The 55041-nt window shown below is 71.0% G+C and carries 60 protein-coding genes and 4 tRNA genes; 25 read left to right on the forward strand and 39 right to left on the reverse strand.

Annotated elements, in window-relative coordinates; translation table 11 throughout:
* A partial coding sequence (locus tag H0524_RS06635) for a right-handed parallel beta-helix repeat-containing protein (protein ID WP_255435819.1) occupies positions 1–970 on the forward strand: 970 nt, incomplete at its 5' end.
* Positions 971–1119: 149 nt separating this feature from the next.
* Here the strand turns inward: H0524_RS06635 and H0524_RS06640 are convergent.
* Positions 1120–1890, reverse strand: a complete 771-nt coding sequence (locus H0524_RS06640; protein ID WP_180197863.1) for a DNA-binding transcriptional regulator — start codon at positions 1888–1890, stop codon at positions 1120–1122.
* A gap of 136 nt (positions 1891–2026) precedes the next feature.
* Here H0524_RS06640 and H0524_RS06645 point away from each other — a divergent pair, with 136 nt between their 5' ends.
* From H0524_RS06645 to H0524_RS06650, 3 genes are all read left to right on the forward strand, one after another.
* Positions 2027–2260, forward strand: a complete 234-nt coding sequence (locus H0524_RS06645; protein ID WP_180197864.1) for a hypothetical protein — start codon at positions 2027–2029, stop codon at positions 2258–2260.
* A gap of 8 nt (positions 2261–2268) precedes the next feature.
* Positions 2269–2490 carry a hypothetical protein gene (locus H0524_RS24510; RefSeq protein WP_255435820.1) on the forward strand — a complete coding sequence of 74 codons (222 nt, stop codon included), beginning with the start codon at positions 2269–2271 and terminating at the stop codon, positions 2488–2490.
* Between the two features lie 390 nt (positions 2491–2880).
* Positions 2881–4161, forward strand: a complete 1281-nt coding sequence (locus H0524_RS06650; RefSeq protein ID WP_375371995.1) for a right-handed parallel beta-helix repeat-containing protein — start codon at positions 2881–2883, stop codon at positions 4159–4161.
* A 64-nt stretch (positions 4162–4225) separates the two neighbouring features.
* Here the strand turns inward: H0524_RS06650 and H0524_RS06655 are convergent, their stop codons facing one another.
* The 9 genes from H0524_RS06655 to H0524_RS06695 form a co-directional block, all read right to left on the reverse strand.
* Entirely contained in the window at positions 4226–4441 is a 216-nt protein-coding gene (locus H0524_RS06655; RefSeq protein WP_180197866.1) for a type II toxin-antitoxin system HicB family antitoxin, read from the reverse strand.
* 258 nt (positions 4442–4699) lie between these two features.
* Positions 4700–5221 (reverse strand): hypothetical protein, encoded by a 522-nt coding sequence (locus H0524_RS06660; protein ID WP_180197867.1) that lies wholly within the window; start codon positions 5219–5221, stop codon positions 4700–4702.
* A 393-nt stretch (positions 5222–5614) separates the two neighbouring features.
* A tRNA-Phe gene (locus tag H0524_RS06665) sits at positions 5615–5688 on the reverse strand.
* Between the two features lie 102 nt (positions 5689–5790).
* Positions 5791–5864 (reverse strand) — tRNA-Asp (locus H0524_RS06670).
* A 26-nt stretch (positions 5865–5890) separates the two neighbouring features.
* Positions 5891–5963, reverse strand: a tRNA-Glu gene (locus H0524_RS06675).
* 184 nt (positions 5964–6147) lie between these two features.
* The gene (locus H0524_RS06680) at positions 6148–7098 is read right to left on the reverse strand and encodes a MerR family transcriptional regulator (protein WP_180197868.1); all 951 of its coding nucleotides are present in this window, start codon (positions 7096–7098) and stop codon (positions 6148–6150) included.
* Positions 7088–7702: an isopentenyl-diphosphate Delta-isomerase gene (idi, locus tag H0524_RS06685; protein WP_180197869.1), complete on the reverse strand. Its 615-nt coding sequence runs from the start codon at positions 7700–7702 to the stop codon at positions 7088–7090. The genes H0524_RS06680 and idi overlap by 11 nt, the downstream gene beginning before the upstream one ends.
* Entirely contained in the window at positions 7699–9180 is a 1482-nt protein-coding gene (crtI, locus tag H0524_RS06690; RefSeq protein ID WP_180197870.1) for a phytoene desaturase family protein, read from the reverse strand. Before crtI ends, idi begins: the two co-directional genes overlap by 4 nt.
* A 29-nt stretch (positions 9181–9209) precedes the next feature.
* Complete coding sequence (locus H0524_RS06695; protein ID WP_180197871.1) at positions 9210–10364, reverse strand: polyprenyl synthetase family protein; 1155 nt, start codon at positions 10362–10364, stop codon at positions 9210–9212.
* A gap of 65 nt (positions 10365–10429) precedes the next feature.
* Between H0524_RS06695 and H0524_RS06700 the strand changes: the two genes are divergently transcribed.
* From H0524_RS06700 to H0524_RS06710, 3 genes are read left to right on the forward strand one after another with little or no spacing between them, the layout of a single operon-like run.
* A complete protein-coding gene (locus tag H0524_RS06700) occupies positions 10430–11362 on the forward strand; it encodes a phytoene/squalene synthase family protein (RefSeq protein WP_180197872.1) in 933 nt (310 codons plus the stop codon).
* A 9-nt stretch (positions 11363–11371) separates the two neighbouring features.
* Complete coding sequence (locus H0524_RS06705) at positions 11372–12802, forward strand: NAD(P)/FAD-dependent oxidoreductase (RefSeq protein ID WP_180197873.1); 1431 nt, start codon at positions 11372–11374, stop codon at positions 12800–12802.
* A 49-nt stretch (positions 12803–12851) separates the two neighbouring features.
* A complete protein-coding gene (locus H0524_RS06710) occupies positions 12852–14288 on the forward strand; it encodes an MmgE/PrpD family protein (protein ID WP_180197874.1) in 1437 nt (478 codons plus the stop codon).
* A 56-nt stretch (positions 14289–14344) separates the two neighbouring features.
* On the opposite strand, the gene H0524_RS06715 is transcribed toward H0524_RS06710, so the two are convergent.
* On the reverse strand, positions 14345–15106 hold the full coding sequence (locus H0524_RS06715; RefSeq protein ID WP_180197875.1) for a crotonase/enoyl-CoA hydratase family protein: 762 nt from the start codon (positions 15104–15106) through the stop codon (positions 14345–14347).
* 145 nt (positions 15107–15251) lie between these two features.
* Between H0524_RS06715 and bluB the strand changes: the two genes are divergently transcribed.
* Complete coding sequence (bluB, locus tag H0524_RS06720; RefSeq protein WP_180197876.1) at positions 15252–15881, forward strand: 5,6-dimethylbenzimidazole synthase; 630 nt, start codon at positions 15252–15254, stop codon at positions 15879–15881.
* Between the two features lie 44 nt (positions 15882–15925).
* On the opposite strand, the gene H0524_RS06725 is transcribed toward bluB, so the two are convergent.
* From H0524_RS06725 to H0524_RS06780, 12 genes are read right to left on the reverse strand one after another with little or no spacing between them, the layout of a single operon-like run.
* Positions 15926–17080 (reverse strand): LysM domain-containing protein, encoded by a 1155-nt coding sequence (locus H0524_RS06725; RefSeq protein ID WP_180197877.1) that lies wholly within the window; start codon positions 17078–17080, stop codon positions 15926–15928.
* Between the two features lie 14 nt (positions 17081–17094).
* Positions 17095–17589 (reverse strand): pilus assembly protein TadG-related protein, encoded by a 495-nt coding sequence (locus H0524_RS06730; RefSeq protein WP_255435821.1) that lies wholly within the window; start codon positions 17587–17589, stop codon positions 17095–17097.
* Complete coding sequence (locus tag H0524_RS06735) at positions 17586–18119, reverse strand: TadE/TadG family type IV pilus assembly protein (RefSeq protein WP_180197878.1); 534 nt, start codon at positions 18117–18119, stop codon at positions 17586–17588. The genes H0524_RS06730 and H0524_RS06735 overlap by 4 nt, the downstream gene beginning before the upstream one ends.
* Positions 18104–18523: a TadE/TadG family type IV pilus assembly protein gene (locus tag H0524_RS06740; RefSeq protein WP_180197879.1), complete on the reverse strand. Its 420-nt coding sequence runs from the start codon at positions 18521–18523 to the stop codon at positions 18104–18106. Before H0524_RS06740 ends, H0524_RS06735 begins: the two co-directional genes overlap by 16 nt.
* A 4-nt stretch (positions 18524–18527) precedes the next feature.
* Complete coding sequence (locus tag H0524_RS06745) at positions 18528–18722, reverse strand: hypothetical protein (protein WP_180197880.1); 195 nt, start codon at positions 18720–18722, stop codon at positions 18528–18530.
* A 24-nt stretch (positions 18723–18746) separates the two neighbouring features.
* Positions 18747–19616, reverse strand: a complete 870-nt coding sequence (locus H0524_RS06750) for a type II secretion system F family protein (RefSeq protein ID WP_180197881.1) — start codon at positions 19614–19616, stop codon at positions 18747–18749.
* The gene (locus H0524_RS06755; RefSeq protein WP_180197882.1) at positions 19613–20515 is read right to left on the reverse strand and encodes a type II secretion system F family protein; all 903 of its coding nucleotides are present in this window, start codon (positions 20513–20515) and stop codon (positions 19613–19615) included. The genes H0524_RS06750 and H0524_RS06755 overlap by 4 nt, the downstream gene beginning before the upstream one ends.
* Positions 20512–22038: a CpaF family protein gene (locus tag H0524_RS06760; protein WP_018728762.1), complete on the reverse strand. Its 1527-nt coding sequence runs from the start codon at positions 22036–22038 to the stop codon at positions 20512–20514. The genes H0524_RS06755 and H0524_RS06760 overlap by 4 nt, the downstream gene beginning before the upstream one ends.
* Positions 22028–22855 carry a ParA family protein gene (locus H0524_RS06765; protein ID WP_180197883.1) on the reverse strand — a complete coding sequence of 276 codons (828 nt, stop codon included), beginning with the start codon at positions 22853–22855 and terminating at the stop codon, positions 22028–22030. The genes H0524_RS06760 and H0524_RS06765 overlap by 11 nt, the downstream gene beginning before the upstream one ends.
* A gap of 2 nt (positions 22856–22857) precedes the next feature.
* Complete coding sequence (locus H0524_RS06770) at positions 22858–23517, reverse strand: SAF domain-containing protein (RefSeq protein WP_180197884.1); 660 nt, start codon at positions 23515–23517, stop codon at positions 22858–22860.
* A complete protein-coding gene (locus tag H0524_RS06775) occupies positions 23514–24521 on the reverse strand; it encodes a hypothetical protein (protein ID WP_180197885.1) in 1008 nt (335 codons plus the stop codon). Before H0524_RS06775 ends, H0524_RS06770 begins: the two co-directional genes overlap by 4 nt.
* The gene (locus tag H0524_RS06780; protein WP_180198056.1) at positions 24515–25057 is read right to left on the reverse strand and encodes a hypothetical protein; all 543 of its coding nucleotides are present in this window, start codon (positions 25055–25057) and stop codon (positions 24515–24517) included. Before H0524_RS06780 ends, H0524_RS06775 begins: the two co-directional genes overlap by 7 nt.
* Positions 25058–25426: 369 nt before the next feature.
* Between H0524_RS06780 and H0524_RS06785 the strand changes: the two genes are divergently transcribed.
* Entirely contained in the window at positions 25427–26188 is a 762-nt protein-coding gene (locus H0524_RS06785; protein WP_180197886.1) for an A24 family peptidase, read from the forward strand.
* A gap of 145 nt (positions 26189–26333) precedes the next feature.
* On the opposite strand, the gene H0524_RS06790 is transcribed toward H0524_RS06785, so the two are convergent.
* Positions 26334–26525 carry a DUF397 domain-containing protein gene (locus H0524_RS06790; protein WP_018222014.1) on the reverse strand — a complete coding sequence of 64 codons (192 nt, stop codon included), beginning with the start codon at positions 26523–26525 and terminating at the stop codon, positions 26334–26336.
* Positions 26512–27309 carry a helix-turn-helix transcriptional regulator gene (locus H0524_RS06795; protein WP_180197887.1) on the reverse strand — a complete coding sequence of 266 codons (798 nt, stop codon included), beginning with the start codon at positions 27307–27309 and terminating at the stop codon, positions 26512–26514. Before H0524_RS06795 ends, H0524_RS06790 begins: the two co-directional genes overlap by 14 nt.
* A gap of 586 nt (positions 27310–27895) precedes the next feature.
* Between H0524_RS06795 and H0524_RS06800 the strand changes: the two genes are divergently transcribed.
* Positions 27896–28234: a hypothetical protein gene (locus H0524_RS06800; protein WP_180197888.1), complete on the forward strand. Its 339-nt coding sequence runs from the start codon at positions 27896–27898 to the stop codon at positions 28232–28234.
* A gap of 55 nt (positions 28235–28289) precedes the next feature.
* Here the strand turns inward: H0524_RS06800 and H0524_RS06805 are convergent, their stop codons facing one another.
* Both H0524_RS06805 and H0524_RS06810 read right to left on the reverse strand, forming a co-directional pair.
* Complete coding sequence (locus H0524_RS06805; RefSeq protein ID WP_180197889.1) at positions 28290–28736, reverse strand: NUDIX domain-containing protein; 447 nt, start codon at positions 28734–28736, stop codon at positions 28290–28292.
* A gap of 52 nt (positions 28737–28788) precedes the next feature.
* Positions 28789–29157, reverse strand: coding sequence for a hypothetical protein (locus tag H0524_RS06810; protein ID WP_180197812.1), 369 nt, complete (start codon positions 29155–29157; stop codon positions 28789–28791).
* Positions 29158–29632: 475 nt separating this feature from the next.
* Here H0524_RS06810 and H0524_RS06815 point away from each other — a divergent pair, with 475 nt between their 5' ends.
* A complete protein-coding gene (locus H0524_RS06815) occupies positions 29633–29950 on the forward strand; it encodes a hypothetical protein (RefSeq protein ID WP_026184787.1) in 318 nt (105 codons plus the stop codon).
* Positions 29951–30144: 194 nt separating this feature from the next.
* Here H0524_RS06815 and H0524_RS06820 read toward each other — a convergent pair whose 3' ends face one another.
* Both H0524_RS06820 and H0524_RS06825 read right to left on the reverse strand, forming a co-directional pair.
* Complete coding sequence (locus tag H0524_RS06820; protein WP_180197890.1) at positions 30145–30969, reverse strand: MerR family transcriptional regulator; 825 nt, start codon at positions 30967–30969, stop codon at positions 30145–30147.
* Between the two features lie 1359 nt (positions 30970–32328).
* A tRNA-Ser gene (locus H0524_RS06825) sits at positions 32329–32415 on the reverse strand.
* Between the two features lie 149 nt (positions 32416–32564).
* Between H0524_RS06825 and H0524_RS06830 the strand changes: the two genes are divergently transcribed.
* Complete coding sequence (locus tag H0524_RS06830) at positions 32565–33542, forward strand: NAD(P)H-quinone oxidoreductase (RefSeq protein ID WP_180197891.1); 978 nt, start codon at positions 32565–32567, stop codon at positions 33540–33542.
* On the opposite strand, the gene soxR is transcribed toward H0524_RS06830, so the two are convergent.
* Positions 33539–33976 carry a redox-sensitive transcriptional activator SoxR gene (soxR, locus tag H0524_RS06835; protein WP_018727747.1) on the reverse strand — a complete coding sequence of 146 codons (438 nt, stop codon included), beginning with the start codon at positions 33974–33976 and terminating at the stop codon, positions 33539–33541. The genes H0524_RS06830 and soxR overlap by 4 nt on opposite strands.
* Before the next feature lie 46 nt (positions 33977–34022).
* Here soxR and H0524_RS06840 point away from each other — a divergent pair, with 46 nt between their 5' ends.
* Both H0524_RS06840 and H0524_RS06845 read left to right on the forward strand, forming a co-directional pair.
* Positions 34023–34751 carry a transketolase gene (locus H0524_RS06840; protein ID WP_180197892.1) on the forward strand — a complete coding sequence of 243 codons (729 nt, stop codon included), beginning with the start codon at positions 34023–34025 and terminating at the stop codon, positions 34749–34751.
* Positions 34751–35641 carry a transketolase family protein gene (locus H0524_RS06845; RefSeq protein ID WP_180197893.1) on the forward strand — a complete coding sequence of 297 codons (891 nt, stop codon included), beginning with the start codon at positions 34751–34753 and terminating at the stop codon, positions 35639–35641. Before H0524_RS06840 ends, H0524_RS06845 begins: the two co-directional genes overlap by 1 nt.
* Positions 35642–35772: 131 nt before the next feature.
* Here the strand turns inward: H0524_RS06845 and H0524_RS06850 are convergent, their stop codons facing one another.
* Positions 35773–36291: a hypothetical protein gene (locus H0524_RS06850; RefSeq protein WP_180197894.1), complete on the reverse strand. Its 519-nt coding sequence runs from the start codon at positions 36289–36291 to the stop codon at positions 35773–35775.
* A gap of 121 nt (positions 36292–36412) precedes the next feature.
* Positions 36413–37585, reverse strand: a complete 1173-nt coding sequence (locus H0524_RS06855; RefSeq protein ID WP_180197895.1) for an acetyl-CoA C-acyltransferase — start codon at positions 37583–37585, stop codon at positions 36413–36415.
* Positions 37586–37653: 68 nt separating this feature from the next.
* Here H0524_RS06855 and H0524_RS06860 point away from each other — a divergent pair, with 68 nt between their 5' ends.
* Positions 37654–38094, forward strand: a complete 441-nt coding sequence (locus H0524_RS06860; protein WP_180197896.1) for a PH domain-containing protein — start codon at positions 37654–37656, stop codon at positions 38092–38094.
* Positions 38095–38097: 3 nt separating this feature from the next.
* Here the strand turns inward: H0524_RS06860 and H0524_RS06865 are convergent, their stop codons facing one another.
* Positions 38098–39009: a rhomboid family intramembrane serine protease gene (locus H0524_RS06865; protein WP_180197897.1), complete on the reverse strand. Its 912-nt coding sequence runs from the start codon at positions 39007–39009 to the stop codon at positions 38098–38100.
* Between the two features lie 57 nt (positions 39010–39066).
* Entirely contained in the window at positions 39067–39597 is a 531-nt protein-coding gene (locus H0524_RS06870; RefSeq protein WP_018733003.1) for a peptidylprolyl isomerase, read from the reverse strand.
* Positions 39598–39714: 117 nt separating this feature from the next.
* Between H0524_RS06870 and H0524_RS06875 the strand changes: the two genes are divergently transcribed.
* Complete coding sequence (locus H0524_RS06875; protein ID WP_180197898.1) at positions 39715–40446, forward strand: hypothetical protein; 732 nt, start codon at positions 39715–39717, stop codon at positions 40444–40446.
* Positions 40447–40453: 7 nt separating this feature from the next.
* On the opposite strand, the gene H0524_RS06880 is transcribed toward H0524_RS06875, so the two are convergent.
* From H0524_RS06880 to H0524_RS06890, 3 genes are all read right to left on the reverse strand, one after another.
* Positions 40454–41602, reverse strand: coding sequence for a magnesium and cobalt transport protein CorA (locus H0524_RS06880; protein ID WP_180197899.1), 1149 nt, complete (start codon positions 41600–41602; stop codon positions 40454–40456).
* A 124-nt stretch (positions 41603–41726) separates the two neighbouring features.
* Positions 41727–42821 carry a PLP-dependent aminotransferase family protein gene (locus H0524_RS06885; RefSeq protein ID WP_180197900.1) on the reverse strand — a complete coding sequence of 365 codons (1095 nt, stop codon included), beginning with the start codon at positions 42819–42821 and terminating at the stop codon, positions 41727–41729.
* 85 nt (positions 42822–42906) lie between these two features.
* Positions 42907–43296 (reverse strand): cyclic nucleotide-binding/CBS domain-containing protein, encoded by a 390-nt coding sequence (locus H0524_RS06890; RefSeq protein ID WP_018727734.1) that lies wholly within the window; start codon positions 43294–43296, stop codon positions 42907–42909.
* 226 nt (positions 43297–43522) lie between these two features.
* Between H0524_RS06890 and H0524_RS06895 the strand changes: the two genes are divergently transcribed.
* The 3 genes from H0524_RS06895 to H0524_RS06905 are packed head-to-tail and all read left to right on the forward strand — an operon-like array spanning position 43523 to position 46009.
* Complete coding sequence (locus H0524_RS06895; protein WP_180198057.1) at positions 43523–44254, forward strand: sugar phosphate nucleotidyltransferase; 732 nt, start codon at positions 43523–43525, stop codon at positions 44252–44254.
* Positions 44242–45309 carry an iron-containing alcohol dehydrogenase family protein gene (locus tag H0524_RS06900; protein WP_180197901.1) on the forward strand — a complete coding sequence of 356 codons (1068 nt, stop codon included), beginning with the start codon at positions 44242–44244 and terminating at the stop codon, positions 45307–45309. Before H0524_RS06895 ends, H0524_RS06900 begins: the two co-directional genes overlap by 13 nt.
* Positions 45293–46009: a CDP-alcohol phosphatidyltransferase family protein gene (locus H0524_RS06905; protein ID WP_180198058.1), complete on the forward strand. Its 717-nt coding sequence runs from the start codon at positions 45293–45295 to the stop codon at positions 46007–46009. The genes H0524_RS06900 and H0524_RS06905 overlap by 17 nt, the downstream gene beginning before the upstream one ends.
* Here the strand turns inward: H0524_RS06905 and H0524_RS06910 are convergent.
* Positions 45998–47194, reverse strand: coding sequence for a glycosyltransferase (locus tag H0524_RS06910; protein WP_180197902.1), 1197 nt, complete (start codon positions 47192–47194; stop codon positions 45998–46000). The two genes, H0524_RS06905 and H0524_RS06910, sit on opposite strands and share 12 nt — an antisense overlap.
* Positions 47195–47218: 24 nt before the next feature.
* Between H0524_RS06910 and H0524_RS06915 the strand changes: the two genes are divergently transcribed.
* From H0524_RS06915 to H0524_RS06930, 4 genes are all read left to right on the forward strand, one after another.
* Positions 47219–48079, forward strand: coding sequence for an Fpg/Nei family DNA glycosylase (locus tag H0524_RS06915; protein WP_018727729.1), 861 nt, complete (start codon positions 47219–47221; stop codon positions 48077–48079).
* Between the two features lie 266 nt (positions 48080–48345).
* Positions 48346–49911, forward strand: coding sequence for a sugar transferase (locus H0524_RS06920; RefSeq protein ID WP_026322859.1), 1566 nt, complete (start codon positions 48346–48348; stop codon positions 49909–49911).
* A gap of 94 nt (positions 49912–50005) precedes the next feature.
* A complete protein-coding gene (locus H0524_RS06925) occupies positions 50006–51232 on the forward strand; it encodes a sensor histidine kinase (RefSeq protein WP_180197903.1) in 1227 nt (408 codons plus the stop codon).
* Positions 51229–51981 (forward strand): LytTR family DNA-binding domain-containing protein, encoded by a 753-nt coding sequence (locus H0524_RS06930; protein WP_180197904.1) that lies wholly within the window; start codon positions 51229–51231, stop codon positions 51979–51981. Before H0524_RS06925 ends, H0524_RS06930 begins: the two co-directional genes overlap by 4 nt.
* Positions 51982–51985: 4 nt before the next feature.
* On the opposite strand, the gene H0524_RS06935 is transcribed toward H0524_RS06930, so the two are convergent.
* Complete coding sequence (locus tag H0524_RS06935) at positions 51986–52708, reverse strand: A24 family peptidase (protein WP_180197905.1); 723 nt, start codon at positions 52706–52708, stop codon at positions 51986–51988.
* 205 nt (positions 52709–52913) lie between these two features.
* On the opposite strand from H0524_RS06935, the gene H0524_RS06940 reads away from it, so the two are divergent.
* Entirely contained in the window at positions 52914–53330 is a 417-nt protein-coding gene (locus H0524_RS06940; protein WP_180197906.1) for a hypothetical protein, read from the forward strand.
* Positions 53331–53332: 2 nt separating this feature from the next.
* Positions 53333–54967 carry a cation acetate symporter gene (locus H0524_RS06945; protein ID WP_180197907.1) on the forward strand — a complete coding sequence of 545 codons (1635 nt, stop codon included), beginning with the start codon at positions 53333–53335 and terminating at the stop codon, positions 54965–54967.
* Positions 54968–55041 lie beyond the last annotated feature (74 nt).

Below are 55041 nucleotides of genomic sequence, written 5' to 3' on the forward strand. Positions count from 1 at the left end.
CCCCGCCATCACCACCCCCATCACCCTCAACGGCGGCAAACACACCACCATCGAACGCGCCGCCGCCGTCGAACAGTTCAGAATCCTCACCGTCGACGTCGGTGGCGACCTCACCCTCAACCACCTCACCATCACCGGCGGACAAACCGACAACGACGGCGGTGGAATCCTCGTCAACACCGGCGGGGCACTCACCACCAACCACAGCACCATCACCCGCAACATCTCCGGGGGCAGCGGTGGCGGCATCCGCAACAACGGCGTGGCCACCCTCAACCACTCCACCGTCAGCCGCAACACTGCCGTGTTCGGCGGCGGGATCTTCAACTCCGGCCTGCTCACGTTGACCAAGTCTCAGGTCGAGTCGAACAACGGAAGTGAGGCGGGCGGCATCTTCAGCCTTGGCAACATGAGCGCCACGCACAGCGTCATCGCTCACAACCAGGCCAGCGACGCCGGCGGTGGGCTGCTGCTGGGTTCGGGAACGCACGCCCTGACGCACACCCGAATCGTGAACAACACCGCACCCCAGGGTGGCGGTTTCCTGCTCAACTCCCCCGGCCAGGTCACCCTCGAGAAGGTGCTCCTCGCGGACAACACCGCGACGAGCCAGTCTGGGGGCGGGGCGGTGGTCTCCAATGGCGCATTCCTCGTCGTCAGGGACAGCACCATCAAGAACAACACCGCCGCTACCGCCGACGGGGGTGGCATCGACAACGCCGGAGAGACCGTCCTCCAGCAGACGGAGGTCATCGGTAACCAGGCGGGCAACCAGGGCGGCGGCATCTACAACGAAGCCACCGGCACCCTCGACCTCATCGCGACAAAGATCATCAAGAATGTCGCCGTCGTCGACGGCGGGGGCATCTACAACGACAACGGCACGGTGAACCTGAACACCGCCACCGGCACGATCGTGATCAAGAACCGACCCAACAACTGCGTCAACGTCCCCGGCTGCGCCGGCTAGCGAACCGAACGACATCGGCCCCACAGTGGCCCCGCTCCCGCCGAACTCCGGTAGGGGCGGGGCCCGGTCCGTTCGACGCGGCTGGCGGGCCAGGATGCCGGCCGCCGGCATCACGCCGGGGTGCCCTCAACGCCCAGGGAGACGACGCGCTATCCGGGAAGGTCCTGGGGCAGGGTGTTGTACCGGTCCAGAGTGGCCTTACTGGTCGAGTTGTCCTGGAACACCAGCTCCCATGGGCCGGTGTTGATATCCATGGCTTTACCGAAGCCGACCCACTTGCCGGTCATACGTCTGCCGGTCGGTTCGACGAGCAGCTGGATTGCCCCGTGATAGCGGGCGCCTCGGTAGTAGCCCTCCTCGGCCGTCTGCTCGATCCACGTCCCGGTGATGACGCTGCCGTCCACGGTGAGATCCAGCGCCAGCGACGACGAGGCGGAGTTCGGGAGGCTGCGTACGGTCAGCCGGTCACTGTGCTGCAACAACACCACGTAGTGCTGCCCGGCGTAAGACTCACCGCGGCCGCTCGAGTAGTACTGATAGCGACTGAGCCACACGCCCACGTAAGAACCGTGCGGGGCGCCGGGGCGGGCCGCTGGCTCCGGCGTAGCCAGATCCGACATCGACGAGGTCAGGTCGTGGCCCCCCTCGCGATCAGCCTTGACCTGAGCACCCGGCAGCGCGGCGAAGCCAAGTAGCTCGATGGGGAGGCCGGTAACCACCTCCAGCGCACGGAGGTAGACGGGCCTGGGAGCAGCGATCGCGCCGGACTCCCACCGCTGCACCAGTCGCTTGTTGGCGTCGTTCGGTTCTCCGGCCCGGTGGCCGGCGGCCTGCAGCGCGCGGGCGAAGTCGTCCTGGCTCATCCGCATCCCGGCACGGACAGCTCGAAGCGCGGTGTTGGGGGTAGTCATGGTCATCACTATAGCTATCTGTCGCCTGAATGTCGCCACCAAAGTGGGTGGTTTGCCATGTGCTGTGCCGTCGCGCCCGGCGACACAGCAGCGACATCATGACGGGAGTCAACCGCTGTAGCAGCACCGAGGGAGGGCGATCCTCATGCGAAACATCCGTAATGCCTGGCGGCGACTCATCGGCCAGTCCGTACCCGTACGGCCTGCCGCCACGCACCGCTTCGGCCGTCGGCCCGCGCACATGGATGCGACCGGACCTGCGACCCGGTACGCGGCACGAGCGGGCGCCTACCACCCACTCCGCAACCAGCCAACAGTGATCTTCGATACCCGGCCGTTGATGACCCCGCTGGCCCGACAGCGGGCCAACTCCCGGTAAGGCCACCGATGCCCGATCGCGCCCGTGACCGGCTGTCGGCAGCCCAGTTGCGCAACCGGATGCTCCTGTCCGCTCGGCGAATCATCACCGAACACTGGCCACGCGTGGACCGATGCCCGGTCTGTGGCTGCGGGTGGCCGTGCCCACCCACCGAAACCGCCTACGACTACCTCGCCTCGGTGGGGCAGGGCTGCTGGGCGCCCCCGAAACGGGTGCGGGGCTGGCGGTGACACCAACCCCCGCAGATCCGCCCTGGCGGCTGGATCGGACTGCTCACCTGTGACCCGACCAAGCACTACCAATCGTTCGGGTTGCCCTGGTCCGCTCGGATCAGGCGGAAGGTCCGGCCGTTGGCCTGACGTGAACCGCGGCCCGATGTCTTATTTAAGCGTTTTCTTCGTGTTCATGTCTTTGTGGGGCCGGTGTCGGGGTTAGCTGAAGGTGGTCGCTACCGCCTGCCCGGTAGCCAAGGAACGGCCACCGCAGGTGGTGCGTTGCTCGCCGTTCACAGAGAAAAGGAGACCAAGACTGTGATGGCCCCACCGCACCACGACCACGAACCAGACAAGCCCCGGGCACGCCGAGCCAGAAACCGGTGGTGGGCCGTCGGGTTGGCCGGCATGACCGGCTTGACCCTTGGCACCGGCGGCGCTGTCGTCACCCCAGCCGCCAGCGCGATCAACGTCGCTGCCGGCGCCGACGCCCCCTCCGTTGACGAGCGCCGCGGTACCCGCGACGACGGCAGGGGCAAGCACTACGGCAAGGGCACCGGGATAAAGGGGAAGCAGCCCAAGGGCACCCCCGTGCCCTGCGACGCCGAAGCCCTCATCGCCGCGATCACCCTCGCCAACGCCCGCGGCGGCGCCACCCTCGACCTCGCCAAGGACTGCACCTACCTGCTCACCACCAACCTCGACGGCGCCGGCCTGCCCACCATCACCACCCCCATCACCCTCAACGGCGGCAAACACACCACCATCGAACGCGCCGCCGCCGCCGACCAGTTCCGCATCCTCACCATCAATGTCGGCGGCGACCTCACCCTGAACAATCTGAAAGTCACCGGCGGACAGACCATCGGCGACGGCGGCGCAATCCTCGTCAACCCCGGTGGCAGACTCACCACCAACGACAGCGCTATCACCCGAAACATCGCCGACGGCAACGGCGGGGGCATCGCCAACAACGGCACTACCCACATAAACCACTCGTCCGTTGATGACAATCGCGCTGCTGTTTTCGGTGGCGGGATAGTAAGTGTGGGCGTACTCAAGATCCGCAAGACTCACGTACGCGCCAATACCGCTTTCATCGGAGCTGGGGTCTTCGGCGCGGTGGAAGTCCAGATCGACAGCAGTACCATCAACGCCAATCACGCCTCATTCGGCAGCGGCGGCCTGGTAATATTTATCGGAATCGGCACCGTGGCGGATACCCGCATCACGAACAACACCGCGATGGAGGTCGGCGGCATCCTCGCGAACCTCGACACACAGCTCACCCTCAAATCGGTCACCGTCGCCGAAAATGTCGCCACCACAACCCTCGTTGGCGGCCTGGGAACGAACCCGGGCTCCTCCGTGGTGGTCGAGAACAGCAACATCGAAAACAACACGGCCGCCACGGACGCTGGGGGCATCTACAACACCGGCTCCCTGGTGTTGCGGCGAACAAAGGTCACCGGAAACCAGGCGGGTGACGAGGGCGGCGGCATATACAACACGTTCGGGGGCGCCGTCAGTCTCTTCGACACGAAGGTGGTCAAGAATATCGCCGCCACCGACGGCGGGGGGGTCTTCAACGTGATAAATGGAACGGTCGAGTTGAACACCGCCACCGGCACCATCGTGGTCAAGAACCGGCCGAACAACTGCTTTGGCGTACCTGGTTGCGCCGGTTAGCAATCCGTACGGTTCGCGAGGGAGGCTGCCGGATGGCGGCCTCCCCGTACGCGGGCAGCGTGCATCACGCGGCGATCAAATCAACGCCGACCGCTTTCGGCGCCGGAACCGGCTCGCCCGCCTCGCGCAGGCCCTCCAGGTGAAAAGCGATAGCCTCACGCATCTCGGCCAGAGCCCTCCTACGGGTCTCCCCAAGCGCTACACAGCCAGGGAGGTCGGGCGACCAAACACCATAGCCACCATCCTCGGCGCGCTCAATGATCACGACGTATGCGTGCACTTGCTGCCTCCCATCAAGCCCGCTTGCTTCAGACCCCAGAACCGCAGATTAGTGCCGGCGGGCAGCAATCTCCACCAGTTGGCCGGTGGCTCCGTTGAGTACACCCCGGCTCACACTGCCTTCCTGGGCATCGGCAGGACTGGGTGGTCGAACAACTTCTAAGGCACGCCAGGCTCGCACCAAAGGAACGTGTAAACGCGCGCTTGCTCGTATCGCAGATCGGGCGTAGGTCACTGCTGAAAGCCGTCACCGATAGGACTACCGGCTGTCTTCCCACCGTGCGGCTGCCCACGCTCTTTCGAACTCATCACGATCGATTTCCTGGTTCGGCAACTGCGGATCGAAAAGATCTACCAACGGCGGATTCAAGGGCCAATCCTCGGCATCGGTCTTAATCCCGGTGCCGTCCTCGGCGACCTCCACCTGCCGGACACGGCGACCGTCCGGCCCGACCTCCATCAGGTACGTCGCCGGCTCGTCGTCGTCCCACAACTGACGCAAGAACAGCACCTGCTTGTCGGCGAGCGCGCCAAAACCGGGCAGCGCGCGCTGCTTGTCGCGCATGGCGCGTAGTTCGTCCAAACCAGCAGGAAGAGTCGCCGCACCGATGTCCACCTCGTCGAGATCCCAGCCCTCGGCGCGCGCGACAGCGGCGGGGTCGTCGACGACCTCAACCTCGGCGAAGGCTTCCTGCACCTCGCGGACCGACCTGGCGCGAATCCACCACCACAGGCCGCCCATGCCGTAGTCGTGAAGAACGAGGTATCGCTGCGTCGACATCACATCATCATGCCTAGCAAGCGTTCATTGCTGCCGACTGGGGCGACTGGTCCTTTCTAGCCCAGGCAAGGGCGTGGCTACCCTGCCTGATCTTGTGACTCGTCATTAGGAACCAATGTGAACCCATCATCTGGAGTACGACACTTGGTCAAGGGCCACGTCAGCGCCGGGCCGCGTGTGCGGCCTGCCGGCCGGTCAGGGTCCGGCGTGGCGGCGGCCACGCGGTGCCGGGTTCGTGACACGCGGCCGACTACAACCTCAGCCGCGCGTCAGGGCGTGTCACCACGGCGTCAACCACGGTCATCCTCAGAGCTCCCAGGCAACGCCGGATGCAAAAGATCCCCACCTACGTTTCCGCTGGTGGGGATCTGTATAGCCCGGCGAAAGGCTATGTGGCCAGGGGCGGGGTCGAACCGCCGACCTTCCGATTTTCAGTCGGACGCTCGTACCAACTGAGCTACCTGGCCGCGCTTCGGGTCATGATACCCGCCCGCCGAGGTCACCGACCGGCCGGGTCACCTGCCCGATATGTCGAAGGCCGCGCGTGCTGGCGCGGCCTTCGACGTTTGCGGTCCTGACGGGACTTGAACCCGCGACCTCCGCCTTGACAGGGCGGCGAGCACTCCAACTGCTCCACAGGACCTAGCTCATCCGACCGAGGTCGGACCGTGCCCCCAACGGGATTCGAACCCGTGCTACCGCCTTGAAAGGGCGGCGTCCTGGGCCGCTAGACGATGAGGGCGGCCCCGCCATCATTGCACACTCACAACTTCTGACGGTCTTGCTCCCATCCGGCCCCGCCGGAGGCTTAGAAAGCATACGTGATGGCCGGCCGCTCAACCAAACCGGTCCCGGTGCTCCCCGCCGGAACGGAAACCCGCAGGTGAGACCCAGGCTCCGGGCCGGCTCGGCACCGCAGCCGCCCCCTACCCCGCGGCCTGCTGGTCCAGCGAGTCGCGTACGGCTGCCGTGAGCGAGAGCGCCTCGGCGAGGTCCACCGGGCGCACCACCCCGGTGGGGAGGCCGTCCGCCTGCCAGCCCGGTCCGGCCGCGAAGACCAGCAACGGCCGATGGGGGCCCGTGAGCAGGGCGGTGAGCTGGGTGGGATCGGCGGTGCTCCGCGTCTGCGACCACAGCACGACCGCAGCCGGCCCGGTACGGTTGACCGCCTCCAGCAGCGCCCGCACCGGCACTCGGGCCCCGAGCAGCCGGTGGGCGATCCCAGTTTCGGCCAGCGCCGCGCCGAGCGCCTCCAGCGGGAGACTGTGCTGCTCCTCGTCGGCGCAGGAGAGCAGGATGCGAGGCGGCCCGTGGGGCGCGTGCGCGCGGACCACGGCGGCGAACGCCTCCGACACGCAGCGGGACACCAGGTGCTCGACCTCGATCAGCGCCGCGGTGGCGGCGTGCCGTTCACCGATCCCGGCGAGCACTGGTCGCAGCAGCATGTCCCAGGTAGTGACCACGCCGTCGGTGCGAATGGCGCGGTCGATCACCTCGTTGATGGCGTTGGAGTCCAGTCGCATGGCGGCCCGGGCCAGCCCCCGGGCGGCCGGGCCGGACCGGCCCACCGGGATTGTCGCGCCACCGCCGTCGCGCGCCCCCCGCCTCTCGGTCCGGGGACCGGGACCGGGACCGGGAAACGCGGTGTCGGGGGCCTGAACGGCCCAACGGGCGGCCTCGGCCGGGGCGACCCCGTTGGCGGTGAGCCACCGCATGGTTTCCAGGCGGGCGAGGTCGGCCGGGGTGTAGCGGCGGTGGTGCCCGGGGACGTGCTCGCTGGGCCCGAGCCCGTAGCGCTGATGCCAGGTGCGCAGGGTCGTCACCGCAACGCCCAGCTGGCGGGCGACGGTGCCAGCGCTCAGTGCCTCATCCGCCACCTGGCCGCTCCGGAGCGTCCTCGGCCGCCAGCGTGGGCTGACGCAGGTCTGGCTGACGCAGGGTGGGCTCGCCCGGGTGAAGCAGCCGGTTGAGCACCCCACCCAACCACGGGGCGTACGCGGGCGGGTCGGCGTCGAGCTCCGCTGCCAGCACGGCCGGGTGCACCCAGCGCAGCTCGGCGACCTCCTCCGGATCGGGGCGCAGCGGGGCGTGGGCCGGCAGGTCGCCCCGGAGGACGTGGTCGTACTCGAACTCGACCCTGCCGGTGGTCGGGTCCTCGGCGCGGTAGACGTAGCTGCCGACCTCGGTCAGCTCGACCGGGGCGGCGCCCAGCTCCTCGCCGAGCCGGCGGTTGGCGGCGATCGTCAACGGCTCGCCGGGTAGCGGGTGGCCGCAGCAGGCGTTGGCCCAGCGCAGCGGGAAGCGGGTCTTCACCGCGGCCCGGCGTTGGAGCAGGACCCGGCCGTCGGGGTCGACGAGTAGCACCGAGAAGGCCCGGTGCAGCCGCCCCGGCGGCTGGTGCGCGGCGCGCACCGTGGTCTGCCCGGTCACCACACCGGCCTCGTCCACCAGCTCGACCAGGTGGGCTTCCCGGCCGGTCACGAAGCGGCCCCCGTCACCCGCGCGGCGGCGAGCTTGCCGGAGATCAGCACCATCGGCACCCCGACTCCGGGCTGGGTGCCCGAGCCGACGAAGACCACGTTCGCGAGTCCGCGGTGCAGGGTGGGCGGGCGGAACGGCCCGGTCTGGAAGAGGCTGTGCGCGGCGGCGAACGGCGTACCGGCGGCCATGCCCTGCTCCGCCCACTCGGCGGGGGTGACCGTCCGCAGTACCTCGATGCCGTCGCCGAAGCCCACGTAGCCCCGCTCCTCCAGTGTTCGCACCAGCCGGTCGGCGTAGCGGTCGGCCAGGCCGCCCCGCCAGTCGAAGGAGGGGGCCCGGTCGAGGTTCGGCACCGGCGCCAGCACGTAGTAGGCGTGCCGATCGGCGGGGGCCACCGACGGGTCGGTCCGACTCGGGTTGGTGACCAGCAGCGACGGGTCGCTCATCAGCTCGCCCCGACGGATGACCTCGTCAAAGGTGCCACGCCACGCCCGCCCGAAGTGGATGTTGTGATGGGCGATCTTCGCATAGCCCTGCGTCGACCCGACGTGCAGGACCACGCAGGAGGGGGAGTAGGTCAACCGGCGGTGCCGGGTCTGGAGCAGTTCCCGGTGCGCCACCGGCAGGTCCGGGTTGAGCACCACCACGTCGGCGGGGACGAACTCCCCGCTGGCGGTACGGACACCGGTCGCCCGGTCGGCGGCGGTCTCCACCTGGGTCACGGTGGTGTCGTACCGGAGCTGCACCCCGTGTTTCTCGGCAGCGCCAGCCATCGCCCGCGAGACGGCGTGGATGCCGCCGCGCGGAAAGTGCACCCCGGCGACGGAGTCGAGGTACGCGATAACCGCGTAGATGGCGAGCGCGTCGTGCGGCGCGAGCCCGGCGTACATCGCCTGGAAGGAGAAGACGCGCTGGGTACGCGGGTCCCGGAAGAACTGATTGATCTTCGTTCGGAGCCGCCGGAAGGCACCGCCGGCGAGCAGCTTCAGCAGGTTCCCGGTGAGCAGGTCGGTGGGGGCGTCCAGGTTGCGTTCGATGAAGTCGGCCCGTTCGAGACGCCACAGCTCGCGGGCGTAGTCGACGAAGCGGAGGTAGCCGTCGGCCTCCCGCGGGCCGCAGACCTTCGCGATCTCGGCGGCCATCCGGGTCGTGTCGGTGATCACGTCCAGGGTGGAGCCGTCCGGATAGTACGCCCGGTAGGCGGGGTCGAGTGGGGTCAGTTCGAGCCAGTCGTCGAGCTCCTCACCGACGGCATGCAGCGCCTCGGCGATCAGATCCGGCATGGTCAGCACCGTGGGTCCGGTGTCGAAGTCGTACCCGTTGACGCTGAGTCGACCGGCCCGACCACCCGGCACCGGCTCACGTTCCAGCACCGTCACCTGGCGACCGCTGCCCGCCAGGTGCAGCGCGCAGGCCAGCCCGCCGAGCCCGGCACCGACGATCACCACCCGGTCCGTACGCCCGCGTACCGTGCGCACCTGACCACCTCCTCGGGAAGACGCGCCCATCATGCTCGCCGGTGGGTGGCGACGGTCGCGAGACCGGCGAGCGCGGTCCGCGCGGTGTCATCGATCGCTGGAGCGGCGAGGGCGTCGAGCGCCTCGGCGACCCGATCAGAGATCATCTGCTCGACCTGGGCGACGGCACCGGTCGCCGCGACCACCTCCGCCAGTCGGGTGACCTCCCGGTCGTCCGCGCCCGCGCCGACCTGGTCGAGGGCGCGACGCTGCGCGGAGTCGGCCCGGCTGCGGGCCAGCATGAGCAGCACGGTCGGCTTGCCGGTGCGCAGATCGTCACCGGCGGGTTTACCGGTGGTGGCCGGGTCGCCGTAGACGCCGAGCAGGTCGTCGCAGAGTTGGAACGCCTCGCCGACGGCCTGGCCGTAGCGGGTGTACGCCGCGAGCAGCGGGGAGTCGGCGCCGACGCCGGCCAGCCGGGCGCCGACGAGCAGCGGCCACCGCACCGTGTAGCTGGCGGTCTTGTAGCGGGCGACCTGCAGGGCCCGCTCCACCGACCAGTTCGTCGGGTCGCTCTCGCCGAGGACGTCGAGGTATTGCCCGGCGACGGTCTCCACCCGCATCTGGTCGTAGCAGCGCCGGACCTCCAGCAGCCGGGCCGGCGGCAGGACGGCCTGCGCGAGGAGCCGGTCGGCCCAGACCAGGCAGAGGTCGCCGACGAGGATGGCGACGTTCTCGCCGAACTTGCCGGAGTCGCCGCGCCGCCCGGCCGCGGCGTGCTGGGCGGCGACCGCGACGTGTGCGGTGGGCCGGCCACGTCGGGTGGCGGAGGAGTCCATCACGTCGTCGTGGGTGAGCGCGAAGGCGTGCAGCAACTCCAGCGCGGCGAGCGCCGGCAGCACGGGGGGCAGGGGCTCGGCGCCGCCGACGACACCCCGCCATCCCCAGTAGGCGAAGGTCGGGCGGAGCCGCTTTCCGCCGGCCAACACGCTGTCGCGGGCGATGGTGGCGAACTGGCCGGCGCTCGGGTCGATCGCGGCCAGTGCGTCGATCTCGGTGTCGAGGAAGTCGACGAGCGTGTCGTCAACCGCGGCGACGACCTCCCCGGTGTAGGCGGCCAAGCGGGCGCGGACCGAGTCGGTTTCGCCACCGCGGCGGGCCGAGATGACCCGGGGGGCTTTACCCACAACTGCGTCGTTGGCCATGCGCGGGAGCATACCCTAGGGTGACGAGTTGCGTCGATTCATGCGTCGAATTGAGGGAGGGGCCGGTGGACACGGATCTCACCGCCGCCTACGACCGATGCCGTGAGCTACACCGCCACCACGGCCGCACCTACTATCTCGCCACCCGGCTACTTCCCGCCTGGAAACGGCGACATGTACATGCTTTGTACGGTTTCACCCGCTATGCGGATGAGATTGTTGACCGAACCGAGGAGTTGCCCGCAGCGCAGCGGGCCGCCCAGCTGGACGACTGGGCCGCGCGGTTCCTCGCCGGCCTGCACGGTGAGCCGGTCACCGACCCACTGCTCCCCGCCGTGCTACACACCATCGCCGTCTTCGACCTGAACCGAGACGACTTCGCGTCGTTTCTGCGCAGCATGGCGATGGACCTGACCGTCAACTCCTACCCCACCTACGCCGACCTGCTCCACTACATGGAGGGCTCCGCCGCCGTCATCGGCACGATGATGCTGCCGATCCTCGGCAGCGCCGACCCGGTCGCCGCCCGCGAACCCGCCCGCCAGCTCGGCTTCGCCTTCCAACTGACAAACTTCATCCGGGACGTTGCCGAAGACCTCGACCGTGGCCGGACGTACCTGCCGGACGCGGACCTGGCCCGCTTCAGCGTCACCCGCGACGACCTCCTGACCGCCCGCGCCGCCGGCCGGACCAGCGAACCGATTCGGGAACTGATCCGCCACGAGGTGGCCCGGGCCCAGGCGCACTACGCTGCCGCCGCACCCGGGGTCACCCTGCTCGACCCCGCCTCGCAGGCCTGCATCCGCACCGCGTACACGCTCTACGGGGGCATCCTCGACGAGGTCGCCGAGCAGGACTTCGATGTCTTCGCCCGGCGGGCCCGGGTGCCGCAGCACCACCGGCTCGCGGAGACCGCCCGGGCCCTGCTCACCCGAACCGGCACTCCCGTCCGGGTGCCCGGCCCACCATTGATGACACTCACCCGGTCCCGTCCCTAGGCTGACAGGATGGAGCCAGAGCTGGTGGACGTGGTCGTCGTCGGGCTCGGAGTCGGCGGCGAGGAGGTGGCCGGCCGGCTCGCCGAAGCCGGGCTCAGCGTCGTCGGCATCGAGCGGGACCTGGTCGGTGGCGAGTGCCCATACTGGGGATGCGTGCCCAGCAAGATGATGATCCGGGCGGCGAACACCCTCGCCGAGGCACACCGGGTGCACGAATTCGCCGGGTCGACGCGGGTGTCGCCCGACTGGGCACCCGTGGCGGACCGGATCCGCGCGGAGGCCACCGACAACTGGGACGACCGGGTCGCGGTGGAACGGTTCGGCAACCAGGGTGGGCGCTTCATCCGGGGCAGCGGACGGCTCGACGGGCCGGGTCGGGTCCGCGTCAACGACCAAGTCTTCCAGGCCCGGCACGGAATCGTACTGAGCACCGGTACCCGCCCCGCCGCGCCGCCCATCGACGGGCTGGCCGAAACTCCGTACTGGACGAACCACCAGGCGATCGAGGTAGCTCAGCTACCGGATTCGCTACTGGTACTCGGTGGCGGCGCGATCGGGCTGGAGCTGACGCAGGTCTTCGCGCGATTCGGCGTCCAGGTCACCGTGGTCGAGGCGTTGGACCGGGTGCTGGCGACCGAGGAGCCGGAGTCGTCCGAGGTGGTCGCCGCCGCACTCCGCGCCGACGGCGTCAATATCCACACCGACGTGCTGGCGGACCGGGTCGACCACGACGGGCAGAAATTCACCCTGCGGGCGGACGATGCCCGGTACACCGCCGATCGGCTGCTGGTGGTGACCGGCCGCCAGGCGCACCTGGACGAACTGGGCCTGGACACCGTCGGCATCCGCGCCGACCAGCGCTTCCTACCGGTTGACGACCGGCTGCGCGTCGCCGAGGGGATCTGGGCGGTCGGCGACGTGACCGGTGCCGGCGCCTTCACCCACGTCGCGACCTACCAGGCGGGCATCGTCGTCGCCGACCTGCTCGACCGCGTCCGTCGAGCTGACGCCGTCGAAGGCCCCGAGCGCGATCGATCCGGCACGGGAGCGGGGACGGACCCGAACGGCACGGCCGTCCCCCGGGCCGACTACCGGGCGCTGCCCCGGGTCACCTTCACCGACCCGGAGGTCGGGGCGGTCGGGCTCACCGAGTCGCAGGCCCGCCAGCGGGGGATCAACGTCCAGGTCGGCTCCGTATCGCTGGGCTCCTCGGCCCGCGGTTGGATCCACCGCGCCGACGGCCTGATCAAACTCGTCGCCGACGCCGACCGGGGAGTGCTGGTCGGTGGAACGTCAGTCGGGCCAGCCGGCGGCGAGGTGCTCTCCGGGCTGGCGGTCGCCGTGCATGCGGCGGTACCGCTGGCCGAACTCCGCAGCATGATCTACGCGTACCCGACCTTCTACCGGGCCATCTCCGACGCCCTGCGGGACCTGGGCTGATCCGGCAGGTCGGGTGACGGCGACGAACGTGGGAGGAGCGGAGGCGAACATGGCCGGCGCGACACCGACCGACCCGGACCGGCCAACGGACCCAGAAGGACCGACCGACCCGGACGGGCCGACGGGTCGGCTCGTCACCTGGCTGGCGGAGACCTCGATCGACGCCATCCCCGCCGACGTCACCACCCGGGCCCGGCACCTGATCCTGGACGGCATCGGCTGCCTCCTGGTCGGCGCCCGGCTGCCCTGGTCCCAGATCGCCGTGCGGAGCCTGACCGTAGAGCCCGGCTCCAGCCTGGTCGCCGGCTGGGACCGCACCACCGACGCGTCCACGGCGGTGCTGCTGAACAGCAGCTTCATCCAGGGCTTCGAGCTCGACGACGTGTCGTACCGGATTCCCTGGCACGCCAACGCGGTGTTGCTGCCGGTGCTGCTGGCCGTGGCTGGCCGGCGGGCGACGGTCACCGGGGCCGACCTCCTCCGGGCCGAGGTGTTGGGCTTCGAGACCGGCGTCCGGGTCGGCCGCGCGCTGGGCGGGCCAGCGCTGATAGCCCGGGGCTGGCACTCCGGCGCGGTCTTCGGCGGGCTGGGGGCCGCAGCGGCCGGCGGGGCGCTGTACGACCTGACCCCCGCCCGGTTCGAAGACGCGCTGGGCATCGCCGCGACCCAGTCAGGTGGGTTGATGGCCGCGCAGTACGAGTCGATGGTCAAGCGCATGCAGCACGGCTTCGCGGCCCGCAACGGCCTGGTCGCGGCGACCCTGGCCGCCGGCGACTACATCGGGATCAAGCGGGTCTTCGAACGCGGCTACGGCGGATACCTGACGGCCTTCACGGCACGGCACGACACCGATCCGGCGACGATCGGCGACGCGCTGGGCGAACACTGGTATCTGCCGGAACAGACGATCAAACCGTACGCGGCGATGGCGTACACCCACCCGTCGATCGAGGCCGCGTTGGCGTTGCGGGCGACGAACGGATTCGACCCCGCCGCCATCGGACAGATCGAGATCGAGGTCGCCGAGTCCGTCTTCGACCACGCGGTATTCCCGCTCCACCGGCCGATCGAGAGCGTCGCCGCGCAGATGTCCGTCTGCTACACGACGGCGGTGGCGCTCCTCGACGGCACGGTCTCGGTGGAGCAGTTCCGACCGGAGCGGCTGGACCGGGACGACGTGTGGCGGCTGATCGACCAGATGACCGTGAACCGCGGGTCCGGGCCGGCGTCGACCGGGCGGGTGCGCCTGACCACCGATGCTGGTCGGACCCACGAGCAGCGCACCGAGACGCCGCTCGGCTCGGTGCAACGTCCACTCAGTAACGCCGACATCGTGGACAAGTATCGGGACCTGACCGGGCGAATCCTGGACCGGCACCGACAGCAGGCGATCGAGGACCTGGTGCTGCACCTGGACGAGCGCCGGGACGCCCCGGCAGCGCTGCTCGCGCTACTCGCCCCGGCAGTCGGCGCCGCGCTGAACTGACCCGTCAGGCCCGGCGCCGTGCCGTCCGGCACCCGCCCCGTCAGGCCCCGGCCCCGTCAGGCCCCGGCGCCGTGCCGGCCGGCACCCGCGGCGAACCGGGCCGCCCCGGCCGCCGCGTCGGCGGCCAACGACTCCATCCCGTAGGTCAGCTCGGTCGCCAGCGCCGCCGGCTCCGGCAGCGCCGCCGTAGCCAGTAGCGCGGCCCGGTCGTTGCGCAGACAGGTCTGCGGGTGCCCGGCGAGCTCCGCGGCCAGCTGCTCGGCTGCGGTCCGAGCCGTACCGGGGGCGACCAGCCGGTTCACCAGACCCATCGCGTACGCCTCGGGCGCCGGCACCGGACGGCCGGTGAGGATCAGGTCCATCGCCCGGCTCTCGCCGATCAGTCGGGACAGCCGAAATGTCCCACCGTCGATCAGCGGTACCCCCCAACGCCGGCAGAAGACGCCGAGCACCGCGTCCTCCTCGGCAACCCGGAGGTCGCACCAGAGCGCCAGCTCCAGCCCGCCCGCCACCGCGTACCCGGAGATCGCCGCGATCACCGGCTTGGACAGCGTCATCCGGGTCGGACCCATCGGGCCGTCCCCGTCCGGTGCGACCCGGTTGCCGGTGCGGGTGCCGATCGCCTTCAGGTCGGCACCGGAACAGAACGTGCCGCCCGCACCGCAGAGCACCGCCACCGCCGCGTCCGGATCGGCCTCGAAGGCGCGGAACGCGTCGGCCAGCGCCCGCGCGGTCGGACCGTCCACGGCGTTCCGCGCCGACGGTCGATCCAGGATCACTGTGGTCACCGTCGCGGACCGTTCGACGCGTACGCCCATCGGGACAGCATGACCCCGGCGGTGTCCGGCCCGCCAGCGCCAGCCCACCAGCGGGGTGCCGGGCGCCCGATCTCGGCGTGCAGGCTGGCATCGTCCCTGGAGATCGGATTAGATTGCTCGGCGACGTGATCATGTGAGGTGCCCGATGGACCTGTACGACGTCATCCACCGCCGCCGGGACGTGCGGGCGCAGTTCACCGGGGCGCCGGTGCCCGCCGAGACCCTGGACCGGGTGCTCGCCGCCGCCCACGCGGCCCCGAGCGTCGGATACTCGCAGCCGTGGGACTTCATCGTGGTCCGCGACCCGGAGCTGCGCCGCGCCTTTCACGAGCACGTCAGCGCCGAGCGGAAGGTCTTCGCCGCGACCCTGACCGGGGAGGCGGCGGAGAGGTTCGCCCGGATCAAGATCGACGGGGTGTTGGAGTCCAGCCTGTCGATCGTGGTCACCTACGACCCGGCCCGGGGCGGACCGGCGGTGCTCGGCCGGCATGCCATCGCCGACACCGGGCTCTACTCGGCCTGCCTGGCCATCCAGAACCTCTGGCTCGCCGCGACCGCCGAGCAGCTCGGCGTCGGCTGGGTGTCGTTCTACCGGGAGCAGTGGCTCGCCGGGTTGCTCCGGATCCCGGCCGGGATCCGTCCGGTGGCCTGGCTCTGCCTCGGCCCGGTCACCCACTTCGAGGCGGTACCCGACCTGGCCCGGCACGGCTGGCGGAGCAAGCGCCCGTTGGCCGAGGCCGTGCACACCGACGGCTGGGGCGAGGCGCCGGCGTAGGGGACTGGGGCAGTCGTAGGGGCGGGGACAGTCGTAGGCCGGGGTCAGTCTCGCCGGTGCCGGCCAGCCGGCAGTTCCCACCGCCGTTGACCCGGCAGCGGGCGCCGGTCGGTCCCGGTACGTGCGGTCGCCGGGCGTCGGCGCAGGCCGAGCGCCGCGCCGATCTGCGCGCCGACGATACTCGACACGGCGAGGACCGCCGAGACGGCGAGCGGCCGGTTCACCCGGTTCGGATCGCCGGGACCGGCCGCGCCCACGGCCACGACCGGCACCTCCGCCGCCGGGTCCGAAGCGACCTGGTCCGAAGCGACCTGGTCCGAAGCTGCCGTATCCGTCGAGGACGCGTCCGAAACCGCCATCCCCGAAACCGCCGAGTCCGCACCAGCCAAGTCCGCACCAGCCGACTCCGCAGGTGACGGCGGCGTTGACTGCTCAGCCGACGCCGGTGCCGGCGCGGGTGACCGGGGTGGGGTCGGTCGGGCGACCAGCCGTCCGGTGGCGTGGGGGCCGGGGCCACGGTCGTGTGCCTCGGCGGGCAGCCGCAGGAGCTGACCCGGGTGGATCCGGTCCGGATCGGCCAGCCGGTTCAGCGTGGCCAGGCTCCGGTAGTCCTCGAAGCCGTCCAGGTACCGGGCGGCGATCGATCCGAGGTGGTCGCCCCTGGCCACCCGATAGACCGGTGCCCGCTCCGGCACGTCTGCTGGCGCTGTGGTTGAGGCAGTGGATGCGGCAGTCGGTGCGACGGTTGAGGCAGTGAATAATGGCGGGCCCGCCACCGCCGCCGTGGATGCTGGCGGGCCCGCCGCCACCGCCGCCGCGCTGGCCGCCACCGGACTCGCCGCCAAGATCAATGCTACTGAGCCGACCAGCGCGGCGGCGGCCCGCTGTTGCCGGCCCATCCCCGGCAACCGGGGGGCGGGGCGACGGACGGCGAGGGCGCCCAACTCGACCAGCACCGAGAGGGCGAAGGTGGCCCAGCCCACCCAGCCGGCCACCGCCAGCACCCGGATGAAGAGCTGGCCGTCGTCGCGACTGGTCAACACCGTGCCGATCTCACCGAGGGTCGGCACCTGCGACGGCAGGGGATTACCGGCGAACGCGAGCAGCGCCACCGGGGCGCCGACCAGCAGCACACCGAGCAGGGCGAGGGCACCGAACCCGGTGAGCACCCGGCCAAGGAGACGAGCCGATGTGGACATGGCGGCCTTCCTTCCTACAGTCCACCGGTCAGCGCCCGAGCGGTCGCCTCCCCGGTGACGTTGACGGTGTCGTCGAAGCCGACGAGGCCGAGCAGCGACCTCTCATAGGTGACGGTGACCTGGACCCGAACCACGGTCTCCCCGTCAACCATGGGGAAGCTGACGGTGTGTGCGCTGGCACCGGCGGCGGCGAGATACCCGGCCACCGACCGCCGTGCCTGCGGCTCGTCGATCCGCTTCGGCCCTCCCTCGATCGCGGTGGCCAGGTCGATCGACTGCCCCCCGGCGCGGGCGGCTTCGCTGGCGAGGTTGTCGGCTCGCTGCAGCGCGCGTAGCTGCCCGGCCCCGTCGAAGGCGAGCGCCACCACGGTGAGAATGCCCAGGGCGGCGATGGCCAGGAAGATGCTGACCCGGCCCGAGTCGTCCCGGCCCGAGGCGCTGCGGCCCAGGCCGGTGCGACCCAACCCGGTGCGGCCCGAGGCGGTGCGGCGGGTCGGCACGGCGGTCATCCTCTGCTCCGGTAACGGTCCAGTGGTGAGGTGAAGCTGGCGGACACCCGGCGGCTGTCCGGCACCCCGGGAATGGTGTCCAGCCGCAGGTCGGACAGGTCGACGGTGCAGGAGAGGCGAACGGTCACCGACGCCTGCTGGCCGATCGGGCTCCGGAACGCGGCGGCGAAGCTGGTCGCCTGCCCGTTGACGGTGCCACTGAGGTCGACCGTCGGCGTACTCGTGCAGTTCAGACCGCGCCAGTCGAGCTGCCGGACGGCCGCCTCCCGGGCCCGCTCGGCGGCGGCGTCCGCGTCGCGGGAGATGGAGGCGGCGCGGGCGGCGTCGTGCGCCGCCGCCTCGACGGCCTCGGCCGCGACCGCGGTACGCCCGGCGACTCCGGCGAGGACCATCAGCCCGATGAAGGCCGGCGCGAGGATCGCCGCCTCGACGGAGACCGACCCGCGGTCGCGCTGCGGGCCGCCGCGTCGGCCACGGTCGCGTTGCGGGTCGCGGCGTCGGCCACGGTCGCGGGTCATGGCTCCGTCCACCGTTCCACCGTCCCGTGTGCGCTCTCGCTGATCGGGAAGTCGACGCCGGGTACGACGGAGAGCGAACGGCCGCGGACGGTGCAGGTCACGTCGGTCGCGTCGGTCTGGCAACTCGGCCCCGGGGAGTCCCAGTCGACCAGCCAGCCGCCGGCCGCGGCGAGGAAGCGTCGCGCCCGGTCCGCGCCCGCGTCCGGCGGGGCGTTGAGCACCCGCTGCGCGTTGACCCCGCTCTGGGCCGCGTGCATCGCCGTGGATCGGGCGATGAAGACGGCGGCCACCTGAATCGCGCCGAAGAGCAGCACGAAGATCACCGGCATCACCACCGCCAGCTCCACCGGGTTGGCGCCCCGGTCCGTACCGCCGAGCCGTCGGCGCAGGGCGAGGCAGGCCCGTCGCACGTGCATCGGATCAGGGTGCGGTCGGAATGGCGTTCATCCAGTCCTCCGCCCGGGTGGCGACGAGCGCCGTGACGGTGATCGCGGCGGCCACCAGACCGAAGATGATCACGGCGGTGGGGACGGGGCTGTCCCCCCGCTCGCGGTCGGAGCGCAGCTCGGCCAGGCGCGCGGCCAGCGCGACCTGTAGGTGAACGAGGAAGGACATGGCGGGCTCCTTGTCGGACGGTCGTCAGAGACGGGCGAGGAACGGGTAGGTGGCGAAACCAAGCAGTACGAAGACGAGCAGGGCACCCGGGATGTCCAGTCGGCCGGTCACCCCCTCCGCCCGCGCCAGGTTGTCGGTGCGGATCTGGTCGCGCAGTGAGTCGGCCCGGCTGCGCAGGGTCTCGTGCACCTGCGCGCCCTCGCTGCCCGAGGAACGCATGATCGCGCCCACGTCACCGAGCTCGGGAATGCCGATCCGGTCGGCGAGGTCCCGCAGTTCGTCCCAGGGCGAGTGCATCTGGAGCTGGGCGAGGCGCAGCGACTCCCGGATCCGGTCGAAGACCCAACCGTCGCAGACCTCCGCCGCCCGCTCCAGCGACTGCACCGGCCCGTGCGCGGCGGAGAGCTGCAACGCCACCAGATCCAGGTAGGTGCAGACGGCGGCCCGGAACTCGCCGCGGGCCGCCTCCGCCTTGGTCAACACCGCGCGGTGCGCGAGCCACGCGCAGATCAACGCCAGGCCGAGACTGCCCAGCACCGGTACGGCCACCGGCAGCGCGACGCCGGTGGCGGCGAAGGTGACGCCGAGCAGAGTCGGCGAGGCGAGTCCGATCAACGCGGAGAGCAGCAGCGACAGGGCGTACTGCTCGGGGGTACGGCCGAGCAGGGCGAGCTGTTGGTGCGGGGGACGCAGCCACCGGGTGAGCCCGGTCAGCCACTCCAGCCGCTGGCCGGCGACCCCGGCCGGGTGGGCCGTTCCCGGCGGCTGGTGCAGCCGCCGCAACGCGGGGCCGAGCGCCGGGGTCGCCGGAAGGAGCTCCTGGACCACCAGGAAAACCCCGAGCCCGACCAGCGCCCCGGCGGTCACCGCGATGGTCAACAGCCAGTCCGTCACGTCAGCACCTCCTGCGGCTCGGGCGCCGGCAGGAAACGGGCCGGCCGCTGCGGCTGACTCATCGCGCGGACCCAGGCCAGCAGCACGATGAAGGACACCCCGAGTACCGCCATCACGAGCTGCCCGGTCGGGGTGCCGTACGGGCGGATGTAGTCGGTGTTCAGCAGCCCGTACGCGAGCACCGCCAGGGTCATGCCGGTGAGGAAGCGGACCGCGAACCGGGGCTGGGTACGTTTGGCCTCGATCTCCCGCCGGGTGGCGACCTCGGCGCTGGCGGCTGCGGCGATCGCGCCGAGTACGTCGCCGAGGCGCTCCCCCCGATCGGTCAGGTGCAGAATCAGCGCCGCCACCACCTGGTCGCAGACCGGGTCGGCGATCTCGTCGGCGAAGGCCAGCAGGGCGGGCCGGGCCAGCCAGCCGGCCTGGAGGCGGGCGGCGAGCAGCCGTACCTCTTCCTGGATCTCCTCCGGCGCGGTGGCGACGGTGCCGGTGATCGCGGCCTGCAGGCCCTGCCCGGTGGCCGAGATGTCCTTGAGTCGTCGGGTCCACTCACCGACCGCCTCGATTCGGGCGATGGCCTGTTGCTCGGCCCGGCCCACCGAGAAGAGCCAGGGCGTGCCGGGGACTGCGACGGCGACCAGCAGGCCGACCACCGGGAGCCCGGTCAGCAGGAAGCCCAGCGCGCCGGCGAACACCGCGCTGACCAAAAGCAGCCGGTGGAGGCGGCGTTCCCGCGCGGTGGTGCCGAGGCCAAACCGGCTGAGCCCGCGCCGGGCTCCGGGGCCCGGCCCGGGTGGGCGGCGGGTGCCGACGATCGCGACGACGGCCAGCAGCAGCCCGGCCACGCAGGCGGAGCCGGAGAGCACCGCGACGAGTTCGATGTCGACGGCGGCGTTCATCGTTGGGCCAGCCGCGTCTGCCGGGGGCGTCGCCAGGCGCCGCTACCCGCCTCGATCCACCGGCTCAGCAGTCGGGTGTCGTAGCCGACCCGCAGGAGCTGCGTGCGGATCCGCTCCGGTAGGTGCCGGGGCACCGCCCGCCCGTCCGGGCCGGGCCCGAAGACCGTGGTGGTGGTGATCCGGTCGCTGTCGCCGACGCCGATCACCTCCTCGATGTGGGAGACGAAGCGGTGCTTGCGGCCGCCGATCGCGGTCTCGTCCTCAATGGTGACGTAGACGATCAGGTCGAGGGCGTTGCCGGCCATCCGGCGGGCCTGGTCCACGGTCATCTCCCGGCCGTGCGCCAGGGCCAGCTCGATGATCCGGTCGCCGACGCCGGCCGGGGTGCGGGCGTGGATCGTGCACATCGAGCCGCGGCTGGTGGTCATCGCCTGGAGCATCGGCACGATCTCCCGGGAGCGGACCTCGCCGACGATGATCCGCAGGACGCCCATCCGCAGCGACACCGGGATGAGGTCGGCGATGCTGACCTCACCGGCGGGGCGGCCGTCCGGCCCGCGTTCGCCGTGCCCCTCGCGGGCCTCGAAGCTCATCACCGCGCGGTGTCGGTCGCCGCGGCGGGCCGGTAGCAGCTCCCGGCTCTCCTCCAGCAGCACGTACGGCTCATCGGCCGGGATCTCGTTCATCAGGGCCCGGATGACGGTCGTCTTACCCGCCCCGGCCAGGCCGGCGACCATGATGTTCAGGCCGGCGCGCAGGGCGGCGCGGAGGAAGTCGCGCAGCAGCGGGTCGAGCATCTCGTCCAGGTCGTTCCGGCCGCCGGCGAGGTCGTCCAGCCCCACATCGAGCGTGTGGTGCTTGCGGATCACCGCGTAGGGACGGTGGCTGACCAGGAACACCGCGGCGAGCCGGCTGCCGTCGGGCAGTTGCAGGTCGAGGGTGGGCTTGGAGGTGGAGAGCGAGCGTTCGGTGGCGCCCGCCCGCCGGGCCGCCGCCTGCAGGATCTCCACCAACTCCTCGTCGCTGTCGGCGATCGGATCGATCCAGTCGACCCCGCCGCCGCGCCGGGTGACGCGCACCTGGTCGCAGCCGAGGATGTGCACCTCTTCGATGCTCTCGTCCACCAGCAGGGTCTGGAGCCGGCCGAGCCCGGCCAGCTCGGCGGTCACCTGGTCGAGCAGGATCCGTTCCTCGTCGGCGGTGAGCGGGGTGCCGGCCCGGCGGACCGCGTCGGCGTACGCGGAGACGACCGCGACCGCCAGCCGGGCGCGCTCGGTGTCCTCGGCGTCGGGGTCGAACTCCCGGCCACGCTGCCAGTGGGTGAGCCGTTCGCTGAGCTCTCGGCGCAGTTCCCGGACGACCTGGAAGTCGACCCGGGGGCGGGGCGGCGGCTCCGGCCGGGCAGCGGCGGGCCCTGGCTGCCCGCCGTTCGGCGGGGCCAGCGGTGGCGCGGTCGAGGTGGCGGCCGGGGCGGCGGTCGGGGGGTGCCGCCGGGGGTCGGCGGAGACGGGTTCAAATCGCATTCGACGCCTCCTGCGTTACCGCGCCGGCGCCCTCGTGGCCCGCCGCCGGCCAGGCCAGGCGGGCCCGCCGCCGGTCCAGCAGCGTCCCGACCGGCACCTCCAGCTCGCTGGCGGCGCGCAGCAGCGGCCGACCGATCCGCACGGTCCCACCGAGGGTCAACACCTCGGCGGTACGCGGGTCGTGCGGCAGCCGCGCGACAACCGGCACCTGCAACGCCTTGCTGATCTCGCCACTCCCGTGCCCGTCGCCGACCAGCAGCAGCCGCAGCGTGCCCGGGGCGACCCGGTGCTCGGTGAGGTCCCGCTGGATGGTCCGGACCAGCGCGCGGGTGGCCGAGACCTCGGGCAGCCGCGCCCGGGTGACCACCAGCACCACCGAGGCGGCGCGCAGGAGCGGCCAGGGCGGGCCGGGTACGTGCAGGCGGCCACAGTCGACGAGGACGTCGTACGGCGGGTCGCCGTGGTCGAGTTCGGTGAAGAAGTCGGCGAACCGCTGCCAGAGCGGGGTGACGCTGCCGGCCTGGGCGGGGTCGACCACGCCGGGCAGCAGCAGCCGTTCCCGTTTCGGAGCGTCCAGGTCGACCAGCTGCGACCAGAACGTCGCCTCCAGGTTGCCGTCCCGCAGCTCCCCGACGGCCAGCTCCCCGATGCCCCGGGGCCCGTCGAGCGTGCCACCGAGGTAGCCGGCGAGCAGGGATCCGCCGGCCGGGTCGCACTCGGCGAGCACCAGCCGCCGGTGCCAGGTCAGGGCGCAGGCCAGCGCCGAGGTGGTGACCCCGGGCGAGCCCTTCGCGGCGACCAGCGCGATGATCGCCATGCTCAGGCCGCCTCGGTGAGCACGATGGCGATCCGGTCCTGGGCGACCAGCGCCGCCACCGCCGGCACGTCCCGTACGGCGAGCGCCAGGTAGACCACCATCTCGTCGTCGTTTCCGACGATCTCGGCGTCGATCACGGTGGCCTCGAACCGGGTCGCCGTGGTGACTGACCGGTCGTCGTTGCCGGCCGGGGTGCTGACCAGGGACACCTTGTCACCGGGGTGCAGTTGGCGGGCCGGCGCCTGGGCCAGGTCCAGGCCCACCGAGAGCTGCTGCTGGCCGGCGGCGAGCAGCGGCTTGTCGGTGAGCTGCTCCATGGTGAGCAGCGTGCCGGGGACGAGCGACACCTTCGCCCGCTTCCCGACCACCTCGCCCTGCTGCCCGGCCGGCACCGGGGAGAGCCCCGCCCCACCGGCGACCTGCACGGTCACCAGGTCGTCGGCGCTGACCACCCGGCCGACCTCGACCGGTCGGGCCACCGCCAGGTAGCTGCCGGTGGCGCGGACCGCGTTGACGGCGAAGGCCGAACCGAGCCCGCCGAGGGCGATCAGGAGGACGGCGAGGCCGAGCAGGCCGGGGCGCATCCGGCGCTGCCGGAGCACCTTGGGCGGGGTGATCGGGGCGTCGGCTGTCGCCGCCGCGTTGCTGGTCGCGAGGCTCACTGGGTTACCACCTGAAGCTCATCGATCTCGATCGTCACGGTGCCGCTGGTCCGGGTGACCTCGAAGCTGCCGCTCTCGCCGCCGCCGCTCCAGCTCACCGTCCAGTGCGTGGTCGCCTGAATCTGGTACGTGCCGGGCTCCGGGTAGCCGCTGTGGTAGCCGCAGTCCGGGGAGCGCTTTCCGGCCAGTGGGCTGTCCGACTCGTACGCCGTTCCGGCGCCGGAGCAGGTCACCTTGGTGCCGTTGCCCATGTCCCAGCGCACCCGGGTGACTTCCGCCGCGATCTGCACGGTCAACCCCCGGTCGCTGGCGGAGGCCTGCTGCGGGCCGAAGTAGTGGCGGGGCTGGCCGGATCCGGCCGTGCTGGCCCACATCCACACCGGCAGGCCGACCAGCCCGGAGCCGATGCGTCGGCGGGGGGCGACGGCCACCCGCGGCGGGAGCAGGTCGATCGAGGCGAGCGCCGCCCGGGCCAGTTCCGCCGGGTCGGGCGGGGTGCCGAAGCCGGGCGGCGGGGCGTCGAGTAGCTCCGTGCGCTGCGAGCCGAGGTCGCCCCCGTTGCAGGTCAGCACGTACCAGTCGAAGCCCTCCGGGGTGCCCTCGGGCCGGGGCTCGATCAGCTTGTAGTAGCAGCCGTCACCGTTGTGGAACCAGCCGAGCACCTCGTCGTAGCAGGGGATGACCTGGCCGTCCCACTGGCAGGTCGCACCGCCGCCGCCCCCGCCGTCACCGGGACCGCCGTCTCCCGGGCCACCGCCGTCACCGGGCTCGTCGTCCCAGACCTCGCAGGTGGTCTGCGAGGGCGGGCAGATCACATCCGGCGGATCGGCGGCCGACGCGGCGGCAACGGCCGGCACGGCGGCGGCTGGCCTAGCGACAACGGGCGGCACGGCGGCGACTGGTGCGGCGGCAGCGGCCAGGCCGATGGTGATCAGCGCTGCCAGCCCGCTGGTGATCAGCGCCGGCAGCGGGGTGCGGCGCGATCGGGCGGCCCGGGTCAGCACGGCTGGTCCTCGTGGGCGGCGCCGGTGTTGACCAGCCAGCGACCATCCGGGTATCGGGCCACGGTCACGGTGGCCAGGTGCCGGGTGCTCTCGCTACCGGGGACGTCCCGCTCGTCTTCCGCGTAGACCAGCCGCCACCCGGTCGCGTCGAGGCAGTCCTGGATCTCGACGATGGGCGGGACACTCACGACGTCCACGGCGGTCACGACGGGGTCCGAACGGAGGGTACCGATGCGGATGGCGCCGTGCTCTTTGGCGGTGCGGATGGTGAACCGGACCCGGGTCAACAACGGGTCGGCCAGGTAGGCGGTGAGTTCCGGGTGGTGTGGGTCGCTGTCGCCACTCGCTTCCTGGGTCACCGCGAGATATCCGGAATAGGCGGCGAGCGCGGCTCTCCGAGCATTTCGCTCGTCCACTTCCCCCGACGCCGGGGCAGGTTGATCCACCACGCCCACCGCCTCTACCGGCGCTTCCCGGTCGGTGCCGCAGCCGGCCACGACAGCCAACACCGCGCCCACCACCAGGTACGCCGACACGCCCCTGCGCTGCTTTCCTCGCACTGTCCCGACCCTCCTCGTCGACCTCCACCGGGCGGTCGCTACCCGGTGAATCCGGACATGCGAAAGCGCGGCCGGATGCTGCCAGCCGGGCCCCATACAAGACTTCCGCATTTACCGTTACCGACTTGTAAGAAAGATGACTCCCACCCCGCCCACAGTTTCTTGATCGAATAATTGCAGGGTCGCATTGCACTCAATGGGCGAGCATAGGCTGACGACAGCCGATGCAACAGGGGCAATTCAGGTGAACACGCTCAGTAATGAGAGGAGGTGGGGCGTGGAGCCCTCAGGTCGGGCCAGTCGAGACCAAAGCGCCACCCAACAATTACTTTCCGTATTCAGTCGATGGAGTTCGACATGACGGTGACCGGTTCCCGCCGTACCGCGCCCCGCGCACTGCTGGCCGCGCTCACGATCACCCCGGTGCTCCGGCTCGCCGCCGTACGGCACTCCGTACCGGTGGGGGTGCCGGCCCGGCTCGGCTGCGACGCCTGCGGCGCCCCGATCAGCCTGACCCGACCGGGGCCGGCGATCGGGCCGCGCGCCCGGTGCGGTGGGTGCGGCGCGCGGGTCGGCCCCCCACCCGGCACGGTGGAGGTCGCCGCGCTCGCCGCCGGCCTGACGCTGCTGCTGGCCGGCGGACCCATGATCGAGCTGGTCGCGGTGGCCTGGTGGCTCGGCTGGGCGGTGCCGCTCGCCTTCGTCGACGCCGCGGTGCACCGGCTGCCGGACCGACTCACCGGCCCCGCCACGCTCGGCACCTGGCTGCTGCTCGGACTGGCCGCGACCCTCGACACCGGCTACGCCCCCTGGCTGCGCGCCACCGCCGCCGGGCTCGGCCTGGGCCTGCTCTTCGCCACCAGCACCCTCCTGCTCGGCCGGCGGGGCTTCGGGCTCGGCGACGCGAAGCTGGCGGTCGGGGTGGGTCTGCTCCTGGGCTGGCACGGCTGGTCGTTCCTGGTGCTCGGGCTGCTGCTCGCCTTCACCCTCGCCGCCGGGACCGCCCTGGCGCTGCTCGCCACCGGGCGGGCCCGCTGGTCCAGCCACCTGCCCTTCGGCCCGTTCCTCCTGCTCGCCACCCCGGCGACGCTCCTGCTCACCGGGTGACAGGAGAGTGCCGCCGGGCCGCCAACGCGGTCAGCGAGGGGCCCAGGAGGACGAAGCGCCCGTCCCCTGGAAATCTGCCAGGTGGGGACGGGCGCAGGTCGGGTCGACACCCGGATCGGGATGGCGTCGCTGGTGCCGGGGTGGGTCAGTCGCGGCCGGGTAGCTGGGCGACGAACGCCCGCCACGCCCCCGGCCCGAACACCAGCGCCGGCCCGGTCGGGTCCTTGGAATCCCGCACCCCGACGATGCCGGGAAGGTTGCCGGCGACCTCGACGCACTCACCGCCGCTCGTGCCGCTGCGAGTGGACTTCTTCCAGCGAGCGTTACTGAGGTTCATGCAGGTACTCCGCTTCTTTGATCAGCGCGACCGATGAGGCTTGCGGGAGGGCGACGCCTCGCACGCACTCCCACCTGGTCTGAAGGGTAACTATCTCTTCCTCGGCATTGACAGGGTCGCCGGCAAGCTGGTTCTCCAGGTAGCCGACCCAGCCTCCATCCGGGATCATTGCCAGGGCGAGGGGACCCGAGAGTCCCACGTGCAGGCCCGCGGCCGTGGGAATCACGTGAATGTGGAGGTAGGGCAGCTCCGCCATCCGAAGCAGATGCGCGAGCTGCTCGGCCATGATGGCGTCCCCGAGCCGCAGCGCCCCCTCGTTGATGACCGCCACGACCTGCGGCGGTCGGTCGCGGGTCAGGATCTTCTGCCGCTCCAGCCGAGCCGAGACCTGCTGCTCCACCTCGAACTCGGGCCGGGTGTCGTCAAACCGCAGGACCGTGCGGGCGTAGTTCTCGGTCTGCAGCAGGCCCGGAATCAGGTTCGGGTGAAAGTAGCGGAGTTGCCGCGCGACCGCCTCGGCCTCCAGCCAGGGCTTGAACCAGGCAGGCTGCTCGTCCCGGTGCGCCAGCCGCAGCAGCGACTCGAAGAGGCCGCCGGTCTCCAGGATCTCATCCGCCCGACACGCGTACGGCAGGTCAGTCATCCGGGTGCCGGTCTCCACCGCCGACACGGTTGACGCCGAGTAGTTCGCTCGACGCCCGAACTCCTCCTGACTCATGCCGGCGAGCGCCCGCTGTCGACGGAGCTGCACCCGGATGAGATCGGCGGCACGTTCAGATTCCATCGGCCCTCCAGAGATTCTTCTAGATCGCCAAACGTCGCCAGCCGAATCGTCAAGATCGCCAAGCGCCGCCAGAAAACGAGCAAGATCGCCAGACTTCGCCAGCCCTACCAGCAAGATCGCCAAGCTTCGCCAGGAAAAGAGCACGATCGCCAGACCCTCGCCAGGATCAGCATGAAGCCCTTCCGCCGCCAGGTGGTTAACACAGAGAGTGAATTGAGACGGCGTGAGCCGGTGGAGGACTTTCCCGCCGGAGGCGCCTGTCGGACCGCCCCCACCCCCCGCGCTGTCAGTGGGGGCGGTCCTCCACCAACATCAAGGAGGTCCGAATGCGAATTCGCTGGTTTGGTTGGCGTCGGAAAAACACCGCGCCGCCCCGCCCGCACGACATGAACGCGCCGTACCGGGCAAGCGGACCACACCGGGGCAGCAGGCCGTACCGGGAAAGCGGGCCGTACCGGGAAAGCGGGCCTGACCGCCCAGCGAACCTGCCGGCGTGGATGACCCAACCCACCCTCGCCGAACCCCAACCCGGACGCGTCGGCCGGCTCACCCCCGCCCAAGAATGGCGCGCCAACGGAGGCCGCTGGTGAACCCCCACCACCTCCCCACACCACGACTCGGCCCCCACCCCCAACACCCACGCCACCGCACCAGAAACCAACCACCCCACACACCACTACGACCCACCTGGACCTGCCGCGCCTGCGGCCACCCCTGGCCCTGCGCCGAAGCCCGCCTCCTCCTCAAAGCCGAATACGACACCCGGCACCCAAGCCTGTCGATCTACCTCGCCGGACTCTGCTACGAAGCCATGCACGACCTCTACCACCTCAACCCCCATGACGGACCAAACCCCCGCGAGCTGTTTGAACGCTTCGTCGCCTGGGGGCCGTTCCGGCGATCGGCGCGGAAGCTCACCGATTGAGGTTTCGACGCCGAGGCGAGGCGGGGACGGTGGTCGGCACCGCCAGCAGCAGCGATCAACCGGCCCGGACCAACTGTCGGTACTCCGCGGAGCCCAGGAAACGCGGCACGATCTCCGCGTTAGCCCGCCCGAACTCAAGGGTGAGCACGTCAGCCCGGTCAACGAATCGCATCGCCGCCCCCTCCCCACACACCACATCCGCATCGGTGGCGCTGGTCGGCGCGTAGAAGATGGAAAACTCGCCGACCGCGCCGGGGAAGCCCACCGCCGGAGCCAGTCCCCGCCAGAACAGGCGCAGCTCATCGACTTGGAGACCGGTCTCCTCGTAGAGCTCCCGATGGGCCGCTGCCAGTGAATCCTCGCCCGGATCCAGGTGACCACCCGGTAGGGACCATCGGTGCGGATCTACCTCGGTGTTGCCGTCCCGAAGCTGCAACAACAACCGACCCCGCGGATCAACCAAAATCACACCCGCGATCCGTACGTCCACTCGCGCTGTCATGTGGGCAGCCTAATTCCGCTGGGCTACCTGTATGACCACCATAATCAGCCCCCTACCGGGTTGGGCTCTCGTCACACACGGCGCCTACCGCGAGGCGCACCTCCACCTGTCGTCCCTCAGCCCAGATCATCAGCGGCACGCACTCCGGACTCGCCACCCAGGTGCCGCCGGTGAACACCGACCATGCGGCCGACGTGCTCGTAGCGGGGCAGGCCTCCACCTGCACGGTAGTCACCGGGGTGGCGGCCCCGCCCCAGCCGATGCGGACGCGGTCCTCCCATCCCGGTGCCACCTGCACCTCCACGGCCGCCCCGGCCCGCACGTACAGGCCCCACTTGGCGAAGAGACGAGTCGGCCCCTGGGAGTCGGAGATTTCGTTGGGTTGCAGGACCTGGGACGACACCGCGACCGTCTCCGCCACTATGCGGTACCGCTCGCCCGGATCCGCCTCCGTGGCGACGGAATCGACGCATGACAGGCGCTCTCCGCCCTCCGGCAGCGGTGGCAGCGGCGGGGCTCGCACACCGCTTGGCTCGGGAGATGTGGAGGGGGCCGCGCCAGCTTCAAGCGGATCCCCGACCGTGCAACCAGTCGCTGCCATCAGCAGGCAGGAGGCCACCGCGAAAAGACTCCACCTCGAACCATCGACGTACACTGCTTGATCCTTCCCTACATCGACTGCCGCACCAACCCCTTCACCACGGCCGGCGCGAAAGCTGGTGTCCGAACACGACACAAGGCTTGAGGAGACGCGAATATCCGCCTACGTTTACATCCGCGCCGACCATGACGATGACTGTCTCGAATGCGCCCCCGCGCGGCAAGGCCGCCGTCGTCGTCTCCAGGACAGATGGGGAGGCAGAGCACATGCGGAGGTCTATCTGCGCGGTGATGAGGTGAGTCGCGTCCTTCCGTTCATCGCGGGCGGTGCTCTCCTCGGTGCCGTCGCCGGGCTCTCATTCGGCCTGAGTAACTACACGGCCGCATGGATCGTCTGGCTCCTGTACTTCGGCGTGGTCGAAGTGACGGCCGTGCTGAACAGTCGCGACGGTGACACCCTGTCCGAGCACGTCTGGTTGTGGTTCGGCACGCAGCGCCGCAAGCCCGGCGAGCCGGCCCGGAAGGTCACGGGCTGGGTGTGGCTACGCCGGTTCGCGCTGCTGGCGTTCGTGACCTGGCTCGCCCTGCACTTCCTCACCGGGGGCCTCGTCTGACCGCCTGATTCCACCTGGCCCAGATAGCAGACACATACAGCGCCACGAAAACCCGTGAATGCCTCGTTGAATCCGCTCGCACTCGCCGAGCGGAAGAGGTCGACGTACGGATCGCTGTCGTGCCAGGGGTAGCCGTGCCGCCGGAACGCGACGGCGACCGGTCTCGGGGTGGCGGGGAGCGGCTGGCCGCCCGATCAGCGCGGCGTCTTGTCGATGGGGAACTGTACTTCGGTGAGCAGCTCAGCGGGACTGACCGTTTGAGGGTCGTTGAGGTAGATCTCGCGCGGTGGGCCCGCTGGATGAATACCCTCCTGCTCGATCCAGCCGGTGACGACGTGGTAAGCGGGGCTGATCTCCTGGTATGGCCCTCGGTGGACGGTGGTGGCAACCGGGCCGCCGGGGAGCTCACGGTAGCGGACCGGGTCGCCGGGTAGGACGGTGCCAGCCGGGACCGGGATACAGATCTCGATGTCGCCGTTGGTCTGTTCGTCGATGACGTCGTGGTAGATGACGAACGGCTTCCCGTTGGACTCGGCGCCGGCGTTGCCGATGGCGTCGACGACCGTGCCGAAGCCGCGGCCCAGGTCGGCACCGATCGCATTGAGGCTGGTGTGCAGGGTGAGGCTGGCCACCGGAATGGTGGCGGCTTCCTTCACGATGACGTCGTAGGGCATGACACGTCCTCCTCGATCGATGAGTGCTTGGAGGAAGCGCAGCATCTGCTCCTGCTCGGCGAGCCGGGCCCGCAACCGCTCCCGGTGCGCGACGAGGCGCTTGCCGGTCAGTTCCGGGTCGTCGTCGGCGAGTAGGTCACGGATGTCCGCGATCGGCATGTCGATTGCGCGTAGCATCCGGATCGCCTCGGCCCGCTCGGCCTGGGCCCGCCGGTAGTAGCGGTAGCCCGAGGACGGGTCGACCCAAGCGGGTGCGAGCAGGCCCTGCTCGTTGTAGAAGCGCAGGGCCTTGACTGACAGCCGGCTCATCCGGGAGAAACGCCCAATTGGGATCAGGTCGTCCATGCTCGGTTCCTCCGTTCCGCACCGATGCTCGAGTCTCCCCTGGCGGGAGAGTCAAGCCTGGGATGGCGGTTCGGCGGGTCGCGGGCCAATTCCCGCCACCACCGGCCGCCCAGCGCCGTTTCACCTGCGAACGGCCCGGCTGTACAGACGTAGACGGTCGGCCCGAACTGCTGCAACGGGACCTGGCGCAGGAGTTGGTCGACGTTGGCCAGGAGCCGCCCGCACTGGGCGCGGACCGAACATCAGACATCACTGCCTTACCGGCTTTCAAGTCATGCCCCAAGCGTCTAAGCAGTCCAAACAGCGCCGGCTTCCCGCCCATGCCGGGGACTTACCGCAGCACGTCGCCAGATTGCGCAAGTCAAAGTTTTGGCACTCCTGAGCTAACTAGCCCGAAGCCAGCCAGAAGGGCAACCCTGTCGGGTGTTCCGCACCAGTCGCAAGCGCCAGCTACCCTGCGGTGGCGGGCGGCGTTACTTCGGGGCAGGCATCGGGAAACTACCGAGGGAAGTGGCTAATTGACAGCTGAGATGTGGGCAGGGCTGCCCTCCGGCTGCCTTGCGGTATTCGCCACGCTACTCGGAACTTACTTGGGTGGAAGAGTCGCGAACAATTCCCAAAGAAGACACTACAGACTTACAGGGCAAGGCGATGCATGCGCATCTCTACTTAAGGAATACTCTCGCATCTACCTTCAACTCCTGTCCGCAGCACGGCAGTCGGACCGCAAACCGGAGACCGACACCACAAAGTGGGTTGACTGGGCACCCTGGAACCAAGCAATCTCGATGATCAACCTGACGTGCAATTCGAAAATAGTCCAGGCTGCACATGGCCTTGATGCAGCATTCTGGGAAGTCAGCCTGACCCTCATGCAAGGCAAGCTTGATCGACAGTGCTGGCACAACTGTGCCGTTCAACTTGAAGACGCGAAGCTCAAGTTCACTAACGTTGTGCGTTCTCAATTGGATTACGGGCAGCAACCATTGTCTAAGCTCTCAGGCAGACCACCCCTACCCCAGGAAACAATTCCTCTGAACGAGTCAACGATGGGCGGCGAGCGCCATAGAGGATAGCTGAAGGGCAATAGCTGTTTTGCGGCATCAACGACGGTACAGCGGCAAACCGGGCCGGCGGATGTTCAACGCGCAAGGTCCCGCCCAGCCCCGTCACGAAGAGTATCTACCTGCGAGCCCTGGCGACAGACACTAGAGACGGCGCTTAGCCCGCGCAGCAGCGCTCTATTTTCGGCCCGGGTAGACCCCGAACGGGACGAAGTGGGACTGACCCACCATTCAGATACGCAACCCTGGCCAGCGTTCGCGCTGGTCAGGGGGCGTTTTTTGCTGCCCAGGTGGGCGGAGGGTGTGGGATTCGAACCCACGAAGACATCACTGCCTTACCGGTTTTCAAGACCAGCGCCATCGGCCACTAGGCGAACCCTCCCGGCGTACCACCCCGTGGGGCGGCGACCGTGCCCTAGTCTGCCACGGCGACCCGGCCGACGGGCAGGCGCGCCCACCGACACGCCGTCCACAGTGGGTATGAACGGTATGGGCTCCCGGGTGGGTACCGGCGTCGGGTAGACAGGAACCATGCAGGCGATCACGATCCAGGAGTTCGGCGGGCCCGAGACGTTGGTCTGGACCGAGGTGCCCGATCCGGTGCCCGGCCCCGGCGAGGTGATCGTCGACGTACGGGCCAGCGCGGTCAACCGGGCCGACGTGCTGCAACGGCAGGGCTTCTATCCGCCGCCCCCGGGCGCGCCCCCGTACCCCGGTCTGGAGTGCTCCGGGGTGATCAGCGCGGTCGCCGACGACGTGTCCGGTTGGGCGGTGGGGCAGCCGGTCTGCGCGCTGCTGGCTGGCGGCGGGTACGCGGAGCGGGTGGCGGTGCCGGCCGGTCAGCTGCTGCCGGTGCCGGACGGCATGGACCTGGTGGAGGCGGCGGCGCTGCCGGAGGTGGCCTGCACGGTCTGGTCGAACGTGGTGCAGCGGGCGAAGCTGGCCGCCGGGGAGACGCTGCTGGTGCACGGCGGCGGCAGTGGGGTCGGTACCTTCGCGATCCAGCTCGGCGCGGCCCTCGGGGCGACGGTGCTGGTGACCGCGCGGTTGGCCAAGCACGACCGGCTGCGGGCACTCGGCGCCGCCCACACGATCGACTATCGGGAGCAGGACTTCGCCGCGGAGGTTCGCCAGCTCACCGGCGGCCGGGGCGCGGACGTGATCCTCGACATCATGGGCGCGGCCTACCTGGGGCAGAACGTGGCCGCGCTCGCCACCGACGGCCGGCTGCTGGTGATCGGCCTGCAGGGCGGCCGGAAGGGGGAGCTGGATCTCGGTGCGCTGCTGGTGAAGCGGGCGACGGTGGCCGGGACCGCGCTGCGTTCCCTCCCGCTGGCCCGGAAGGCGGAGATCGTCGAGGGGGTACGCGGGCAGGTGTGGCCGCTGATCGTGGCCGGCCAGGTCCACCCGGTCGTGGACCGCCGGCTGCCGATAACCGACGCGGCCGAGGCCCACCGGCTGATCGAGTCAAACGAACACGTCGGCAAGGTGCTGCTGACCGTCGGCTAGCGCGGCATCGCCAGGCGGGCACCGGGGCCCTCGGCGGCGACCTGGTCGCCCGGGTTGCTGAGAATGCAGCGCCGCAGCGACAGGCACCCACAGCCGACGCACCCGTCGAGGTCGTCCCGGAGCCGGGTCAGGAGCGTGATCTTCTCGTCCAGCCGGTTGCGCCACAGTTTGGAGAGCTGGGTCCAGTCCTCCGGGGTCGGGGTCCGGGCGGCCGGCAGGGATTCGAGCGCCTCGCGGATCTCCTCCAGCGAGATGCCGACCTGTTGGGAGATCCGGATGAACGCCACCCGGCGCAGTTCACCGCGCGCGTACCGGCGTTGGTTGCCGCCGGTACGGTCGGCTCGGAGCAGCCCGATCCGCTCGTAGTAGCGCAGGGCGGATGTCGCCACCCCGCTGCGTGCGGAGAGCTGGCCGATGGTCAATAACTCCTGCATCACGTCACCTTGAGCTAAAGTTGGCTTCAAGTTGCAGGCTAGCCGCATGACAGCCACCACGACCACCGCAGCGATCGCCGAGGCCGCCGCGCCGCTCGACGGCCGACCGCCGGTCGCTCCCCTGCTGGAGCGGATCCGGGCCGGCCGGGAGTTCGGCACGAACGTCTACTCCACCATCGACGTGCTCCAGGTGCTCTACCACCGCGTCCTGCGGGTCCACCCAACGGCCGTTGACGACCCGGACCGGGACCGGTTCCTGCTCTCCAAGGGGCACGCGGTCGCCGGGTACTACGCGGTGCTCGCCGCCGCGCAGTTCTTTCCCGCCGACTGGCTCGACGACCAGGGTGGGCCGGCGAGCCGGCTCGGCGAGCACCCCGACCGGATGCTCGTACCCGGCGTGGAGATCGGCTCCGGCTCGCTCGGCCACGGCCTCGGCCTCGGCGTCGGAACCGCACTCGGGCTACTCGCCCAGGGCCGGCTCGAACCCCGGGTGTACGTGCTGCTCGGCGACGCCGAACTGGATGAGGGTTCCAACCACGAGGCGATCACCTACGCCGGGACGACCGGCCTGGCCAACCTCACGGCGATCGTGATCGACAACGCCTCCGCCACCCACGGCTGGCCGGGCGGGCCGGCAGCCCGGTTCACCGTGGACGGCTGGACCGCGGCGACCGTCGACGGACGCGACCACGACGCCCTGCACACCGCCCTGACCGGGCATGACGGCAACCGGCCCCACGTTGTCGTGGCGGTCGTCGACCCCAAGGAGGACTAGTGCGCGACACCTTCGTCGACACCACCACCGCGCTGCTCGCCGACGACCCGCGTACCGCGCTGGTGCTGGCCGACATCTCCGCCGGCCTCTTCGTCCCGGCGGCGGACCGGCACCCGGACCGGGTGCTGAACGTCGGAATCCGGGAACAGTTGATGGTCGGGGTGGCCGGCGGGCTGGCGTTGACCGGTCTGCGGCCGATCGTGCACACCTACGCGCCGTTCCTGGTCGAGCGGGCGTACGAGCAGCTCAAGCTCGACCTGGACCACCAGAATGCGAGCGCGGTGCTGGTCAGCGTGGGCGCCTCGTACGACCGGCCGGGGGCGGGCCGGACCCACCTGTCGCCGGCGGATGTCTCGCTGATCGACACCCTGCACGGCTGGACGGTGCACGTGCCCGGACACCCCGGCGAGGTGGCGCCGCTGCTGCGGACCGCGGTGGCCGCGGAGACCTCGGCGTACCTGCGGTTGTCGGTGCTGAGCAACGACCGGCCGCTGGGCGGCGACGGAGCGTTGCAGGTGGTGCGGGACGCCGGGCCGGGAACACCCCTGGTGGTGGCCGTCGGACCGACCCTGGACGCGGCCACCGCAGCGCTGGCCGACCTGCCCGTCACGGTGGCCTACACCAACCGGCCGCGGCCGTTCGACACCGCCGGGCTCCGCGACCGGGCCGGCACCGAGGTGATCCTGGTCGAGCCCTACCTCGCCGGGACCTCCAGCCGGGTGGTCTCGGCGGCGCTGGCGGACCGCCCACACCGGCTACTGGCACTCGGCGTCGGGCGCGAAGAACTCCGGCGGTACGGGTCGGCCGACGACCACGCCCACTGGCACGGCCTGGACGCGTCGGGGCTGCGGCGATCGGTGCTGGACTTCGTCTCACCAGCGCGGCGCTGACCTTCCGTCTCGGCGACCAGCGGGGGGGGGCTCGGCGGCCCAGGTCATCTCATCAACGGTCACCGACTCATGATGGCCGATGGGGAGGGCGCGGCATGCTCGGGACAGGTTCGGGTTCGGTACGGAGACGGTCAGCGGACGGTGGCGGGTCGGAAGGCGGCCGGCCGGGCCAGGGCCGGGCCGGGGTCGCCGATCGTGGCGACGAGCCGCTCGCGCGCGGTCCGGACGCGGGTGCGGAAAGCGTGGTTGAGCAGCTCGTCGAGCTGCCACACCTGCTTCGGGTGCCGCGTCCGGATGACGAACCGCTCCCGGACACCGTCGATGGCGGTGGCGGCCAGCTCCAGGCAGTGCAGCCGCGGGTCCGGTCCCCAGGTGACGTCGCTCAGCTCGCGTAGCTCGGTGTTGAGGTGCAGGCGGAGCCGGTGTAGTACCCGGGTCTGCCGGGTGACGACCAGCCGTCGGTGGGTCAACAGCAGGAGGTACTCGCCGGCGGTGGCCGACCGGTCCGGGCGGCGGCACCGGGTGACCAGGACAGGGGCGTCACCCGAGCCGACGCAGCGGCGGAAGACGGGCATGTGCCGGCTGGCGGTCTGGGTCGCGATACCAGCCTCGGCCGCAGCGGGAAGGAACGTTCGGGAGAAGACGTCCATGCCCTGCCCAACGATGCCCCGGCACGGGGTGATATGGGCAGGACGGCCGAACCTTGCATCTTCCACGCCCCCCGGTGTTCATGACCACCGGGAGGCACATGACCATCCGGGGCGGGGTGGTTCAGAGCAGCTCGACGATGGTCGCGTTGGCCATGCCGCCGCCCTCGCACATGGTTTGCAGGCCGTACCGGAGGTTCTCGTCTCGCATGTGCGCCAACATGGTGGTCATGATCCGGGCCCCGGACCCGCCGAGCGGATGCCCGAGGGCGATGGCGCCGCCGCGCGGGTTCAGCCGCTGCGGGTCGGCCTCGGTCTCCGCGAGCCAGGCCAGCGGCACCGGTGCGAACGCCTCGTTGACCTCGTACACCCCGATCTCCTCGATGCCCAGCCCCGCCCGGCGCAGCGCCTTCGCGGTGGCCGGGATGGGTGCGGTCAACATGGCGACCGGGTCGTCGGCGCAGACCACCGCGGTGTGGATGCGGGCGAGCGGGCGCAGGCCGTGCCGGCCGGCCCACTCGGTGGTGGTGACCGCGAGCGCCGCCGCGCCGTCGGAGATCTGGGACGCGGATCCGGCGGTTACCACGCCGTCGGCCCGGAACGGGGTGGCGAGCTCGGCCAGCTTCGCCAGGGACGTGTCCCGACGGATGCCCTCGTCGGCGGAGGCCGTGCCCCCGTCGGCGAGGGGGACCGGTGCCAGCTCGGCGTCGAATGCGCCGGCGTCCTGCGCCGCGCCCGCCTTCTCATGGCTGGCGAGGGCGAACTCGTCGAGCTGGCTGCGGGTCAGTCGCCACCGGCGGGCGATCAGCTCCGCGCCGACGCCCTGGCTGAACGGGAGCGGGTCATCCTCCGCCACCCCCTCCACACCCCGGTAGCGGTCCAGGATCGCCGCGCTGAACGGCACGCCACCGGCCACGCTGGAGCCCATCGGCACCCGGGTCATCGACTCGACCCCGCCCGCCACCACCAGGTCGGCCTGCCCGGAGAGCACCGTCGCGGCGGCGAAGTGCAACGCCTGCTGGCTGGACCCGCACTGCCGGTCGAGGGTGGTGCCGGGAACCGTCTCGGGCCAGCCGGCCGCGAGGACGGCGTTGCGGGCGACGTTCCACGACTGCTCGCCGACCTGGGAGACGCAGCCCCAGAACACGTCATCCACCTGGCCCGGGTCGATGCCGGCCCGTTCGGTGAGGGCGCGCAGCACGTGCGCCGACAAATCGACCGGGTGTACGTCGGCGAGGCTTCCCTTGCGCCGCCCGACGGGGGTGCGTACCGCGCCGACGATGACTGCGTCACTCATGACTACTCCCCGGTAACTTGGTGTGGCGTCGATGCTACGCCGCCCGCCCGGCAACCCGCTGCCCTGGCATGCTGGGCAATATGGATACGACTTCGTCCGGGACGCGGCAGTGGCGGGTCCCCGTCGCCCTACCAGCGGTCAAGGCCGGCGGGGCCGGGGCGCTGGTCGCGCTCGGTCTCCTGCTCGCCGACGGCGACCCGGTCCGGCTCACGTTGGCCGTGCTCGCCGCCGCCGCGCTCCTGGTCTGGGCCGCGCGGGACCTGCTGGTACCGGTCCGCCTCGCGGTCGATCCGGAAGGGCTGACGGTGGTCAGCGGCTTCGCCGGCCGTCGGCGGCTGCCGTGGTCGCAGGTGGCGGAGATCCGGGTGGACCAGCGGGCCCGGCTCGGCCGGTCGAACGCCGCCCTGGAGGTGGATGCCGGGGAGACACTGCACCTGTTCGGCCGATTCGACCTGGACGCCGACCCGGTTGATGTCGCGGCGCAGCTACGGGCGGCCCGCCCGGCGTGATCGTCAGGCGAGCAGGCCGGCGGTTCGGATCAGGGCCAGGCCGAACAGGGCCACCACGAGCACCGTCCCGCCGCCCACCTGCACCGACGTGCGCCGCGACGGTGGGGCGTGGGCGAGGACGAAGGCCATCAGGCCGCCGACCACGAGACCGCCCAGGTGACCCGGGATCGAGATCCCCGGCACAGTTATCGTGAAGACCAGGTTGATCACCAGGATCGGGAGCACCTGGGAGACGTCCCGCCCCAACCGCCGGCCGACGACGAACAGGGCCGCGAAGAGCCCGAAGACGGCCGTGGACGCGCCCGCGGTGGCCGCGTTCGGCGCGCTGAACAGGTAGGCCGCGACGTTCCCGCCGAGGCCGGCGATCAGATAAAGGGCCAAAAACCGGGCCGGGCCGAGACTCGCCTCCAGGGTTCGGCCGAGAATCCACAACGCGTACATGTTCAGCAGCAGGTGGATCACGCCGTAGTGCAGGAACATCGCGGTGACCAGGCGGTACCACTCGCCATCGGCGACGCCACCCACGGTGCCGTTGGGAAAGACCGCGAGCCCGATCACGGCTCCCCACTCGGTCAACGGGGTGCTGCCGCCGAGCAGGCCGCCGAAGCCGGAGCCCCCCACCACCGCGTCGCCGCCCCGGTCGGTGCCGATGGAGAGCAGCATCACCAGGGCGTTGAACGCGATCAACGCCTTGGTGACATAGCCGTGTTGGCCGGCGAGACCACCACCGAAGGCGGTCCGCGCCGGCCGCACACTGCGGCGCCCTTCGTTGACGCACTCCGGGCACTGGAAGCCCACCGAGGCCTCGCGCATGCAGTCCGGGCAAATGACCCGGTCGCAGCGGTTGCACCGGATGTAGGCCTCCCGACCGGGGTGGCGGTAACAGACCGGGGTGGTCGGTGGTGATTCGCTCACCGGACAGCCCAGGTACCCGAGCGCTCAGTCATGCGAGCAAAGGTACCCTGTCCGCCTTCAGGAGCCGGTGCGCTCGATCTCGACCCGCTCGATGACGACGTCGCGCAGTGGGCGGTCGGCGGGGTTCGTCGGGGTGTTGGCGATGGCGTCGACGACCTTCACCGACTCCTCGTCGGCGACCTGCCCGAAGATGGTGTGCCGGTTGGTCAGGTGCGGGGTCGGCGCCACCGTGATGAAGAACTGCGAACCGTTGGTGCCCGGCCCGGCGTTCGCCATCGCCAGCAGGTACGGCCGGTCGAACCGCAGCTCGGGGTGGAACTCGTCGGCGAAGGTGTAGCCCGGTCCGCCCCGGCCGGTGCCGGTCGGGTCACCCATCTGGATCATGAAACCGCTGATCACGCGGTGCGAGATGGTGCCGTCGAAGTACGGTCCGCTGCCCGGCTGGCCGGTCCGCGGGTCGGTGTACTGCTTGGTGCCGTCGGCCAACTCCACGAAGTTGCGAACGGTCTTCGGCGCGTGATTCGGAAAGAGCTGCAGCCGAATCGGGCCGGCGTTGGTGTGCAGGGTGGCGTAGAGATCCTCGGCCACGGGTACTCCTCACTAGGTGTTCAGTTCCATGCGGATCCTCCCATGTGCCCGATCTGGCCATGCGGAGGCATCCGAGGGTGGAGGATGACGAAGGGACAACTCCGAGGAGGTGGGACCGTGTTTGGAAACGGGCGGCGTCAGACCCAGAGCCAGCTTGCCAAGATCGAGCTTGGTCGAAGCTTCGGTCACCTGAAGCGGGCCGCGGGGCACGCCACGAACGGCACCGGCGCCACGGTCGGCCCACGGGTGCGGGCGGCCCGCAGCGCTGTTGCCCCGACCGCGCTGGTCATGCGGGACCGTGCGGCGAGCGGCTACGTATCGACCGTGGCGGCCCTCGCGCCACTGGTCATCGCTGTCCGCGAGGCCCAGGCGGAGGCGGCCAGCCGGGCCGCCGCCGGCCGGCGGGCCGGCGCGGGCAGTTCGACCGTCACCAGCAAGAAGGTGCAGGAGAAGAGAATGCGGGCGACACGCGCGAAGAAGCGGTCCGGTCGGGGCAGGATGACCGGCCTGCTGGCGGCCAGCGTCGTGGTGGGGTTGGTCGGCGCGATGGCGTTGCGACGCCGCTACGAGCGGCGGGAGTGGGTCGAGTACGACCCGGTTCCCAGCCTGGACCCGATGCAGGCCGAGGTGGACATGATCGAGGTCACCACCCGGACCCCGGCCGAACAAACCATGCCGGCGCCGACCGAGCAGGCCACCCCGACGCCGACCGAGAAGGTCCGCGCAACGACCACCGACAAGGCCCCCACGACACCGACCAAGCCGGCCTCCACGACGACCGAGGGGAAGAGCTCCACCGGCCGGACCCCCAACGACCTCTCCAAGGCCATGAAGAACGGTCGCCGCTGACCCCGGGTCAGAGCCAGCCGTGCCGGCGGAACCAGCGGTACAGCGCCAAACTGACCCCGAGCATCAGGGCCAGCACCGTGGGGTAGCTGTAGGCCCACCCCCGTTCCGGCATGAACTCGAAGTTCATGCCGTAGATGCCGGCGATGGCCGTCCAGACCGCCGCGATGGCCGCCCAAGCCGCGATCTTGCGCATGTCGTCGTTCTGGTCCACGGTGACCTGGGCCAACCGCACCTGGAGGATTGAGTTGAGCAGGTCGTCGGCGGAGTTGACCTGCTCCACGGTACGGCTGAGGTGGTCCTGCACGTCCCCGAAATACCGGCGGATCTCCATCGGCACCTCGCGGTTGCGCTCAGCGGTGATCCGCAGGAGCGGGCGCTGGAGCGGCACCACCGCCCGCTTGAACTCGACCAGCTCCCGCTTCACCTGGTAGATCCGCTGGATCCGATCGCCGCCCGGCCGGCGGTCGAAGACATCGGCCTCCAGCGTGTCCAGGTCGTCCTCCAGCCGGTCGACAACCTCCAGGTACTGGTCAACCACCCGGTCGGTCACCGCGTACGCCACCGCCCACGGGCCGTGCGGCAGCAGCTCCCCCTTCGCCTCCAGGTCGGCGCGCACCGGCGCCAGCCGGCAGGCGTCCCCGTGCCGGACACTGACCAGGAAATTCGGGCCGACGAAGAGCAGCACCTGGCCGGTTTCGACGACCTCGGAGTGCTCGGTCAACTCGGCCTGGTCACGGTAGTGGGCGGTTCGCAGCACCAGGAAGCTCACCGCACCGAACTGCTCCAGCTTGGGCCGCTGCTGGGCTTTGACCGCATCCTCGACGGCCAGTTCGTGCAGGCCGTAGGTGGCCGCGATCTCGGTCATCTGGGCCAGGTCGGGCTCGTGTAGGCCGAGCCAGACGAAGCCGTTGCCCGCCTCGCGCGCCGCCACCAGCGCCTCGGCGTGGTGCCGGTGGCCGGGCTGCCGCTCCCCGTCCAGGTAGAGCGCGCAGTCAACGACCGCATCGTGGGGCACGGCCGGCGCCGGTGGCCGGTCCGCGCTGTCAGAGCTGAGCCGGCGGGTCATCGCCCGCACCGGGGCCGCCCAGTCCCGCGGTCGGGTCACCCGGCCCTCCGACGGGGTGACCCTGGGTCCGCGCCGCAACCGGTCCGCCATCGCACCCTCCCCGCTCGACGACGCGTTGCAGCGTACGCCGCCAACCGGGTCAACGGCGGTGCCGCGGGGTCGGGGCGAGCGCCGGGCCGGGCGAGTCGAACCGGCCCGGCGCCGGTGGCGGAGGTCAGCCGCGTACGGCCGCCATCGCCGCCGCGAGTCGACGCGCACCCTCGTCGATCTGGTCCACGGTCACCGCCGAGTACGCCAGCCGCAGCGCGTGCTGCCCGCCGTCGAGCACGAAGTCACTGCCCTTCACGACGGCGACCCCGCGCTCCGCCGCCGCCGGCGCCAGCCGGTCCACCTCGACGTCCTCCGGCAACTCCACCCAGAGGAAGTAGCCGCCGTCCGGCTCGACGAACCGGGCCTCCGGGAGATACCGCCGCAGCGCCTCGGCCAGCGCCTGGGCCCGCTCGCCGAGGGCCCGGCACACGGTGGCGATCGAGCGGTCGATGTCCCCGGAGACGCAGAACTGGTGCACGATCGCCTCGGAGACCATGCCCGGCGAGATGTAGAGGCTGGTCGCCTTCTTGGCGATGTCGGCGATCAGGTCCGCCGGCCCGACCAGGTAGCCGACCCGGACGCCCGGGCAGACCGTCTTGGTGAAGCTGGAGGCGTGCACCACCCGGTGGTGGGTGTCCAACGAGAGCATCGAGGGCAGCGCCTCGCCGCGGAACCGGACGTCGGCGTACGGGTCGTCCTCAAAGATCGTGAAACCGAACTCGACGGCGAGGTCCAGTAGCTCCCGCCGCTTGGTGAGGCTCAGCGTCACCCCGGCCGGGTTCTGGTAGTTCGGAATGATGTGCGCCAGCCGGGGCCGCACCCCGGACTCCAGCAGCTTACGCAGCTCGGAGGTGTCCAGACCGTCCGGCTGGATGGTGATCCCGTGCAGCTCGCTGCCCATCCGCCGCAGGTTCAGCAGGGTCCGGTCGTAGGTAGGACGCTCCACCACCACCGCATCGCCGGGTCGGACGAGATGGTCGAAGAGGAACGCGTCCGCCTGCAACGAACCGTTGGTCACCAGGACCTGGTCCGCCCCCACTCCGTGCTTCTGCGCGATCCACTCACGCAACGGAAGGTACCCGGCGGAGGGGCCGTACGCCGTCACACCGGTGGGATCGGCGTCGAACGCACGGATGGCGGCGGCCTTCAGCCCCTCGAGATCGACGATGTCCAACGAGGGAGCGCCACGGGCGAAGGAGATCAACTGCTCGGCGGTCATGGCTGTTCAGCGTACGGAAGGCGGCAGCGGATCCGCCGACGGCACGACGAGTGCCGTCGCGGAGCCACCGGACGGGTGACCGGTCTCACCCGGGGACGACCCGTTCGGTCGCCCAGACCCGGACGACGTCGCGGAGCGAGATCACCCCGGCCACCTCCCGCCCGTCGAGCACCACCAGGTGCCGAAACCCGCCTCGGGCCATCGCGGTCGCCGCTTCCTCGACCGTCCACTCCGGCCCCGCGTACACCACGTCCCAGGTCAGGTGGGCTCCGGTCGGCTCGTTGTCGCAGTCCAGCCCGCGCCCGATCGCGTTGAGCAGGTCCCGCTCGGTCATGATTCCGACCCCTTCGGAATCCGGATCGATCACGACGGCCGACCCGATGCCCCGCTCCATCATCATTCGCGCCGCCTGTCGGAGCGTGTGCTCCGGGCCGACCACCAAAACCTGGCTGGACATCACTTCCCGAACCTGCATCACACATCAACCCCTGCGAAATGGTGGCACTCGGTAAAAACATGGTGCACCTAGTGTGTTACCGGGACAAGGCTGCCGCATGCGATCTGACCAGTCCGATTCAGTCGAGCGGCGCCAGCAGCCCTGCGCTACCCACCCACCAGCCGGTCCGGTTGCCCCCAGGAGCCCCAATCGACGGCGCTATCCTCCTCGGGTGACAGCCGAACGAACGCAGAACGATGCCGGAATGGTCGGGATGGTGCTGGCAGCTGGCGCCGGACGCCGCCTGCGCCCACATACCGACACGCTGCCGAAGGCACTGGTACCGGTTGACGGCGCGACCACCATCCTCGACATCGCGCTGCGCAACCTGGCCGAAGTTGGACTCACCGAGATCGTCGTCGTGGTCGGCTACGCCGCCGACGCGGTTCGGGAACGCCAGGCGGACCTGGAGCAGAAGTACGGCGTCACGCTCACCCTGGTACCCAACGACCGGGCCGAGGAGTGGAACAACGCGTACTCGCTCTGGCTGGCCCGCAGCTGGTTCGCCCGCGGGGTCCTGCTGGTCAACGGAGACACCGTCCATCCGGTGAGCGTGGAGAAGACCCTGCTCGCCGAGCGCGGGCCGGGGATCCTGCTGGCGATCGACACGATCAAGACGTTGGCCGAGGAGGAGATGAAGACCACCTTCGACGCCGACGGCCAGCTCACCCGGATCACCAAGCTGATGGACCCGGACGAGGCCCGCGGGGAATACATCGGTGCGACGCTGATCGAGCCGCACGTCGCCGAGGCGCTCGCCGACGCGCTCGAGGCGACCTGGCGACACGACCCGAACCGCTACTACGAGGACGGCTACCAGGAGTTCGCCGACCGGGGTGGCGAGGTACGCGGGGCGCCGATCGGCGACGTCGACTGGGTCGAGGTCGACAACCACGACGACCTGGCGCGGGCTCGGAAGATCGCGTGCCGCTACTAGCCCGTACCGTCGCCACGCCGCTGGCCATCGAGGTCCGCCGGGGTGCGGTCGCCAACCTCGGCGAGCTCCTCGCCGACCGACGGATCTCCGCCGGCGGAGACGTGGCCGTGGTGGTGGGGCCCGGGCAGGGGGAGAAGATCGTCGAGCTGTGCCGGCCGACGCTGGGCTCAGCCGATGTCTTCACGGTGGCCGGCGGCAGCGTTGACGCCGCCACCGAATTGGGCGACCGGCTCCGCCGCCGGCACTACGACGCGGTGGTCGGGATCGGCGGCGGCCGGACGATCGACACCGCGAAGTACGCCGCCACCCGCTACGGCATCCCGATGGTCACGGTCGCCACCAGCCTCGCCAACGACGGCATCGCCTCCCCGGTGGCGTCGCTGACCCACGACGGCGGCAAAGGCTCGTACGGCGTCCACATCCCGATCGCCGTCCTGGTCGACCTGGACTTCGTCGAACACGGCCCGGACCGGCAGACCCAGGCCGGGATCGGTGACGCGGTGAGCAACCTCAACGCCTGTGCCGACTGGGAGCTGGCCCACGAGCTGCGCGGCGAGCCGATCGACGGCCTCGCCGTGACGCTGGCCCGGACCGGCGCCGAGGCGCTGCTGAACCACCCCGGCAAGATCACTGACGACGCCTTCCTCACCACGCTGGCGGAGGCGCTGATCCTCGGCGGCATCGCCATGTCGATCTCCGGTTCGAGCCGGCCGGCCAGCGGCGGCGACCACGAGATCTCGCACGCCATCGACCACCTCTGGCCCGGCACCAGCGCCCACGGCGAGCAGGTCGGGCTCGGGGCCCTCTTCTGCACCTGGCTACACGGCGACCGGGACCGGTTCGGCCAGCTCGCCCGCTGCCTGCACCGGCACGGCCTGGCCACCCGCCCGGCCGAACTGGGCCTCACCAACGAGCAGTTCGTCGAGGCGGTGCACTTCGCGCCCCGGACCCGGCCGGACCGCCACACGATCCTCGAACACCTCGCCCTGTCCACCGACGAGCTCCGGGCTCGGTTGGGAGATTGTCTTGACGCCCTCGGTGAACACCTTGGCTGAACCGTCCCGGCCGACCCCAGCCGACTTCTACCGGACCAACCGGGGCGGCGGGCTGTTCAGCGAGGCGATCAGTCAGCGGATCGGGGCCGCCTTCGCCAGCGGCGCACACCGGTTCGGGCTGCGGCCCACCACCCTGAGCATCACCAACCTGGCCCTCGGCCTGATCACCTCGGTGATCGTGGCGACGCTGGCCGAGCCGGTCGCCGCGGGCCGCGTACCGGCCGGGCTGGTCGGGCTGGTGGCGCTGGTCGGCTGGCAGGTGGCGTACGCGCTGGACTGCGCGGACGGGCAACTCGCCCGGGTCACCGGTCAGGGCAGCCCGGCCGGGGCCCGAGTGGATGTGCTCAGCGACGTGGCGGCCCAGATCGCCCTGGTCGCCGCACTCAGTGCGACCGCGGTCGCGCAGTCACCGTCAATCCCCGCCTGGCTGATCGCGGCCTTCGCCGGCACCTGGATGGTGAACCTGGTCACCTCGGTGATGCAGGCCGGGCCGAACGCGACCAGCATGGTCACCTCGACCTCGCCGCTGGTGCGGCTGGTGAAGCTGATCCGCGACTACGGCGCGGTGATCTTCGTTGCCGCGCTGGTGCTGCTCTTCGCGCCCGGCCTGACCAGCTGGGTGATCGTCGCCTTCACCGCGATCAACGGCGGTTTCCTACTCGCCAGCATCGCCTTCGCCGCTCGGGCCTCACTGCGCTGACCGGCGGCCCGACCCGGCCATCCGGGCGGTGTCGGCGTAGATGTCGAGCAGCCGCCGGGTGACCACATCCGGGTGGAAGGTGCGCTCGTAGCGGGCCCGAGCGGCCGGTGCCCGGCTGGCGGCGTCGGCGGCTGCCGCCGGCAGCGCGGCGGCCAGCGCGGTCGGGTCCGGCGGCACCACCCAGCCGGCGGGTTCCGGAGTCTCGGCGCCGACCAGGAACGGGATACCGCCGAGGGCGGTGCCGAGCACCGGCCGACCGGCGGCCAGCGCCTCGATGATCACCGTCGGCAACACGTCGTGCCAGGTGGAGGTGGCCAGCACCACCGCGCTCGCCGCCAGTGCGGTGTGCACCCCGTCCCGGTCCAGCGGACCGAGGAAGGTCACATCTGCCCGCTGGGCCGCCGCCGCCTCCACCAGGGGTCGCAGCTCACCGTCACCGGCGACGCGGAGCGGGCCGAGCGCACCGTCCGGATGCCGACGCCAGGCATCCAGCAGCAGGTCCAGCCCCTTCTCCGGGCTGAGCCGGCCGAGGAAGAGGAAGCCGGTGCCCAGCGGCGCCGGGGCACCCGGGTCGGGAATCGCGTTCGGCTTCACCACGATCCGTTCCTCCGGGATGCCGTAGTCCCGGAGGTGCTCCGCGATCGAGGTGGTCAGCGCGATGAACCGGTCCACCGAACGCCAGGTGCCCCGATGCACGGCGAGCGTCGTCGCCATCAACGCGCTCTGCGCCCGGGACCCCCGGTAGCAGCGGTGCACGATCGCCGGTACGCCCAGCACCCGCCCCCGGCAGTCCTGGCAGATCGCCCCGTCCCGGAAGTACAGCCCGGACGCGCAGACCTGCCGGTAGTTGTGCACCGTCTGCACCACCGGCACCCCGTGGTGGTGCGCGGTCCGCACCACCCAGGGCGAGAGCAGCGGGTACGGGTTGTGCAGGTGCAGCACGTCCGGCCGGTGCTCGGCGAGCAGGCGACCCAGCTCCCGCTGGGCCCGTGGGGCGTAGATCGGAGAGATCGGCAGCAGCGCCTTCGCGGGCCGGGACATCGACGCGATCTCGTCGGAGCTACGCAGGAACGGCAGCACCTCGACCCCGGCCGCGGTCAGCTGGGCGATCTCCGCGTCGACGATGGTGTTCTCGCCGGACGGCTGAGCCTCCCGGTACCGGTTGTGCGCCACCACGATTTTCATGGAACTTGAGGCTACCGTTGGTGGGTGCCCGAGCTACCAGAGGTGGAGGCGCTCGCCGACTACCTGCGCCAACGCGCCGTCGGCCGGCGGGTTGACCGGCTGGAGATCTCCGCGATCAACGCCCTGAAGACGTACGACCCGGCGCTCACGGCCGCGGCCGGACGACCGGTCACCGACGCCCGGCGCCACGGCAAGTTCCTCGACCTGGTGCTCGGCGCCGACCTGCACCTGGTCGTTCACCTGGCCCGCGCCGGTTGGCTGCACTTCCGGGAGGAGTTCTCCACCCGCGTCCCGCTGCGCCCGGGCAAGGGCCCGGTGGCGCTGCGGGCCCGCCTCGACGACGGCTCCGGGTTCGACCTGACCGAGGCGGGCACGCAGAAGAGCCTCGCCGTCTATCTGGTGACCGATCCGATGGTGGTGCCCGGGGTGGCCCGGCTCGGTCCGGACGCGCTCGCCGTGGACCCGGCCACCTTCGCCGAGCGGCTCCGCAGCCGAAAAGGCCAGGTCAAGGGGGTACTCACCGATCAGACGGTGCTCGCCGGGGTGGGTAACGCATACTCCGATGAGATCCTGCACACGGCGCGGCTGTCCCCGTTCGCGCTGACCACCCGGCTGACCGACGACCAGCTCGCCACCCTGCACGCGGCAACCCGGGATGTGCTCGGCGACGCGGTGTCCCGGTCGGTGGGGCAACGGGCCGCCGAGCTCAAGAGCGAGAAGCGCTCCGGTCTGCGGGTACACGCCCGCACCGGGCTGCCCTGCCCCGTCTGCGGCGACACCGTACGGGAGGTCTCGTTCGCTGACTCCAGCCTCCAGTACTGCCCCGGTTGCCAGACCGGCGGGAAGCCGCTCGCGGACCGACGGTTGTCGCGAATTGTACGGTGAGTAAGGACGCTCACCTCTGACCATGAGTATTCCGCCCGGGTGCGACGAAGGTCGGGATTGGGGTTCTACTCGAACGGCCATCCATCGGTATAGTGGCCCGGTCCCGGCTTCCGTAAAGGTCCGGAGCCGGCCAGCTGCCAATCGCCACTCCCCAGAAGCGAGGTCCTACCGGTCCGCGCTCGGGCTCGGGTGACGCATGGGAGACTGAAGTGGTGGGCGACACGGTCCCTCACTCCGAGTGAGCGGTCCGCGTCCTGCGGGAGGACATGAATGAGGTGACGACAAGCCTCCAGCGCCCGGTAACCAACGGAGGCCAAAGCAGAACGGTGCGGCACGTCGACAGCTTCGAGATCCAGCCGCCGACACCGCCGTCTCACAACGGCGTACCTCGGTCGGCCTGGGCCCGTAGCCATCGTCGGGTCTCCCGTTGGCACCGCCCCTACACCGCGGCCCTGGTGCTACTGGACTTCGCCGCCGCCGCCTTCGCGAGTTTCACCGCCATCCGCGCCTTCGACCAGGCGCGGTCCGGGTTCTACAACGACGACCCGACCTGGTTCTACACGGTGGCGTGCCTGTTGCTACCGCTCGGCTGGGTGGCGATCCTCTGGTTCAACGGTTCCTACGACCGGCGCTACCTGGGCCTCGGCCCCGACGAGTTCAAGCGGGTGCTCCGGGCCGGCGTGGCGGTCTGCGCGACGGTCTCCTTCCTGGCGTTCGCCACCAAGACACATCTGTCCCGATATTCGGTCGGCACCGCGCTACTCCTCGCCCTGCTGCTGATTCTGCTGGTCCGGATCCTGGCCCGATTCGTGCTGCACGTGCTCCGGCGCAACGCCGGCCGGGCCGGGCACCGGATGGTCCTGGTCGGCACGCTGCCCGAGTGCCTGGAGGTCCACCGCCAGGTCACGCGGAGCCCCGCCGCCGGACTGGTGCCGGTCGCCATCCACCTCACCGACGGCTACGCGGCTGCCCGCGGCGTGGAGACCCCGGTCCCGGTCTACGCGGGGCGGGACCTCCTCGCCCTGGTCCGCGAGGTCGGCGGCGACACGATCGCGGTCTGCGGGTCGGCCAGCGCCGAGCCCGGTGAGCTGCGCCGGATGGCCTGGCAGCTCGAAGGCTCCGGGGTCGACCTGGCGGTGGTGCCGCAGCTGACCGACATCGCCGGGCCGCGGGTGCACATCCGCCCGATCGAGGGCCTGCCGCTGCTGCACGTGGAGGAGCCGACCCTCTCCGGTCCGGCACTGCTGGCGAAGAACATGCTCGACCGGGTGGCGGCCGGCCTCGGCCTGTTGGTCCTGCTACCGGCCTTCCTCGCGATCGCGGTCGCGATCCGGATCTCCGACCCGGGCCCGGTCTTCTTCCGACAGCCCCGGGTGGGCCACGAAGGGCGGACCTTCCAGGTCTGGAAGTTCCGCACCATGTACGTGGACGCCGAGGAGCGGCTGGCCAGCCTCGTTGACCAGAACGAGACCGACGGCATGCTGTTCAAGATGAAGCGGGACCCGCGGGTCTTCCCGGTGGGCCGCTTCCTGCGCGCCTCGTCCCTGGACGAGCTGCCCCAGCTGATCAACGTGTTGAAGGGGGAGATGTCGTTGGTCGGGCCCCGTCCGCTGCCCGCCGACGACGGTGACTTCCTCGGCGACGTACGCCGCCGGCTGCTGGTCAAACCGGGCATCACCGGCCTCTGGCAGGTCTCCGGCCGCTCCGACCTCTCCTGGGACGAGGCGGTCCGCCTCGACCTCTACTACGTCGACAACTGGTCACTGGCGTACGACCTGAGCATCCTGTGGCGCACGGTCGGAGTGGTGCTGGCCCGCAAGGGCGCGTACTAGCCCCGCGCCGCCGGCCCCACACCGCTCCACCACCCGCGCGGTGCCGGCCGGCGCCCCTTGGCACCTCCGGCCGGCACCGGCCAGGATGCACCCCGTGAGTGGCAGCCTCCCCGCCGTCTTCGGTGTCGTCGCACTGGCGACCGCGCTGACGGCGACCCTCGTCGCGGTGCTGCGCCCGCGCGGCCACCGCACCATCGCCACCGCCACCCAGCGGGCCACCTACGAGGTGCTGCACACCGCCGGCCTCGCCGCCGAGCCGCTCCGCGCCGGGCTGACCGCCGCGAACGCCGCCAAGGCCGTACGCCACCTCCGGGCCCTGGTGGGGGCGGGCGGGCTGGCGCTGACCGACACCGCGGCGTTGCTCGCCCTCGACGGGCGCGGCGCGCACCACCAGGCCCAGCTCGTCGCGGCGGCCCGCCGGGTCGCGGCGGCCGGCCGGTCGACCGTGCTCGGGGAGGCGGAGCTGCCCTGCGACCGGGTGGACTGCCCGGTCCGGGGTGCCGTGGTCGCACCGTTGACCGGCGCCGACCGGCGGATTGTCGGCGCGCTGTTGGCCATCGCGGACGGGGCACCCGCGCCCGGCCTGGTGCAGGCGACGCTGGAGACCGCGCACTGGGCCGGTAGCCAGCTCGCCCTCGCCGAGCTGGACTCCTCCCGAGAGCGGCTGGCCCGCGCCGAGGTTCGCGCGCTGCGGGCACAGATCAGCCCACACTTCATCTACAACGCGCTGACGGCGATCGGGTCCTTCGTCCGCACCGACCCGGACCGGGCCCGGGAGTTGATCCTCGAGTTCGCCGAGTTCACCCGCTACTCGTTCCGGGCGCACGGCGACTTCACCACCCTGGCCGAGGAACTCCGGTCGATCAATCACTACCTGACCATCGAACGGGCCCGGTTCGGCGAGCGGCTCCAGGTGCGGCTCCAGGTCGCCCCCGAGGTACTGCCGGTGACCCTGCCCTTCCTCTGCCTGCAACCACTGGTCGAGAACGCGGTCCGGCACGGGTTGTCCGGCAAGCCCGGGCCGGGCATGGTGAGCATTGAGGCCCGGGACGCGGGCACCGAGTGCCACATCACGGTGGAGGACGACGGGGTGGGGATGGATCCGGCCACGCTGACCGCCGGCATCGCCGAGCTGGCCGCCGCCGGAAGCGCCCCGCCGGGTGCGCCGGGCGGGCAGGTGGGCCTGTCCAATGTTGATGAACGACTTCGGGCGGTTTTCGGGGACGAGTTCGGGCTAGTGGTGGAGACCGGCCTCGGCTTGGGTACGCGGGTGAGCATGCGGGTGCCGAAGTTCCATCCCGGCGTACGGGCCGGCTCGTGACCGGGTTCCTCCGGGTCCTGGCGGTTGACGACGAGCCACCGGCCCTCGACGAGCTGGCGTACCACCTGCGGGGCGACCCACGGGTCGCCCGGCTACACACCGCCGGCGACGCCACCGAGGCGTTACGGGTGCTTCGCGACGGCGATGTGGACGTGGTCTTCCTGGACATCCGGATGCCGGGGCTGGACGGGATGGAGCTGGCCCGGGTGCTCCGCCGCTTCGCCCGGCCGCCGGCCATCGTCTTCGTCACCGCCTACGACGAGGGCGCGGTGGACGCGTTCGACCTGGGTGCGACGGACTACGTCCGCAAACCGGTCCGGGCGCAACGGCTGGCCGAGTCGCTGCGGCGGGTGGTCGGAGCGCGGCGGGTGCCCCTGCAGCCGGCAGCGCCGGCACGGGAGGAGGACCCGACGATCCCGGTCGAGCTGGCCGGGACGACCCGGATGCTGCCCCGGTCGGCGGTGCGCTGGGTGGAGGCGCAGGGTGACTACGTGCGACTGCACACCACCGACGGTTCCCACCTGGTCCGGGTCTCCTTGGCGACCCTCGCCGAGCGGTGGGCTGACGCCGGCTTCGTCCGGATCCACCGCTCCTACCTGGTCCAGTTACGGCTCGTCGCCGAGCTACGGCTGGTGCACTCCGGTTACGTGGTGGTGGTCGACGCGACCGAGTTGCCGGTCAGTCGGCGGCACACCCGCGAGCTGAAGGAGAAGCTGATCCGGGCGGCCAAGCAGGACTGGGCCCGCTGACCCGCTAGCGCAGCACGGCGACGAGCGCCGCCCCGAGCAGCGCCGGCCCGTACGGGAGGGGGGTTCGCCGTCCGGCACGACCGGCCACCAGCAGGACGCCGACCAGCGGAAGGTTGACCAGCGGAGCGAGCAGAACCCCGGTGACCACGGTCGGCCACCCCAGCCAGCCGAGGTAGAGCCCGAGCGCCGCACCGAGCTTCACGTCGCCGAAGCCGAGTGGGGACCGGGGCAGCAGCGTGAGCGTCAGGTAGCCGGCCCCGCAGAGTGCGGCGGCGAGCAGGGCCCGGCCCAGCGCCGGGAATGCCGGGTCGGCCACCGCGGCGAGCAGCAGTAGCGCCAGCCCACCGCCGGCGACGGCCCCCACCAGCGGGTCGGGTAGCCGCAGCACCCGCAGGTCGACCGCGGCCAGTGGCACCCCGAGGGCAGCGAGCAGCAGAAACGCCGGCAGCGCCCAGGTGACTCCGACGCCGGCTCCCACAGTGCCGGTGACGGCGGCGGTGAGGGGCACGGTGACCGCCCAACCCGGAGTCAGTGGGCGACGACAGTCCGGGCACCGCCGGGGTGCCCGCCACCAGGGTGGCCGCGCCCCGGCGCAGTCCGGGCAGGTGCCCCGCCAGGCGGGCCGGGGCCGACCGGTCGGCCAGTCGACCGCGTACCGGTCGATCAGCCCGGGCAGCAGCAGCCCCCAGCCGGCACCGGCGACGGCGGCAACGAGGGGGAGCAGCACGGCGGGAGCGTAGCGTCCGCCCGCCTCGCCCCAGCGTCTTCGCCGGCGCCGGTCCACAGGTCCCGCCGCAGGTCAGAGCGGTGACGGATCGCAGTTATCCACAACAAGGACCCCTTGTCCACAAGTTATCCACAGGGCGGTGTGCTGCTCCACCGGCCAGCAGGGCAGCGCTTGACTTTCCCCGGAATCGAGCGAGACTGCCGGGGTGGTCGCCGATGACCGCGTTTCCGCGCGGACCCGCATCGTGCTGGCCGATGTGGTCCGGCGCGAGTCCGACAGCGAGCACCCCCGCACCGAGCATCCCCGGACCGAGCACCCCCGCACCGAGCTCGCCGAGCAGACCCGGGTCGGCGAGGCTCTGGTCCGCGGCCTGGTCCGGGCGCAACTCTCCCTGGCGTTGCGGCTCTGGCTGGTGGTGGCCGTCGGGCTCGGCGGCCTGCCGTGGCTGTTCGCCATCGCGCCATCGGTCAGCCAGGTCACCGTGCTCGGGGTGCACCTGCCGTGGGTGCTGCTCGGAGTGCTCTCCTTCCCGTTCCTGGTCCTGGTCGGCTGGGCGTACGTGCGCCTGGCCGAACGCAACGAGCAGGACTTCACCGACCTGATCCAGCGGCCGGAGCGCTGAGTGTGGGCAACGGCTACGTCGCCACGGCGCTCGTCGCGGTCACCCTGATCACCGTCGGCATCGGCTTCTACGGTCTGCGCTTCGCCCGTACCACCTCGGACTTCCTGGTGGCGTCCCGGGCGGTCAGCCCAACCTGGAACGCCGCCGCGATCGGCGGGGAGTACCTGTCGGCAGCGAGCTTCCTCGGCATCGCCGGTCTGATCCTCAAGCACGGCGTGGACGTGCTCTGGTATCCGGTCGGCTTCGCCGCCGGGTACCTGGCGCTGCTGCTCTTCGTCGCCGCACCGCTGCGCCGCTCCGGAGCGTTCACCCTGCCCGACTTCTGTGAGCTCCGGCTGGGCTCCCGGCGGCTGCGCACCCTCGCCACCGCCTTCGTGATCTTCATTGGTTGGCTCTACCTCGTCCCCCAGCTGCAAGGCGCCGGGCTGACCCTGGCCACGCTGACCGGCTCGCCCTACCCGCTGGGCGCCCTCCTGGTCGCGGCGGTGGTCACCGCGAACGTGGCGCTCGGCGGCATGCGCGCGATCACCTTCGTCCAGGCGTTCCAGTACTGGCTCAAGCTGACCGCCCTCGCCGTACCAGCGATCTTCCTGGTGTTGCAGTGGCAGGCCGACGCCCGCCCGGCGGTGACCCCACCGGAGGGTCCGACCTTCCGCACCGCGACCACCGTCGTGGTCGAACATCCCGCCACCCTCACCCTCCCCGACGGCCAGCTGCGGCAGGTACGCCCCGGTGACAAGCTGACCTTCGCCGCCGGGCAACCGGTGCCCGACGTGGCCGGGTCCGCCACCGACCCGGCCGACTGGTTACTGCCCAGCACCGGAGCCGACGAGCAGGGCCTGTTCACCACCTACTCGCTGATCCTCGCCACCTTCCTCGGCACGATGGGCCTACCGCACGTGCTGGCGCGCTTCTACACCAACCCGGACGGGGCCGCCGCCCGCCGCACCACCCTGGTGGTGCTGGCCCTGGTCGGCGCCTTCTACCTGCTGCCGACCGTCTACGGGGCACTCGGCCGGATCTACACCCCGCACCTGCTGCTCTCCGGGGAGACCGACGCGGTGGTGCTGCTTCTGCCCGGCGCGGCCCTGGGTACGGGGACCACCGGCCGGCTCCTCGCCGCGCTGGTCGCCGCCGGCGCGTTCGCGGCGTTCCTCTCCACCTCCTCCGGCCTGCTCACCAGCGTCGCCGGAGTGATCTCCACGGATGTGCTGGGCCGCGGCTCGGTACGCGGGTTCCGACTCGCCACCGTGCTCGCCGGCAGCGTGCCCACGGTGTTCGCGCTCAACGTCTCCGGGCTGGAGGTGTCCCAGGTGGTGGGGCTGGCGTTCGCGGTGGCCGCGTCGAGCTTCTGCCCGCTGCTGGTGCTGGGCATCTGGTGGCGGGGGCTGACCGCCCGCGGCGCCGCCGTCGGCGTGCTCGTCGGTGGGGGCGCCGCGGCCGGGGCGGTACTGGTGACCGTCCTCGGCCCCCCGCTGACCGGTTGGCCGGCCGCACTCCTCGCGCAGCCGGCCGCCTGGACGGTCCCGCTCGCCTTCACCGTCATGGTGGCGGTGTCGACGGCCACCCGCCGCCGCGTCCCGACCGATGTCGGCGCCACGATGCTCCGCCTGCACACCCCCGAAGCCCTGCGATAGAGCGCCGTAAACCGCAGGTACGCCCCGGCGACGAGCAGACCTTCGCCGCCGGACACCGGTGCCCGAGGTCGCCG

This window comes from Salinispora sp. H7-4, assembly GCF_013416675.1.
GTDB classification, from domain to species: domain Bacteria; phylum Actinomycetota; class Actinomycetes; order Mycobacteriales; family Micromonosporaceae; genus Micromonospora; species Micromonospora vitiensis.

Bases quoted from the DNA above. Each gene is read 5' to 3' on its own strand.
- H0524_RS06645 (WP_180197864.1), top strand. From the start codon at position 2,027: ATGCGAAACATCCGTAATGCCTGGCGGCGACTCATCGGCCAGTCCGTA.
- H0524_RS24510 (WP_255435820.1), top strand. From the start codon at position 2,269: ATGCCCGATCGCGCCCGTGACCGGCTGTCGGCAGCCCAGTTGCGCAAC.
- H0524_RS06650 (WP_375371995.1), top strand. From the start codon at position 2,881: ATGACCGGCTTGACCCTTGGCACCGGCGGCGCTGTCGTCACCCCAGCC.
- H0524_RS06660 (WP_180197867.1), bottom strand. From the start codon at position 5,221: ATGTCGACGCAGCGATACCTCGTTCTTCACGACTACGGCATGGGCGGC.
- H0524_RS06695 (WP_180197871.1), bottom strand. From the start codon at position 10,364: ATGGCCAACGACGCAGTTGTGGGTAAAGCCCCCCGGGTCATCTCGGCC.
- H0524_RS06705 (WP_180197873.1), top strand. From the start codon at position 11,372: ATGGAGCCAGAGCTGGTGGACGTGGTCGTCGTCGGGCTCGGAGTCGGC.
- H0524_RS06710 (WP_180197874.1), top strand. From the start codon at position 12,852: ATGGCCGGCGCGACACCGACCGACCCGGACCGGCCAACGGACCCAGAA.
- H0524_RS06715 (WP_180197875.1), bottom strand. From the start codon at position 15,106: ATGGGCGTACGCGTCGAACGGTCCGCGACGGTGACCACAGTGATCCTG.
- bluB (WP_180197876.1), top strand. From the start codon at position 15,252: ATGGACCTGTACGACGTCATCCACCGCCGCCGGGACGTGCGGGCGCAG.
- H0524_RS06725 (WP_180197877.1), bottom strand. From the start codon at position 17,080: ATGTCCACATCGGCTCGTCTCCTTGGCCGGGTGCTCACCGGGTTCGGT.
- H0524_RS06730 (WP_255435821.1), bottom strand. From the start codon at position 17,589: ATGACCGCCGTGCCGACCCGCCGCACCGCCTCGGGCCGCACCGGGTTG.
- H0524_RS06740 (WP_180197879.1), bottom strand. From the start codon at position 18,523: ATGCACGTGCGACGGGCCTGCCTCGCCCTGCGCCGACGGCTCGGCGGT.
- H0524_RS06745 (WP_180197880.1), bottom strand. From the start codon at position 18,722: ATGTCCTTCCTCGTTCACCTACAGGTCGCGCTGGCCGCGCGCCTGGCC.
- H0524_RS06755 (WP_180197882.1), bottom strand. From the start codon at position 20,515: ATGAACGCCGCCGTCGACATCGAACTCGTCGCGGTGCTCTCCGGCTCC.
- H0524_RS06760 (WP_018728762.1), bottom strand. From the start codon at position 22,038: ATGCGATTTGAACCCGTCTCCGCCGACCCCCGGCGGCACCCCCCGACC.
- H0524_RS06765 (WP_180197883.1), bottom strand. From the start codon at position 22,855: ATGGCGATCATCGCGCTGGTCGCCGCGAAGGGCTCGCCCGGGGTCACC.
- H0524_RS06785 (WP_180197886.1), top strand. From the start codon at position 25,427: ATGGAGTTCGACATGACGGTGACCGGTTCCCGCCGTACCGCGCCCCGC.
- H0524_RS06790 (WP_018222014.1), bottom strand. From the start codon at position 26,525: ATGAACCTCAGTAACGCTCGCTGGAAGAAGTCCACTCGCAGCGGCACG.
- H0524_RS06795 (WP_180197887.1), bottom strand. From the start codon at position 27,309: ATGGAATCTGAACGTGCCGCCGATCTCATCCGGGTGCAGCTCCGTCGA.
- H0524_RS06805 (WP_180197889.1), bottom strand. From the start codon at position 28,736: ATGACAGCGCGAGTGGACGTACGGATCGCGGGTGTGATTTTGGTTGAT.
- H0524_RS06820 (WP_180197890.1), bottom strand. From the start codon at position 30,969: ATGGACGACCTGATCCCAATTGGGCGTTTCTCCCGGATGAGCCGGCTG.
- H0524_RS06830 (WP_180197891.1), top strand. From the start codon at position 32,565: ATGCAGGCGATCACGATCCAGGAGTTCGGCGGGCCCGAGACGTTGGTC.
- soxR (WP_018727747.1), bottom strand. From the start codon at position 33,976: ATGCAGGAGTTATTGACCATCGGCCAGCTCTCCGCACGCAGCGGGGTG.
- H0524_RS06840 (WP_180197892.1), top strand. From the start codon at position 34,023: ATGACAGCCACCACGACCACCGCAGCGATCGCCGAGGCCGCCGCGCCG.
- H0524_RS06850 (WP_180197894.1), bottom strand. From the start codon at position 36,291: ATGGACGTCTTCTCCCGAACGTTCCTTCCCGCTGCGGCCGAGGCTGGT.
- H0524_RS06855 (WP_180197895.1), bottom strand. From the start codon at position 37,585: ATGAGTGACGCAGTCATCGTCGGCGCGGTACGCACCCCCGTCGGGCGG.
- H0524_RS06860 (WP_180197896.1), top strand. From the start codon at position 37,654: ATGCTGGGCAATATGGATACGACTTCGTCCGGGACGCGGCAGTGGCGG.
- H0524_RS06880 (WP_180197899.1), bottom strand. From the start codon at position 41,602: ATGGCGGACCGGTTGCGGCGCGGACCCAGGGTCACCCCGTCGGAGGGC.
- H0524_RS06885 (WP_180197900.1), bottom strand. From the start codon at position 42,821: ATGACCGCCGAGCAGTTGATCTCCTTCGCCCGTGGCGCTCCCTCGTTG.
- H0524_RS06890 (WP_018727734.1), bottom strand. From the start codon at position 43,296: ATGCAGGTTCGGGAAGTGATGTCCAGCCAGGTTTTGGTGGTCGGCCCG.
- H0524_RS06895 (WP_180198057.1), top strand. From the start codon at position 43,523: ATGGTCGGGATGGTGCTGGCAGCTGGCGCCGGACGCCGCCTGCGCCCA.
- H0524_RS06910 (WP_180197902.1), bottom strand. From the start codon at position 47,194: ATGAAAATCGTGGTGGCGCACAACCGGTACCGGGAGGCTCAGCCGTCC.
- H0524_RS06920 (WP_026322859.1), top strand. From the start codon at position 48,346: ATGAATGAGGTGACGACAAGCCTCCAGCGCCCGGTAACCAACGGAGGC.